This window comes from Streptomyces sp. NPDC096048, assembly GCF_044763415.1.
Classification (GTDB): domain Bacteria; phylum Actinomycetota; class Actinomycetes; order Streptomycetales; family Streptomycetaceae; genus Streptomyces.
Genome location: NZ_JBIWGG010000019.1, coordinates 1 through 56,013 on the forward strand (window position 1 = coordinate 1; position 56,013 = coordinate 56,013).

Sequence of the window (56,013 nt, forward strand, 5' to 3'; positions counted from 1 at the left end):
CCCCCGGAGACACCCCCGGCCGAAGACCGAGCAAGGGCCCGTACTCACCTCACAACCCTGGTGAGCACGGGCCCGTTCGCCATCCCCCGACCTGTCCGTGGGTCGGGAGCCGCGCCGGGCTCAGCCCCAGGTACGGCCGGCCGGTTCCTTGACGGTGCGGTTGAGCCGGTTGAAGAAGTTGGTCAGCGCGATCTCCAGGTTGATCGCGCCGATCTCCGCCTCGGTGAAATGGGCGTTGACCTCTTCCCAGATCGCGTCGGTGACGCCCTCCGCACCGTCCTGCAGCCGGGTGGCGCCCTCGGCCAGCGCCAGCGCCGCGCGCTCCGCGTCCGTGCAGAACGGCGCCTCCCGCCACGCAGCTCCTTGACCGGGGTCACGTTCCGGGGCTGTTGCCGGGCCCGGTGCACGGCGACCGCCGTGGCGAGGCCCCGGCCGACCCGGGACCCACCTCATAGCGGAAGCCGATCGGAAGCGCATCGGAAGCCGAGAAATCTGGTTCCGGAAGCGCTGCCCCTGGTCGGATCGGGCGATGCACAAGGCACATCGGCCCACTCGGGGCGCGTGCCGTATCCGCTCAGCCGGATACCGGCGGCAATGAGGTGACAGATGAGTAGTACACGAGTACCGCACGGCGCCCGGGGTTCCTACCCCGCACCGGGGCTAGCACTCGCCCCCGGCCACGTACGCAACCAGGCCCTGACCGTCATCGCGATCCCGTTCGTCCTCATAGTCGTGCTGGCCGTCGTGCTCGCCACGACCGGCCGCGACGACGGGGTGCCCGCCACCGACGGGCTCTACGGCAGCGGGGCCCTGCCGGACTGGGTGGACGGAACGGATGACGACGGGACCGACCCGGAGGGCCTGGGCGGCCTGGGCGGCCCGACCGGCGAGGACACGTCGCCCTGGGGCGACGGGACGACCGATGAACCGACCGACGAACCGACCGACGAACCGACCGACGGGACCTACGACGGAACGACGGACGAGCCCCTCGACGACACCACCGACGACACGGCCACCGGCGGCGCGACCGACGATCCCGCCGACTCCCCGTTCCCGGACGGGGACGGGAGCGGGCCGGAGGCGACGGTGACGGCGTACTTCGAGGCCATCAACGACCGCGACTTCCGGACCGCCTGGGAGCTGGGCGGCAAGAACCTCGACCCGGACTACGACCACTTCGTCGCCGGCTTCGAGACGACCGAACGGGACGAGGTCACCGTGACCGGAACGACGGGCGACGAGGTGTCGCTCACGGTCGTGGCCTGGGAGACCGACGGCACCCGGACGACGTACGAGGGCACCTACACGGTGACCGACGGCGTCATCACCTCGGCGGACATGCGGGAAGGGAACTGAGCAGCCATGACCACCCACGCCGCCCCGCCGCCCCCGGACGCGACGAGCAACGCCACGCGCCTGCTGTGCGCGGGCACCTACCTCGACCCCGTCTACCGCAAGGCCGTGATCCGGGAGCTGCTGACCCACCGGTACCGGGTGGTGGCCCCCTCCTACGGCTACGACGCCGCCCCCGTGCTGGCGCACGCCCTCGCCGCCCACAACCTGCGCCGCAACCAGCTGATCGCCCTCTGGACGGGCACCGCCGTCATCACTCTGCTGCTCGCGGCGGGCCTGCTCACCGGCGTCTCGGCGGCCCTGCTCGTCTTCTGGCTCGCCTGGGCCACGATGTTCCTCCGCCGGCTCGCCGTCCTCCAGACCCTCGCCGAGCACCTCGCGCCGCCGGCGGACGACCGTACGGGATTCGACGGCGGCTACCCGATGACCTCGCACCTGACGCCGGAACTGGTCGGCAAGATCGACCGGGAGCAGGCCTCCGGCACGGTGTACTACGGCGGCTACAAGCCGTTCGTCGGCGCCGGCCACTCGATCCGCCGGTGGGCCAACGCGGAGCTGCTCCTCGGCGCCCCGGTGTCGCGCGACGGCGTGCTCGGCCAGGGCCTGCTCAACGGGCACGTCCCCGCCCAGCACGGACCCGCGGACGGCGCGGGCGACGACCACGGACCGGCGGAGCGCAAACCGATCATCCCCTTCACCGTCGGGGACATCACCGGCCGCGTCTGCGAGCAGATGCTCGCGGAACTGCGGGACAGACCCGCCCCCAGTGACCGGATCCAGCTGCTCTCCGTCGACCGGCGCCGGTTCGCCAAGGCCGTCCGGACGACCGAGGGCGACGACTCCGTCGACGCGCTCCCCGACACGCCCGGCCCCGGCCACACCGGCGAACACTGGCGGGAGGACTACGACGCCGGCCGCGAGTACCTGTGCGTCCGGATCGGAGCGTGGCAACAGGAGCTGGTGACCTCGGTGTTCATCGGCTTCGACATCAAGGGCAGCACCCTGCACACCGAGTTCTACACCTACGTGCTCGGTCCCGTGCCGGAGAGCTTCCACCTCGCCGACCGGCTGCCCGCCACGATCGACGGCAGGCTCATGTGGCGCATCGCCTGGGACGTGACCCGCAGCGCGCCCGGCGAACTCCTGCGGCTGATCACCAACCCGTTGCGCGAGCGGCTGCCCAGCCGCTCCGGCTCCGACACCGTCCGCACGCTGGTGCGCCAGCCGGCGGACACCAGCGAGTTCCGGCTCGGCCGCTACGCGCTGACCGTCGTGGACTGCGGCGCGCTCACCAGCGTCCGCGAACTGGCGCCCAACAGCGACTTCCACCACTTCTTCCAGGAAACGGACTCGATCAAGTACATCCAGATCATCGAGCGTCATCTGCTGCAGATCGTCGGCGACTTCCTGCGCGACCACGACGTCGACACCCGTGAGCACGAGGCCAACCAGACCAACATCCTCCAGCAGAACTTCGGCGCCCACAGCACCAACAACTTCGGCGGCAACCAGAGCGTCGGCAACACCGGCACCACCCAGACCTTCGGCAACAACTCCGGCATCACCAGGGAGGCACGACCGGCATGAGCGGCCAGCGGTTCCACGGCAACAGCTTCGGCCAGGGCGGCAACAACAACTTCGGGGGCAACCAGAGCGTCGGCAACAGCGGCACGACCCAGACCTTCGGCGACAACTCCCCGGTGCACTCCGGGCCGTCCGGCCCGACGGGACCATCCGGAGCATCCGGACCGGCTGGGCTGCCGCACGCCGGCGGGTGGCGGGCCGACCCGGCCGCGCTGCCGAGCGACGCGGACCGGGCCCGGAGCGTCTTCGTCGTCCACGGCCGCGACGACCAGGTACGGCGCGAGATGTACGAGCTGCTGCGCCGGCTCGATCTGCGCCCCAAGGAGTGGGAGGACCTGGTCAGAGCGACCGGCCACGCCTCGCCCTTCCTCGGTGACGTGGTCGCCGGCGCTCCGGCGCAGGCCCAGGCGGCGCTCGTCCTGCTCACGCCGGACGACGTCGTCACCCTCCACCCGGAGCTGCGGGGGCACAACGAGCCCGACCACGAGACCCGGCCCGTGTGCCAGCCGCGCCCCAACGTCCTGATCGAGCTGGGCATGGTGCTGATGGCGTACCCCGAGCGCACGCTGATCGTCGAGGTCGGCGGCCTGCGGCCGATCGCCGACATCGCCGGACGCAACGTCATCCGCTTCGACGGCTCCGAAACGGCGCTCGGCAAGGTCGTGGAGCGGCTGAAGCTGGCGGGCTGCACGGTCAACGACACCGGGTCCGACTGGCGCCACACCTACCCGTTCCAGCACCTGTCCGCCTACCACCGCCGGCCGTAGCCCGGCGGATCCGGCGCCGATCGGGGGACCGGCGCAACCGGCCTCCCGGAGCGCGTCCCGCCACCGCGGCACGCGTCTCCGGGGGGCCGGCGCCCCGCCGAGGGGCGCGCTGCCCCGCCCGAGGACCCGCTGCCCCGCCCAGGGGCCCGCTGCCCCACCCAGAGGTCCGCTGTCCCACTCAGAGCCCCCGCTGCCCCACCCAAGGGCTCGCTGCCCCACTCAGAGCCCCCGCTGCCCCACCCAAGGGCTCGCTGCCCCACTCAGAGTCCCCGCTGCCCCGCCCAAGGGCTCGCTGCCCCACTCAGAGTCCCCGCTGCCCCGCCCAAGGGCTCGCTGTCCCACTCAGGCCCCCGTTGCCCCACCAGCGACCCGACGCCGCGGACAGGCCCCGCTCCTACGCCGCACCGCCGGAATCCGCCGCCGCCAGCACCCCCAGGAACGCCGCGACCTCCGCCAGATCGACCCGTTCCAGCTCGGCGGGCCGGAGCACGACCCGCAGCTCGCGGCAGATCACCCGTTCCCGGGAGTGGGTGATGAAGGAGAGCAGGATCAGGCGCAGCAGGCTCTCCTCGTCGAGCCCGTGCAGCCGGGACAGCCCCGAGCCGATCAGCGGCACGGCCACGCGGTCCAGCTGCCCGTGCCGGTAGACGGCGTCCCACACGCGGCTGAGGCTGAGCCACAGTTCCTCCGTGCTGGACCGCGCCACGCAGTCGTTGCCGAGCCGGCTGTAGGCGACCCCGAAGACCAGCCGCGGCCGGCTGCCGAGCACCGCCACCGTGCCGACCGGGTAACGGCCGAGCTTGCCGTAGGGCTTGTCCTCCCGGGACTCCCGGGCGACCGGCACGGCCGCGCGCAGGGCCGCGTCCAGCTCGTCGTCCAGCCGCCGCGCGTCACCGTCGTACCGGCGCTCCAGCAGCTGCCCCTGCACGCTGGCGCCGCTGATGACGACGCCGTCGCGGACGTCGGTGTCGAACGTGTCGCAGAAGCCGACGACAAGGTGGGCGGACTCGTCGAAGAGGTCGCCGGGTCCGACCGTCACCGCCATCCGCGGCCGCCGGAACTCCTGGCGCACGGCCACCGTCGGCCGGCTGCGCAGCACCCCCCAGGCCAGGCACAGCAGCGCCGACGCCGCCGTCACCGGAGCCGGGGCGGGGATGGCCGCGGGCCACACCTGCCCGACGAACTGGACGACCGCCGACACCCCGCCGAAGGCCGCCATCACACTGCCGGCGAACACCCGCCGGGTCCGCGCCCCGCCGAACAGCCCGCGCCGGCCGCCCCGGCCCCGCCGCCCCCCGGGGCTCAGCCGGCCGCTCCGCCGCGACGGACGTACGACCGGACCGGCCCCACGCGAACCGACCGAATCCACAACTCCCCCAAACGGACGATTGATACGCTGCCGAAACCTCCCCCGCCACCGCTCGGCGGGAGAGAGTGAAGCGAGTGGAGACCACTTGTATGGCGCGCATCCGTGTGAGCGTCCTGGGACCGGCAGGACTCGAAGTCGACGGCGTGCCCGTCCGGTTGACCCCGCTGACCACACGGCTGCTGGTCCGCCTGGTGGCGGCGGAGGGCGAGCCCGTACCGGTACGGCGGCTGCACCGGGACGTGTGGGCGGTCGCCGGTGAACGTCCGCACCGGACCGGGCGTCACCGCAACGACGTGCAGAAGCGCGTCCTCGAACTGCGCCGCGCCCTCGATCCCGCCCAGAACGGTGACGGCGCCCGGGTGCTGCGCACCGAGCAGTTGCTGGCCACCCCGGCGCCCGAGACCGCGTACCGGCTGGTGCTCGCGCCCGACGAGCTGGACTGCTCGGAGTTCACCGACCTGGTCCACTCCGGGCTGCTCGCGCCCCCCGCGGCGGCCGCCGACCGGCTCGCGGCGGCACTCGACCTCGTCCGCGGCCGCCCGCTGGCCGAAGCGGGCGACGAGGAGTTCGCGCTGCCGTTGATCCGCCGGCTCACCGCGCTGCGCGAGACGGCCCGCCGCCAGCTGATCCGCAGCCGCATGGACCTGGGCCGGCACGACCTCGCCCTGCCGGTCGCCGAACGGATGGCCATGGAGCGGCCGGACGACCGCGACGTCGCCGAGCTGCTCGGTTCCCTGCGGGCCCGGCTGCGGGAGCGGCACGGGCAGGAACTGCTGCGGCAGCCGTTCCCCGGCGCCGGGGACCTCGTGGTGGTGCGCGGCGACCTGTTCGACCAGGAGGACGCCAATCTGGTCGTCGGGTTCACCGACACCTTCGACACCGCCACCGAACGGGACCTGGTGATCAGCCGGGAGAGCGTGCAGGGGCAGCTGGTGGAGCGGCTGTTCGGCGGCGAGCGCAAACTGCTGGACGACCGGCTCCAGGCCGGGCTGAAGGCGTTCACCCCGCTGCGCACGGAACGGCCCCAGGACAAGCCCCGCGGCCGGCGCGTCCGTTACCCGCTCGGCACCACCGTCTCCCTGCCGGTGGACGGCCGCCGGGTCTTCGCCGTGGCCTACTCCCGGCTCGGCAACGACCTCGTCGCCCGCTCCGCGCCGGCCGAACTCCGGGCGGGCCTGGACGCCCTCTGGCCGGCCGTCGCCCGGTACGGCATGTACAAGCCGGTCGCGATCCCGCTGATCGGCTCCGGACTGGCCCGGGTCGTGGAACTCGACCGCACCCAGCTGCTGCTCATGATCGTGGAGAGCTTCACCGCCCACTGCCGCCGGGAGCCGGCGACCGCGCCGGAGCTGCGCATCGTGATCCGGCCGGCGGACCTGGAACGGACCGACCTGTCCGCACTCGGCACGTTCCTGCGCACCTCGCGGCACGACGACCCCGGCGTAGGCACCGCGAGCGGCACCGGCGGTGGCGCCGGTGCCGCTGCCGTCGGCACCGGCGGCGCTGGCCGCGGCGACGGAGGCGCGCAGGGCCGCTGGTGACGTCGTCATGCCCCCAGGGCATCAGCGGCCTCGCTTCCGGTGCCAGCGGCACTCCGCTGCCGAACCGCTTCCGGACCGCTTCCGGTTCCCGGTCACGGACCCGGTGGGACGCCACCGGAACCCGTCTCACGTACGCCCGTCACCCTCACGCACGCCCGTCACCGTCCCGTACGCCCGTACCCTCACGCCCGCCCGCCCGTCACCGCCCCCTACGCCCGTCACCCCCACGCACGCCCGCCCGTCACGCACGCCCGTCGTCCCCGACCTCCGCGCCCCCTCCGCCCACCGTGAACCCGACCACCGACCCGCCCCCGTCCCGCCGGAACGCGAACGTCGCTCCCCCGTGCGCGAGCGCCACCTCCCGCACGATGGACAGGCCGAGGCCGGAACCCGGCCGTGAACGGGCGCCGGCGGTGCGGAAGAAGCGGTCGAAGATGCGGGTCAGGTCGTCCGCGGCGATGCCCGGACCGCGGTCGCGGACCTCGACGCGGATCGGGCCCTCCAGGGCGGGTCCGGCGACGGCGACCTCGATGGGTCCGGTGCCGCCCGGGTCGAACTTCGCGGCGTTCTCGACCAGGTTGGACAGCGCACGGGTCAGCATGGCGGGCCGGCCCTCCGTCACCGTCTCACCGCGTACGCTCACGCCGATCTCCCGCCCGGTGCGGCGCCGGGCCAGGCTCGCCACGTCGCGCGCGACCCGCGCCAGGTCGACCCGCTGCGGGGGCTCCCCGGCGGACTGCCCGGCCGCCAGCTCGACCAGTTCGTTGACCAGGTCGGTCAGCTCGCGGGCCTCCTGGCCCAGGTCCGCGACCAGTTCCTCGCGGGCGCCGGACGGCAGCTCGTCGATCCGCCGCAGCAGCGAGATGTTGGTCCGCAGCGAGGTGAGCGGCGTCCGCAGCTCGTGCCCCGCGTCCTGGACCAGGCGCCGCTGGTCCTCCTCCGACTGGGCGAGGCGGACCAGCATCAGGTCGATGGCGCGGCCGAGGCGGCCCACCTCGTCGGGCCCGGTGACCGGCACCTGGACGCCCAGCCGACGGGTGCGGGCCACGTCCTCGGCGGCGGAGGTCAGGAGCACCAGCCGCCGGGTCATGCGCCGCGCCAGCCACCAGCCGAACAGCCCGGCGGCCGTCACCACCGCGGCCATCAGCAGCAGCGTCCGCCGCTGCAGCGCCCGCAGCAGGTCCTCGGTGTCGCTGAACTCCTGCGCCACCTGCACCGCGCCCCGGCCACCGCCCAGCGACACGGTCGCGACCCGGAAGACGTCGCGCCCGACCCCGACGTCCTCGTGCTGGACCGTCCGCCCGGCCACGGCGGCGTGCGCGGTCCGCCGGTCGGCGTCGGTGACCGGCAGCGGCGGACCGGCCGGGTCGGACACCTTGCCGTCCGGCCCGAGCACCTGCACGTCCGTACGGGCCGGGCGCACGATGTCGTGGCCGGGCGCGGAGGAGGTGAAGTCGTCGGGCGACAGCCGCTGCCGGCGCACCTCGGCCCGCAGGTCCTGCACGACCTGTGCGAAGACCGATTCCTGGTCCACCCGCACCAGCCGGGCCGCGCCGCTGTACGACAGCACGCCGACGAGGACCGTGACCACGGCGGTGACCGTGGCGAACGACACCGCGAACGTCGTCCGCAGCGACAGCAGCCGGGGCCGGCGCCCGAGCGGGGAGGGGCCCACTCAGTCCTCCCGCAGCACGTAACCCACGCCGCGCACGGTCTGGATCAGCTGCGGCGCGCCCGGCTGGTCGAGCTTGCGGCGCAGGTAGCCGACGTAGACGGCGAGGTTCTTGGAGCCGGGGCCGAAGTCGTAGCCCCAGATACGGTCGTAGATGGTGGAGTGGTCGAGCACGATGCCGACGTTGCGGACCAGCAGCTCCAGCAGCTCGAACTCGGTGCGGGTCAGCTCCAGCTCGCGCCCGCCCCGCCAGGCACGGCGGGCCCGCGGGTCCATGCGCAGTCCGGCCGCCTCCAGGCAGCGGGCGGCGTCCGGCTCCTCCGGCACGTCGGCGGGGGTGGAGGCGGAGGCGTCATCCGGGGGGCCCGCCTCCTCACGGCCGGTGCGGCGCAGCAGGGCGCGCAGGCGGGCGAAGACCTCCTCGACGTCGAAGGGCTTCACGACATAGTCGTCGGCGCCCGCGTCCAGGCCCGCGATGCGGTCGGCGGTCTCCACCAGCGCCGTCAGCATCAGGATCGGCGTGGGGTCGCCCTCGGCGCGCAGGGTCCGGCAGACCTGGAGGCCGTCGATGCCCGGCATCATCACGTCCAGCACGAGCACGTCCGGCCGGCCGCTGTGGGCCCGCGCCAGCGCCTCGGTGCCGTCGGCGACCGCGGTGACCCGGTAGCCCTCCAGGGTGAGGGCGCGCTCCAGGGCGTGCCGGATCGCGCGGTCGTCTTCGGCGAGCAGAACAGTCCGGGGCACGCGTCCAGTCTGCCAAGGCCAGGGGCCCGGCGACCGGGCGGCCGGGCTTCTTACCGAGATCTCACCCTGTGGGCCGCAGCGCGGCGAGCCGCTCTTCGAAGGGCACGACCTCGAAGGCGTCGTCCGCCGGCTTCCCGGCCGGTTCCGGGGCCGCCGACAGCCCGGACAGTCCGCCCGACAACCCGGCCATCAGCCCCGCCAGCTCCCCCGCCGCCCGTTCGATCCGCCCGTCCAGCCCCTCGGCGCCCCAGTCCTCCGAGGCGGCGTAGACGCCGGTCGGGACGACGACGGCCTTGAGGTAGGCGAAGAGCGGACGCAGGGCGTGGTCCAGGACCAGCGAGTGCCGGGCCGTACCGCCGGTCGCGGCGATCAGCACGGGCTTCCCGGCGAGGGCGTCCTCGTCGGTGACGCTCAGCGCGTCGAAGAACGACTTGAACAGCCCGCTGTACGAGGCCGAGAAGACCGGCGTGACGACGATCAGGCCGTCGGCCGCCGCCACCGCGTCGAAGGCGGCGGACAGGTTCCGCCCCGGGAACCCGTTGGTGAAGGTGTGCGCGATCTCCACGGCGAGGTCGCGCAGCTCGACCACCTGGACGTCGGTGCCGGCCCGGCCGGCCGTGGCGGCGGCCAGCCGGTCGGCGAGCAGCCGGGTGGAGGACGGGACGCTCAGTCCCGCGGAGACGACGACGAGCTTCATGCCCGTACTCCTTCCTCGGCCGTGTCCCTGCGGGTGGCCAGCAGGGACGCGTGGGTCGGCGCGTCCGGCACGTTCGCCGGGCGGTCCTTGGCGAACTCCTCGCGCAGCACCGGCACGACCTCCTCGCCGAGCAGGTCGAGCTGCTCGAGGACGGTCTTCAGGGGCAGCCCGGCGTGGTCCATCAGGAACAGCTGGCGCTGGTAGTCACCGGCGTAGTCGCGGAAGGCGAGCGTCTTCTCGATCACCTGCTGCGGCGAGCCGACGGTGAGCGGGGTCTGCTCGGTGAAGTCCTCCAGCGACGGCCCGTGCCCGTAGACGGGGGCGACATCGAAGTACGGGCGGAACTCGCGCACCGCGTCCTGGCTGTTCCTCCGCATGAACACCTGCCCGCCGAGGCCGACGATCGCCTGCTCGGGGGTGCCGTGCCCGTAGTGGGCGTAGCGGGCCCGGTACAGCTCGACCATGCGCTTGGTGTGGTCGGCGGGCCAGAAGATGTTGTTGTGGAAGAAGCCGTCGCCGTAGTACGCGGCCTGCTCGGCGATCTCCGGCGACCGGATGGAGCCGTGCCAGACGAACGGCGCGACGCCGTCCAGCGGCCGGGGCGTGGACGTGAAGCCCTGGAGCGGCGTACGGAACTTGCCCTCCCAGTTCACGACGTCCTCGCGCCACAGGCGGTGCAGCAGGGCGTAGTTCTCGACGGCGAGGTTGATGCCCTCGCGGATGTCCTTGCCGAACCACGGATAGACCGGCCCGGTGTTGCCGCGCCCCATCATCAGGTCCACCCGGCCGTCGGCCAGGTGCTGGAGCATCGCGAAGTCCTCGGCGATCTTCACCGGGTCGTTGGTGGTGATGAGGGTGGTGGAGGTGGAGAGGACCAGCCGCTCGGTGCGGGCCGCGATGTAGCCGAGCATCGTGGTCGGCGACGAGGGCACGAACGGCGGGTTGTGGTGCTCGCCGGTCGCGAAGACGTCGAGCCCGACCTCCTCGGCCTTCAGCGCGATGGCGACCATGGCCTTGATGCGCTCACGCTCGGTCGGCGTACGGCCCGTGATGGGGTCCGGCGTGACGTCGCCGACGGTGAAGATGCCGAACTGCATGGTCGCTCAACCTCCGAGTTGTTGACGGTTCAACTATACCGTCGAACGAACGGCCCGCAGTCGTTATTCCGCTCACCCGACCCCGCCACCCGCCCCGGCGCTGCGGGCCCCCTCGCCCGGCCCCGAGGCCGCCCAGCACCCCCACCCGCCCCCACCACCCGCCCGCCCCCTCAGGGCACCAGCACCAGCCGCCCCCGCAGCCCGCCCTCCGCGAGCCGGGTGTGCGCCTTGACCGCCTCGTCCAGGGCATACGTGCCGGCCACCCGCAGCGTCAGCGCGCCCTCGTCCACGAGGCCGGCCAGCTCCGCCAGACGGGCACCGTCGGCCCGCACCTCGACGCTCCCGACCCGCACCCCGCGCACCGCGGCCGGCGCCGCCCCCGGGATCACCCCGACGTAGGCCCCGCCGTCCCGCGCCCACTCCAGCGCGGAGTCACCGAGCACGGCGGCGTCCAGCACCGCGTCCACGCGTCCGGCCGCGCCCGCCCCGTCCGTACCGGTCACCAGGTGTTCGGCGCCCAGGGACCGCGCGAGTTCCCCGTCCTCCTCCCGGGCCAGCGCCGTCACCTCGACGCCCCGCCGCGCGGCGAGCTGCACGGCGTACCCGCCGACCGCCCCGGCGGCCCCCGTCACCAGCAGCGTCCGGCCCGGCGTGAGATCCAGCAGATCCAGAGCCTGCGCCGCGGTCGTCGCGTTCAGCGGCAGGGTCGCGGCGAGCACCGCGTCGGCCGTCGTCGGAGCCGTGGCCACGGCGTCCGCGTCCACCACGACGTACTCGGCATGCGTGCCCAGCGGCTTCACCATTCCGTGGTGCAGGGCCACGACCTCGTCCCCGACGCGCCGCCCGCCCCCCTCGCCCACCGCGTCCACGGTCCCGGCGACGTCCCAGCCCAGCCCGAGCCGCTCCCCCGCACCGCCGAAGAACCCCTGGCGCACACCCGCGTCCACCGGGTTCAGGGTCGCCGCCGCCACCTTGATCCGCACCTGCCGGGGCCCCGGCACCGGCACCTCCGTCTCCGCGACCCGCACGACCTCGGGCCCACCGAACCCCGTCACCACCACAGCACGCATGACCGACATGACCACTCCCTCGACATCTCCGGGGCCCGGTGCCTCCGGGCCTCGATGTGGACAACCCTAGGAAGAGTTACTATCCATCAGGAAGTAGTTACCTGAGAGTGCGTACGACACCGGGGAGTGAGCCATGGCGACCAAGACGGCGGCCCAGCGCCGCGAGCAGGCCCGTTCCGAGTACGACGCGTTCATCAGGCACTGCCCGACCAACCAGCTCCTGGACCGCATCAGCGACAAGTGGGTCAGTCTCGTCGTCGCCGCGCTCGCCGCAGGCCCCATGCGCTACAGCGACCTCGGGCGCAGGATCGCCGGCGTCAGCCCCAAGATGCTCACGCAGACCCTGCGCTCACTGGAACGCGACGGCCTCCTCACCCGCACCGTCACCCCGTCCGTACCGGTCCGCGTCGACTACGAACTCACCCCGCTGGGCCACAGTTTGAGCCTGCTGCTGGTCGCCGTGAAGGACTGGGCGGAGTCCCACTTCGACGAGGTCCACCAAGCCCGGGAGCGCTACGACGCCGACAGCTGAGGCCCCGGGCGGTCCGGCCCGGCCCTGTACGGGGCCGGGCGGTCCGCCGTGCGAAGCTGCCCGCATGCTCGTGCTCCGCTCCGCCGCCCTCTTCGTCGTCGCCGCCCTCTTCGAGATCGGCGGCGCCTGGCTGGTCTGGCAGGGCGTACGCGAACAGCGCGGCTGGCTGTGGGCCACCGGCGGCGTCCTCGCCCTCGGCGCGTACGGCTTCGTCGCCACCTTCCAGCCCGACGCCCACTTCGGCCGCATCCTCGCCGCGTACGGCGGGATCTTCGTGGCCGGCTCGATCCTGTGGGGCATGGTCGCCGACGGCTACCGCCCCGACCGCTGGGACGTGACCGGCGCGCTGATCTGCCTGGCCGGGATGGCCGTGATCATGTGGGCACCGCGCGACGGCGGCTGACTACGCTGGGCGGCGACCGGTAACACCGACCAAGGAGCAGCCCATGGCCCCCGCAGCCGCCCCGTCCGCCGCCTCCCGCATCGCCGTCGTCACCGGTGCGAGCAGCGGCATCGGCGCCGCCACGGCCCGGCAGCTCGCCGCGGCCGGCTACCGCGTCGTCCTCACCGCCCGCCGCAAGGACCGTGTCGAGGCGCTGGCGGAGGAGATCCAGGCGGCCGGCCACAAGGCGACGGCGTACCCCCTGGACGTCACCGACCGCGCGGCCGTCGACGAGTTCGCCTCGGCCTTCAAGACCGTCGGCGTCCTCGTCAACAACGCGGGCGGCGCGCTCGGCGCCGACCCGGTGGCCACCGGCGACCCGGACGACTGGCGCCGCATGTACGAGACGAACGTCATCGGCACCCTCAACCTCACCCAGGCCCTGCTCCCCAAGCTGGAGGCGAGCGGCGACGGCACGGTCGTCGTCGTCTCCTCGACCGCGGGCTTCGCCACCTACGAGGGCGGCGCGGGCTACGTCGCCGCCAAGCACGGCGAGCACGTCCTCGCCGAGACCCTCCGGCTGGAGATCGTCGGCCGCCCGGTCCGCGTCATCGAGATCGCGCCCGGCATGGTGAAGACCGACGAGTTCGCCCTGACCCGCTTCGGCGGCGACCAGGACAGGGCCGCCAAGGTCTACCAGGGCGTGGCCGACCCCCTGTCCGCCGACGACGTCGCCGACACCATCACGTGGGCGGTCACCCGCCCCGCCCACGTCAACATCGACCTCCTGGTCGTCCGCCCCCGCGCCCAGGCGTCGAACACGAAGGTGCACCGGGAAGGCTGACGCCGGACGGCGTCCCGGGCGTCAGCCCTTCACGCAGACGACCTGCTTGAGCTTCGCCACCACCTCCACGAGGTCGCGCTGCTGGTCGATGACCTGGTCGATCGACTTGTAGGCGGCCGGGATCTCGTCCACGACGCCCGAGTCCTTGCGGCACTCCACGCCCCGCGTCTGCTCCTCCAGGTCCTTCGTGGAGAAGCGGCGCTTGGCGGCGTTCCGGCTCATCCGCCGGCCGGCGCCGTGGGAGGCGGAGTTGAAGGACTTGGCGTTCCCGAGGCCCTTGACGATGTACGAACCCGTGCCCATGGAACCGGGGATGATCCCGTAGTCACCGGAACCCGCGCGGATCGCGCCCTTGCGGGTCACCAGCAGGTTTATACCGTCGTACCGCTCCTCGGCGACGTAGTTGTGGTGGGCGCTGATCTCCGGCTCGAAGACCGGCCTGGCCTTCTTGAACTCCTTGCGGACCACGTCCTTCAGGAGCGCCATCATGATCGTGCGGTTGTACTTCGCGTACTCCTGCGCCCAGAACAGGTCGTTGCGGTACGCGGCCATCTGCGGGGTGTCCGCGACGAACACCGCGAGGTCGCGGTCGATCAGGCCCTGGTTGTGCGGGAGCTTCTGAGCCACGCCGATATGGTGCTCGGCCAGTTCCTTGCCGATGTTGCGGGAACCGGAGTGCAGCATCAGCCAGACGGAACCGGTCGTATCCGTGCAGACTTCCACAAAGTGGTTGCCGGATCCGAGCGTCCCCATCTGCTTCCCAGCCCGCTCCCGCCGGAACCGAACCGCCTCCGCCACCCCGTCGAACCGCCCCCAGAAGTCGTCCCACCCGGCCGTCGCCAGCCCGTGGAAGCGCCCCGGCTCGACGGGGCTGTCGTGCATCCCCCGCCCCACCGGAATCGCCTGCTCGATCCTCGAGCGCAGCCGCGACAGGTCGCCCGGCAGGTCGTTCGCCGTCAGGGACGTTCTCACCGCCGACATCCCGCAGCCGATGTCGACGCCCACCGCCGCCGGGCACACGGCACCCCGCATCGCGATCACGGATCCGACCGTCGCGCCCTTGCCGTAGTGCACGTCCGGCATGACGGCCAGGCCCTTGATCCACGGCAGGGTCGCCACGTTGCGCAGCTGCTGGAGCGCGCCCTCCTCCACCGTCGCGGGGTCCGCCCACATCCGGATCGGCACCTTCGCGCCCGGCATCTCCACGTACGACATATCGTCCTCATTCCCCCGGAAACAAACAGAAGTCTCAAAGCGCAAAACCGGCGCCAAGGGCAGTCAAAGGGACAACCGACCGGCGGTCACGGCAGCGCGTGCGATACACATTGTCTGCAGGCGGCGCCCCCGTGCGGCAAGCGAATAACCAGCGGGGACACTGGAGTACCGACCACAGCCACACCGGCGAGAGGAGCCGCACCGTGCAGCGGAAGGCCTACGTACCCGGCGTCGCCGCCGTCCTGGCGGCGTTGCTGGCCGGCTGCACCGGCTCGGGCGACGGCGCCACGCCGGACGACTCCAACCCGGGCCGGCCCGGCGTCGCGACCGAGGCCGCCGAGCCCGGCAAGTACCGCACCCTCCCGGAGCCGTGCGGCGCGGTCGGCGACAAGGCGCTCGGCTCGCTGCTGCCCGGCCTCGAGGAGATCACGGACGAGGAGCAGCGGGAGAAGGCGTACGCGGGCGAGGCGACGCTCGCGTACGACACCGACCGCAAGGTCGGCTGCCGTTGGAAGGTGGATTCCGCGGACGCCACCAACCATCTCTTCGTCGACTTCGAGCGGGTGGTGTCGTACGACAGCTCCGAGGGCGACGACGCCGAGGCCGAGCGTCTGTTCGGGGAGCAGGTGGAGGCGGCCGACCTGCCCGAACCGGTGGCCTCGGAGTCGGGTTCGCCGTCCGCGCCCGGTTCCACGCCGGGATCCGGATCGCCGTCCGGCACCGCGTCGCCCGGCACGCCCTCCGCCCCGGCGTCCGGCTCCGCCTCGTCCACCGCCCCCTCGTCGAGCGCGTCCGCCGGTGCCACGCCCATCGACCTCCAGCCCCGGCTCCTCGACGATCTGGGGGACGAGGCGTTCGTGGACGACGAGCTGAGCAGCTCCGGTTCGACGGCGAAGCGGCGCACGGTGACTGTGGCGTTCCGCACGTCGAACGTCTTGGTGACCATCGAGTACGCGGAGCAGTCGGCGATGCTCGGAGTCGTGCCGGACAGCGAGGAAATGCAGGACATGGCACGGAAACTCGCTTCCCAGCTGGCGGATTCGCTGAGCGGTTGAGCCCGGCCCGGGCTCCCTCGCGTCCGCGCGCGATGCACCTGAAGCAGGGTCGGGTGGTTTTCCCACCGCGTACGGTGGCCCCTCGGACCCGTTCCGACCGCAGGAATCACGAGTGCCATGAGTGAAGGAACCATGCAGCGACGAGCCCAGCGTGACCAGCGAAACCTGGGGGTACCTCCCACGCCGTCCAGGCAGTGGGGGAGAGCGAAGCGACTCCGCCGTGCCTTTGTCGGCGCGGCCGCCGTCCCCGTGATGCTGGTGGCGGCCGGCTGCTCCTCGGACTCCGGCTCCGGGGACGGCAAGGACAAGGCCGCGGACAAGACGACGGCGTCCAAGTCGGCGAAGCCCTCCCCGACGGTCCAGGCCGCGGCGTACGGGAAGCTTCCGGAGCCGTGTTCGGTGCTGTCGAAGAAGACGCTGGAAGACTTGGCGCCGAAGGCCGGTTCCGGCAAGGAGGGCGCGTCCAACGACACGGCGACGCGAGCCAGTTGCTCCTGGGACAGCCTGGACGACAACGGTGTGAAGGGCTCCCAGTTCCGCTGGCTGAGCGTGTCGATGCTGCGCTTCGAGTCGGACGCGTCGCGCGGCGAGGGCGACAAGCTGGCACGCGACTACTACACGAAGCAGCTGCGGGACGCCCAGTCCGCGCAGGGCGCGAAGAGCGTGAAGACCGCGCCGGTGAGCGGCACGGGCGACGAGGCGTCGGCCGTGCGCTACGACCTGAAGAAGAAGGAAGGCACCTTCAAGCAGCAGACGGTCGTGGCGCGCGTCGAGAACGTCGTCGTCACCGTCGACTACAACGGCGCGGGCCTGGCCGGCGACAAGACACCGGACGCCGACGACATGGCCAAGGACGCCCAGAAGGCGGCCAAGGAGGCGGTGGCCGCGGTGACGAAGGCCAACACCGCCGACACCGACGGCGGCAGGTCGAGCACCTCGCCGTCGGCGTCCAACTCGTCGTCGAAGTCGCCCTCCGAGCCGAAGCCGTCGTCGAAGCCGAAGTCGTCGTCGAAGCCGAGCTGACAGGTCGTATCGGCCCACCGGTCACCCGTCCCCCGCACACATGTGCCACTCTGTTGCGCGCAACAACAGGCACTGGGAGGGGAGTACGGGTGGCCGCGCCACTACAGCTGACCCGGACGCATCGCGTTCTCATCGGCATGGTCGTCTTCGGTGCCGTCATCATCGCCGGGATCGGCTTCGCGGGTTCCTACGCGGCGGTGCGGGAACTGGCCCTGCAGAAGGGCTTCGGGAACTTCAGCTACGTCTTCCCGATCGGCATCGACGCGGGCATCTGCGTGCTGCTGGCCCTGGACCTGCTGCTGACCTGGATCCGCATCCCGTTCCCGCTGCTGCGGCAGACGGCCTGGCTGCTGACGGCGGCGACGATCGCGTTCAACGGCGCGGCGGCGTGGCCGGACCCGCTGGGTGTGGGCATGCACGGGGTGATCCCCATCCTGTTCGTGGTGTCCGTCGAGGCCGCCCGGCACGCGATCGGGCGGATCGCCGACATCACCGCCGACAAGCACATGGAGGGCGTCCGCCTCACCCGCTGGCTGCTCTCGCCGGGGCCGACCTTCCTGCTGTGGCGCCGCATGAAGCTGTGGGAGCTGCGCTCCTACGAGCAGGTGATCAAGCTGGAGCAGGAGCGTCTGGTCTACCAGGCCCGGCTGCGCTCGCGGTTCGGGCGCGGCTGGCGCCGAAAGGCCCCCGTCGAGTCCCTGATGCCGCTGCGCCTGGCCCGCTACGGCGTGCCCCTTTCGCAGACCGCCCCGGCGGGCCTCGCGGCGGCGGGCATCGAGCCGGCGCTGCTGCCGCCGGCGCCGCAGGCCGACGCGCTCCCGGACGGACGGGCGGCCCACGGGACGGCGCCCTCCCTGCGCAAGGCGGAGCCCGCCGATGAGCAGCGCCCCGAGCTGGCCGGCGGCCAGCAGACGGCGCCCGAGCCCGCGCGGGAGGATCCCGCGGTGGACCGGCACCCCGCGGCGGACCAGAACCCCACGGCGGACCAGAACCCGTGGCTGCACGCCCGGGACCCGCAGTCCGTCGAGTACCACGGCGACTACGACCCCGCGTACGACCCGGACCAGTACGCCCAGTGGGAGGCGGAGCAGCGGCATGCCGAGCAGTACCGGCAGCAGTTCGAGGAAGAGCCCCCCGTGCGGGAGCCCTCCCCGGAGGACACCGGCGGCTTCCCCATACCGGTCGGCCCCCACCGCACCCGCGAGCTGGGGGAAGGCGGTGGCACGCCTGAGCCCCAGGGCCCGGACGAGGACGCCTACTACCAGGTGTTCAAGCAGTCCATCAACGGCAGCTACCCGACGCCCCGCGAGTTCGGCGACAACGTGGAGGCGACGTTCGGCACGCCGCTCGCCGATCCGGAGGCCAAGCGGCTGGTGAGCCGCTTCACCAACCGCCACAGCGCGGAGCTGGAGGACGAGCACATCGCCTGACCGGCGGTGCGGACGACGGCAAGGGGCGCCCGGCGGGTTCACCGGGCGCCCCTTCACGGTGCCGTGGTACTAGCGCGCCGCGTAGCCGAAGGCGGTGCCGGTCGGCGGGAGTCCGCCCTGTCCCGGCTGGTACACGGTGACCGGCGCGGTGGGCTCACCGAGGGTCACGTTGGACATCGGCAGAGCGTGGAGGGCGCCGGTGCCGCTCGGGCCGTACGGCATGCCGACGTACAGCCGGGTGCCGGTGAAGTGGATGCTGGAACCGAGCCGCTGGTCGGCTCCGGGGGCCCCGGGGATGCCGTCGCCGTCGCCCGACTCCACCCACTTGTCGTTGGCGCCGGGCGAGCCCAGCAGCGAGAACACGTGCACGGCGCCGGCCTTCGGCACCGATCCGAGTGCCTCGTCGGGGATACCGACGGCCAGCTTCATGGTCGCCTCGGTGCTGACCGCCCGCGGTGCGGTGTTCACGGCCGTCAGGGTGGAGCCGAAGTGGTCGCCGGCCTCGGAGGTGCCGGACACGTCGTCGTCGCCGGTGCCCGAGGAGAGGCCGTTGAGCTGGGTGTAGGTGCCGGAGGCGGTGACGCGGAAGGTGAGGACGGCGCCCGTCTCGGCCTTGCTGACGCCATCCACGTTCAGGGCCTCACCCGGTGTGCCGACCGCGAGGATCGACTCGTCGGCCCTCGCCGAACCCGAGGGCCGGTAGGGGGCCAGGGCCAGGGCCGCGCCGAAGCGGTCTCCGGCCTCGGCGCCGCCGGAGACCGTGTCCAGGTCCTGGTCGAGGCCGAAGAGCGGGGTGGGCCGCTTCTCGGAGTTCAGCTCGTGGGAGAAGACCACGAGGTTGCCGGCCGTGTTGTCCCCGTTGATGCTCTCGTCGGGGGCGCCGATCGCGATGTGGTTGGCGTCGGCCGCGACGGAGGCGCCGAAGCCGTCGTTCGCCTGAACGGCACCCGGCACGTTCAGCTTGTCCTGGTGGACGGAGACGTTGGTGCCGCGGCTCACGTAGAACGCCTCGCCCGCCTTGGCGGCGCCACTGAGGCCCTCACCGGGTGTGCCGATCACCAGGAAGGGATCACCGGCGGCGGAGGTGCCGGCGGCGAGGGCCGCGCCCATCAGGTCACCGGTCTCGGGGGTCGAGGCGGAGAGGGAACCGTTGCCGGTGGCCTGCTGGAAGTTGGTGTCCTTGGTCGCTCCCGTGCCCAGGCCGCCGGGGGCGCCGTGCAGGAGGTCCACCATTCCGGCGTCGACGGCGCTGCCGAGGTTCTCGCGGGGGGTGCCGACCAGCAGGTCGGTGCAGCCGTCCTGGTCGTAGTCGACGGTGGCGATGGCCTCACCGAACTGGTCGTTGGCCTCCGAGCCGCCGCCCACCCAGCCGAGGTCCTGGGAGATCCCGGCGGTGCCCTTGCCCCCGCCGTACACGATCCGGACCAGGCCCGCCTTGGCGTCACCGCCGACGGTGGCCTGCGGGTCGGCGACGGCGATGTCCTCGGCGCCGTCGCAGTTGAAGTCGGTGATGCGGTTGGCACCGGTCTTGGAGCGCACCCAGGAGGCCAGGTCGTCGACGCGGGCGACGACTCCGCCGGTGCGGGTCTCGGTCTCGTCGATGCCGAAGCAGCCGCCCTGGTACGAGCGGCTGGCCAGGGCGACCAGCTGGTGTGTACCGCCGGTGCGGACCAACGGGCCGCCGGTGTCCCCCATGCACGCGGCGGCGCCGTCCTTGCCGGTGACCACCGCGGTGGTGGCGGTGTCGGCGGTGTCCACGGAGAAGGCACCGGTGTGCAGGTCGAGCGGTGCCCAGTCGGTCCCGGTGCGGCCGTACCCGGCGAGTTTCAGTTCCTCGCCCGCCACGGGCGCGGTCGTCGCCAGGGAGACCGGGGCCACGTTGGTGACGGGTCGGTTCAGCCGGGCCAGGACCACGTCACGGTCGGTGCGCGGCACGAGTTCGACGACTTCGCGGACCGCGCCCGTGGTGCTCGTCAGCTCCGCGCGGCCGATGGTCGCCGTGGTCTTCAGGGCGGGCTTGCCCGCGGGCACCGCGAGACTCTCCGCGGGGTTCTCGGCGAAGCAACTGGCCGCGGTGAGCAGCCACTCGGCATCGACCAGAACGCCGGAGCAGCCACGGTCGTGGCCGCCCACGATCAGTTGTGCGGCGTACGCGTGAGTGGTGTCGCCCGCCGGGGTGGCGGGGCCGGTCACCGCGGCCGCGGGCGTCACCGACAGCGCGAGTGACCCGGCCGCCAGGGACGCGCCGAGCGCGACGAGGTGAGAGCGTCTGATGGAGTGCATCAAGGTCGTGTCCTCTGTTCCTGATACGTGTCGGCTACTTGACGGCGCGGATCTCGACGAGCAGGTACTCGCGGCCCTGCTCGTCCACGCTCTCGCCGACGCCGGTCCAGGTGTTCTTCTCCAGGTCGAAGGACTTCTCCTCGTCACCCACGGTCATGTCGACCTGGGTGTCGTAGTCGTTGCCCTTCATGGAATGGACCGCAGGCATCTCCAGGGTCAGCCGGCCGGAGTCCCCCACGACCTTGAAGCACACCACCTTGCCGGAGTTCCGCCGTGCCAGCACCTCGATGAAGCCCGTGCCGCTGGCGCAGTCCACCAGCGTGATGTGCCCGTCACCTCGCTTGAGCAGGATGCCCTGCTCGGCCAGGATCCGGTCCGCGTCGGGGTAGTTGAAGTCCTCGACCGCGTAGCCGGGTGTCTCGTCGGCGACCGGTGAGGCGGCACCGGTCCGGGAGGGAGCGGCGTCGGTGAGCGCGCCCGACAGGGCCGCCCACGCCAAGGCGCCGGCGGCCGTCGCGGCGGCCAGGGTGCGCACGAGGAATCTCTTCCCCTGCTTTTTCTTCGTGAATTCCGAAGATTCGGTACGGGCCTTCATCGCGCTCCTAGAGTCGTCCGTCCCGTCCCCCCGCCGAAACATTGCATAAGAGCGGGGACGGCAATCCGATGACACGTCAGGCCGGATAGCGCCCTCGACGACGAAACCGCCGGACGAGGGTTTCCACTTCGCCGTAACGCGCAAAGGAGAGACGGCTCGCACATATCTCTGTGAAAGCCGCTCGTGCCCCATGCAATCCCGGCTCTTCACCGCCTGTCCACATCGCCAACCATCCGAAAGTGGACGTAACTTCGGCACACTGTTGTGACTCCCGTCACCTCACCGGAAGGTTGTGATGGTAATTATGGGGAGTCTGTGAAGATCCACAGCCCGAGTTTCACATGGTTCGAATACATCCGCCCGAGGGGGCCGCACGGCGTTTACGGAGAAGTCGGATATCGCCTCGACTGGAGGCTTAAAAGTGGCACCAAGAGCGTCCTGCAACCCTCATCTCCGTTCCGGTAATTGACGACCACTAAGAAATATGAATGGCTAGGAGATCGCGTCACGACTGATTTCGTCGAGTGCCGCACGGCACTTACCTGGAGGACGACATTCCTATGGATACAGTGTTCTGGAGCCGGCGACGGCTGCTCGGCACCCTCGGCGCCGTCACGGCCGTCGCCGCCACCCCCGGAGTGCTGCTGGCCCCGCCGGCCCGCGCGGCGACGGCCACGGCCACGGCGACCGACGAACCGCCCAGGCCGTTCGAACTGCCGGACACCGAGCGGGCGGAGGTGGTCAGGGCATGGCTCACCGGCGGCAAGGCGACCAAGGCCGCCGCCGCGGAGGCGCTGTACGGCACGGACACCGATATCCGAACGTTCGTCACCACGACCCTTCCGAAGGTCGTGGCGGAGGACAACCGCGTCGCGGTCTCCTCCTACCTCGTCAGATCCGGGGTGGGGTTGCGCCGCGAGGCGTCCGCGGCCCTGGACGGTGGGGACAGCGCGGTGTCCGCCTTCCTCGGCGGCGGCTTCAAGCCCGCACTGCTGGAAGACCTCCAGGTGGCCACGTCGACGGTCTCGGCCACCGGGGGCAAGGGGGTCAGGCGCGAGGCGTCCGCGGCCCTGGACGCCGGCACTGAGCAGGCCCTCACGGACTTCCTGACCACCGGCCGGTACGTCGCCCGCGAGGAGGACCAGCGGGTTCAGATCTCCACCATGATGATGGCCGGTGGCCCGGAGGTGCGGAAGTACGCGAACCGGGCGCTCAGCGGCAGCCGTCAGGAGGTCGAGTGGTTCCTGGACACCGGGCAGCACATCGCGCGCGCTCGCGACCAGGAGGCCTCGACGATCGAGGAACTGGTCGCCGTCGTGGAGCGCGAGGGCAAGCACGCCCAGGTGGAGACCGACCTCGCCGTCGAGGCTTCGGAGCGTGCCAAGGCCGCCGCGGAGAAGGCGAAGGACGCGGCCGAGAAGGCCGCGGCGGAGGCCGACGCGGCCAAGGACGACGTGGCGAAGGCCGGTTCGGCGGCCCGCAAGGCGGCGAGCGCCGCCAAGGGTGCCGCGAAGGCCGCCCGTAACGCCATCGGCGCCTCGCAGGCCGCGGTCGCGGCCTCGCGCCGCGCCTCGTTCGCCGCGACCGCCGCGGCTCAGGCCGCCGCCAACGCGGGCAGTGCCGCGGCGCACGCGTACAACGCGGCCATCGCCGCCTCCAAGGACGAGAACAAGGCCGAGGTGGCGAAGAACGCGGCCATCGCGGCACGCAACGGTGCCGCGCGTGCCCGTACGGCGGCCAAGGCCGCCGACTACGCGGCCACAGCGGCCTCGCAGGCGGCCGGAGCCGGTTCCGCCGCCGCGTCCGCCGCCCGCAACGCGGCCGCCGCCGCCAGCGCCTCGGCACGCGCGGCCTCTTCCGCCGGTGTCGCCCAGTCCGAGGCCGCCGAGGCCAAGCGCCAGGCCGCGATCGCGAACAGCGCCGCGAACCGCGCCACCAACGCCGCCTCCACCGCACAGGCCCTGGCCAACAAGGCGGCCTCCGCCGCCCGCGCGGCACGCGATGCCGCCAACTCGGCGGCGGCGCACGCCGACAAGGCCGCCGACGCCGCCGAGGAAGCGGTCAAGTACGCGGGACAGGCCCTCGACTACGCCAACAAGTCCACCGCGCACGCGGGCGAGGCGATCAAGGCCGCCGAGACCGCGACCCAGGCCGTCCTGGACGCCGAGGCCGTGCACCAGGCGGCCCAGGAGGCGGAGTTGGCGCGGCTGGAGGAGGACAGACAGGACGGCCTGGCGGAGGCCGCACTGCTCGCCCGGCTGGAGGCGGAGGAACGGGCGGCGCTGGCCAACCGGCGCACCCAGGACCAGCAGACCGCGCAGGCCCTCAAGGACCGGATCGCGAGCGCCGAGAAGGCGCTGGCGGACGGAGACCTGGGGCTGGCCGCCACGCTGGGCCGCAAGGCGGCCATGGGCGTGGCGGCCTCGACGGGCTCCTGGTCGCGGGAGGCCGCCCAGTTCGCACTGGCCGGCACGGACGCCGACATCCATGCCTGGATCGACACCGACCGGTCCCTCGCCAAGGAGCAGGACGACCGTGAGACGGCCCTGCACATGGCGGAGGTGGGCTCTCCCGACGTCGGAAACGCCGCCCACACGGCGCTGACGAGCCAGACCGACGGCGCCGTGCGGGCCTTCCTGACCGACGGGTTGCTCCAGGCCGTGGCCGACGACCGCCGCGTCACCATCGCCGGCATCCTCGCCGCGGAGCCCGGGTCGGCCGTCAAGGCCGCGGCCAACGCCGCGCTCGACACGAACACGCCACAGGCACTGCAGGACTTCTTCGACCGCACCTACCCCGAGGCGCTGCTGGACGACGACGGGGTCGCCACCTCGTCCCTGCTCAGTTCCGGGGGCATCTACACCAAGGCGTACGCGCAGGTCGCCCTGGAGGGCCCGACGTGGATGCGGCGGAACTTCGTCACCCTCGTGAAGCACAAGTCGGCTCAGCTCGACTACGACTCCGCCACGCACATCGCCGCGATCAGTGGTGCGATAGCGGCGGCCGCGAAGATCGCCTACAGGGCACAGGAGAACGCGGAACGCGCCTCGGAGGCGGCGGCGGAGGCACGCGACGCGGCCGACCAGGCCAGGGACTGGGCGGACAAGGCGATCGCCTCGGCGAAGCGGGCCGACACGTACGCCGCGAAGGCCGACGCGTACGCCGACGACGCGGACCAGTCGGCCCAGGCCGCCCAGGCGTCCGCGAACCGGGCGAAGACCGCGGCGGAGACGGCCCGCAAGGCGGGCCGCTCGGCCAACTACTCGGCGAACCGTGCCATCGACTCGGCGCGCAGCGCCGTGCGCTCCGCCTACAGCGCCCAGGCCTCGGCCAACAGCGCGCGCCAGTCCGCGATCGCCGCGGGCCAGGACGCGAGGACGGCGGCGGCCGCGGCCACCGACGCCCGCCGTATCGTCACGCAGAAGCGCAGGGCGGAGGCAGCGGAGGCAGCCCGCCAGGCCGCCGAGGCGGCCCGGCGGGCCAAGGAGGAGGGGAGGAACCCGGCCGACAGCCCGACGCACGACAAGACCAACTCGGGCGGCAGCGCGGGCGACAAGGACGAGTGGTGGAACGACGCCAAGTTCTACGCCGACGCGTTCAACTGGATCAGCATCGGCTCCGGCTTCCTCGCCGCGGGAGCCGCCTTCATCGCGCCGTGGACCGGTCCGGCCGCACCGTTCGTCGCCGGCGCGGCGGCGGTCCTCGGGTGGGTCTCTGTGGGGTCGGCCGCGCTGAGCACGCTGTTCACCGGCATCGAGTACGGCTTCGACAGCTCCGAGTTCGCGGGCTCCCTGGTCGGAACCGGCCTGGGGCTGCTCACGTTCGGCCAGTCGAAGTGGATCGGGGCCACGCTGGACGGCGTGGTGTCGCCCGTCGCCAAGCGGGCCACGCAGCTCGGCAGCGACATCATCTCGCCCATCACCGGTACGCTGGGTTCCCTTTTCGGGTGATCACGGGATGAGCGCCGATCGCTGATCGCGGCCGGGGTGGGGGCCGTCCTCGTCGGCCGGTCCCACACCCCATACAGAAGGGCACCATGCTGACGTCCGTACCCATCGCATGGCTGTGGCTGCTGGCCGCGGCGTCCACCGCCCTGTCCAGCTGCCTCCTGGGCAGTTGGATACCCCTCCGGAAATTCCGTATCGCCTATCCGGTGACCATGGTCACCGGCGGAGCGGTCCTGGTCGTGGTCTGCCGGCTCCAGGGCTTCGGCCTGGCCGAGGCGCTCGTCATGTACTCGAGCGCCCACATCGGCCTGACGCTCGGCCTGCTTCCGCAGAGAGCGCTGTTCCGGGAGGTGTTCGAGCGATGGCGCAAGGGCGAGCCCACGGATCACATCAAGATCCCGGGCAGTCACCATGCCTTCCTCGCCTTCTGCGTGGTCGGCGCCCTGTTCGCCGGCTTCGCGCTGACCCGCTGACCTCGTAGGGGCGGGCGGGGTGAGGGAACGCGTCGCGCCCCGCGCGGCAGGGGCGCCCGGCGTTCGCCGGGCGCCCCTGCCGCGCGACGCGGTCTACTCGCCGAGCAGACGCCGCACCCGCTCCTGCCCCACCGCCAGCAGCAGCGTGGGCAGGCGCGGGCCGGTGTCGCGGCCGACGAGCAGGTGGTACAGCAGCGCGAAGAAGGACCGCTGAGCGGTCTTGATCTCCGGCGGCAGTTCCTTCGGCGTGGCGTCGGCGGAGAAGCCCGCCTGGACCTTGGGCACGCCGTAGACGAGGTGGGTGAGCCCGTCCAGCGACCAGTGCTCGGCGAGCCCGTCGAGCAGCAGCCGCAGCGAGGCCCGGCCCTGATCGTCGAGGGACTTCAGCAGATCGGCGTCCGGCTCCTCGCGCACGAGGGTGCGCTGGTCGGCGGGGACGTGGGTGTTGATCCACGCCTCGGCCTTGTCGTAGCGCGGGCGGGCCTCCTCCAGCGCGCGCAGCGGATTCGCCGGGTCCAGTTCGCTGAGGATGCGCAGCGCCTGGTCCTCGTGTCCGGCGGTGATGTCGGCGACGGAGGCGAGCGTGCGGTACGGCAGCGGCCTGGGTGTCCTCGGCAGCTCACCGGCGGCGGTGCGGACGGCGCGCGAGTGGGCGGCGACGTCGGCGGGCAGGGCGCCGCCGTCGGCGACCTTGGCGTCGAGGCGGTCCCACTCGTCGTAGAGCCGCTGGATCTCCTGGTCGAAGGCGATCTTGAAGGACTGGTTGGGCCGGCGGCGGGCGTACAGCCAGCGCAGGAGCTGCGGCTCCATGATCCGCAGCGCGTCGGCCGGGGTGGGCACCCCGCCCTTGGACGAGGACATCTTGGCCATGCCGCTGATGCCGACGAAGGCGTACATCGGCCCGATCGGCTGCTCGCCGCCGAAGATGCCGACGATCTGCCCGCCGACCTGGAACGACGATCCGGGAGACGAGTGGTCGACACCGCTCGGCTCGAAGATCACGCCCTCGTACGCCCAGCGCATCGGCCAGTCGACCTTCCAGACCAGCTTGCCGCGGTTGAACTCGCCGAGCCGGACGGTCTCGGAGAAGCCGCAGTCGGTGCAGGCGTAGGTCAGCTCGGTCGAGTCGTCGTCGTAGGAGGTGACCGTGGTCAGGTCCTTCTCGCAGTTGCCGCAGTACGGCTTGTACGGGAAGTATCCGGCGGCCGAGCCCGAGCCGTCGTCCTCGGCGGCGGCGCCGGAGCCCTCGGCGGCCTCCAGCTCGGCCTCGTCGACGGGCTTCTGCGACTTCTTCCCGGGAGCCTTCTTGGTCCGGTACTGGGCGAGGATCGCGTCGATGTCCCGCCGGTGCTTCATGGCGTGCAGGATCTGCTCGCGGTAGACACCGGAGGTGTACTGCGCGGTCTGACTGATCCCGTCGAACTCCACGCCCATCTCGGCGAGCGAGGCGACCATCGCGGCCTTGAAGTGCTCGGCCCAGTTCGGGTGCGCGGAGCCCTTGGGGGCCGGGACGGAGGTGAGGGGCTTGCCGATGTGCTCGGCCCACGAGTCGTCGACGCCCGCGATACCGGCCGGCACCTTGCGGTAGCGGTCGTAGTCGTCCCAGGAGATGAGGTGCCGCACCTGGTGGCCCCGGCGGCGGACCTCGTCGGCGACCAGGTGCGGGGTCATGACCTCGCGCAGGTTGCCCAGGTGGATGGGACCGGACGGGGAGAGTCCGGACGCGACGACGACGGGTTTGCCCGGGGCACGACGCTCCGACTCGGCGATGACCTCGTCCGCGAAACGGGAGACCCAGTCGGTGGTCTCTGTGCTCTGAGCCACGATCGGCACGTCCTCTTCCCTGAAAGTTCTGCTGAGCAGCCGGACGGTCGCACGGCTGACCGCTCCATTCTCCCAGCCCGGCCCGCATCCGCGAAAACCGCTTTTCACCGCGTGGGATACTCGGCTTCCGTAGTACTCCAGGAACCCGAGCAGAACGGCAGCCACTCCATGGCCTCGGTCACGTCCCTCAGCGACTCCGTCCAGCAGCACCTCGCGTCCGCGCTCACGGCCACCCGGCCGGAGGCCGCCGGCACGGACCCGCTGCTGCGACGCAGCGACCGGGCGGACTACCAGGCCAACGGCATCCTCGCCCTGGCCAAGAAGGCGAAGGCGAACCCGCGGGAGCTGGCCACCGAGGTCGTCTCGCACCTCGTCACCGGCGATCTGATCAAGAACGTCGAGGTCTCCGGGCCCGGCTTCCTGAACATCACGATCGGCGACCGGGCGATCACCGGGAACCTCGCCGCGCGGTACGCGGACGACACCGGCCGCCTCGGCGTCCCGCACGCCGAGCACCCCGGCACGACGGTGATCGACTACGCCCAGCCGAACGTGGCGAAGGAGATGCACGTCGGCCACCTGCGTTCCGCGGTGATCGGCGACTCCGTCGTCCAGCTGCTGGAGTTCACCGGCGAGCACGTCGTGCGGCGGCACCACATCGGCGACTGGGGCACCCAGTTCGGCATGCTCATCCAGTACCTGGACGAGCACCCGCACGAGCTGGACCACGAGGCCGGCGAGGTGAGCGGCGAGGAGGCGATGTCCAACCTCGACCGCCTCTACAAGGCCGCGCGCAGGCACTTCGACTCCGACGAGGAGTTCAAGACGCGGGCGCGGCGCCGGGTGGTCGACCTCCAGGCCGGGGATCCGAAGACACTCGCCGCGTGGCAGAAGTTCGTGGACGAGTCGAAGATCTACTTCTTCTCCGTCTTCGAGAAGCTGGACATGGAGATCCGCGACCCCGACATCGTCGGCGAGTCCGGCTACAACGACATGCTGGCCGAGACCTGCCGCCTGCTGGAGGAGTCGGGCGTCGCCGTCCGTTCCGAGGGCGCGCTGTGCGTCTTCTTCGAGGACGTCAAGGGCCCGGACGGCAAGCAGGTCCCGCTGATCGTGCAGAAGTCGGACGGCGGCTACGGCTACGCGGCCACCGACCTCTCCGCGATCCGCGACCGCGTCTTCCACCTGAAGGCGGACACGCTGCTGTACGTGGTCGACGCCCGCCAGTCGCTGCACTTCAAGATGGTCTTCGAGACCGCCCGCCGGGCCGGCTGGCTGAACGACGACGTGACGGCGCAGCAGTTGGCCTTCGGCACGGTCCTCGGCAAGGACGGCAAGCCGTTCAAGACCCGTGAGGGCGAGACGGTCCGCCTGGTCGACCTCCTGGACGAGGCGATCGACCGCGCGTCCGCCGTCGTCCGGGAGAAGGCGCAGGACCTCTCCGAGCAGGAGATCGCCGAGCGGGGCACCCAGGTGGGCATCGGCGCGGTGAAGTACGCGGACCTGTCGACGTCGGCCAACCGCGACTACAAGTTCGACCTGGACCAGATGGTCTCGCTGAACGGCGACACGTCCGTCTACCTCCAGTACGCCTACGCCCGGATCCAGTCGATCCTGCGCAAGGCCGGCGACGTACGCCCCGGGGCCCACCCGGAGCTGGAGCTGCACGAGGCGGAGCGCGCCCTCGGTCTGCACCTCGACGCCTTCGCGGAGACGGTGGCGGAGGCGGCCCGCGAGTACGCCCCGCACAAGCTGACGGCGTACCTCTACCAGCTGGCGTCCCTGTTCACGTCGTTCTACGACAAGTGCCCGGTGATCAAGCCGGCACCGCCGCGGGACGTGGCGGAGAACCGCCTGTTCCTGTCCGACGTCACGGCCCGCACGCTGCACCAGGGCATGGCTCTGCTGGGTATCCGGACGCCCGAGCGGCTCTGACACCTGCACCGGCACACGGCACGCGGCCCGTCCTCTCCCCCGTAGGGAGGACGGGCCGCGGCGGTCTCGGCGGTCGGTCGGGGCCGCGGGTCAGCGGCAGTTCACCCAGGTGTTGGACTTGATGTAGTGGTACGAGCTGTCGCTCTTCTTGTATCCCTTCGGGATGATGCCGCTGGACCCGCCGTAGTTCTTCGCCGAGTACCACTTGAAGTCGCAGGACGCGCCGTGGTTGTACCACGACTTGAAGCCCTGGAAGACCGAGTACTTGGTCAGGTCCGCGTTCTTGCCGGCGACCTTCTGCATCCGGCCGGTGTAGTTCTGCCCGGCCCAGACACAGAACCAGCCCGACGGGCAGTCCTTCGCCGCCGTCGGTGCCGCCGGCGCGGTCGGTGCCGCTCCGGCGCTTCCCGCGCCGCCGGCCAGCAGACCACCGGTCATGGCGACGCCACTGGCGACGACAGCGAGCTTCCTGGTGATGTGCATGCTGTTCCCCCTTCGAGGTCCGGGTGGGCCGACCCGTACGGACCGGCCCGACAACGAGACTGCGGGACACCGGGCCGGGGCTTCCACAGTTGCCGCGGAACTGACGCCGGGACGGGACGTCCCACCCGCTGACCTGCGGGGACGCCGACCGCCGAGTCGGTGCGGCGGGACGGGCCGAGGCGGGCTGTGGCCGATTCCGTACGGGCGCGGGAACCGCGGCCGGGTGTGGGTCGTGGTCGCTGATGCAGAATGGGCCCGGGGAAACGGGGACCAGACCGGCGAACCCGAACGCGAGTGGGGGAACATGTCGCGTTGGAAAGAGCTGCCCACCGAACTGCACCCGCACGTACGCCAGTTGGTGGTGCGCTTACGCAGACTGAAGGACCACGGCGGCCTGAGCATGCGGCAACTGGCCGCGAAGACCGGCTACAGCGCGAAGTCGTGGGAGCGGTATCTGAACGGCAGATCGCTGCCGCCACGGGAGGCCGTCGAGGCGATGGCCCGGGTCGCCGGCGACGAGCCGACCCGGCTGCTGGCGCTGCACGAGATCGCCGCGGACCGGTGGGGACAGCCGCGCGCTGCCCCGCCCGCCGAGTCCGGGAGCACGCCGGCCGAGTCCGGGAGCACGCCGGCCGGGCCGGGGCCCGAGCCCGACGAGGAGCGGCCGCACGGGCGGTCGCACCGCGTCGCGGTCGTGGCGGGGACGGTGACCCTGGTGCTGGCCGTGTCGGCGGCGCTCGTGCTGGCCGTGCGGTTCACCGGCACCTCCGGTTCCGGCGACGGCGAGGGTGACCGCGGCGGCCGGGCGGCGGCCCCGACCACCGCCGGGGCTTCCCGGTCCCCGGTCACGTACTCCTGCCGGATGGAGCGTGCCGCCGGCCGCTGGTACGCGGGCAACAGCCGTACCCAGGACGCCATCCTGGCGTACGGCCACGCCGGGCCGGAGGTGGCCGAGGCGCAGTGTCTGCTGCGCCGGGCGGGCCTCTCTCCGGGGGAGGTCGACGGGATCTACGGCCCGCTGACGCAGCGCGCGGTCAAGCGCGTCCAGAAACGGGACGGGCTGGTCGTGGACGGCATCGTCGGCCCGCACACCTGGAAGGCGCTGCGGGAGATGGCCCCGACGTGACGCCGGCGCGCACCCGGCTGACCACGGCACTGCGGGAGCTGCGGGCGCGTACGGGGCTGAGCCTGGCGGGGCTGGCAGAGCGCACGGCGTACAGCAAGTCGTCGTGGGAGCGCTATCTCAACGGCAGGACCATGCCACCGCGCCAGGCCGTGCAGGACCTGTGCCGGCTCGCCCGGGAACCGGACGGGCGGCTGCTGGCGCTGTGGGAGATCGCGGAGTCGGAGTGGAGCGGACGCGCCGGGGAAGCCGCCACACCCGCTCCCGCCCCTCCCGGACCGCGACCGCGGCCGCGGCCGCGGGAGGCGACGCGGCCGACCGGGGCCGGGCGATCGACCGGGAGCCGGCGACCGACCCGGCGGCCGACCCGCGGCAGGGGCCGGCTCGTGGCGGTGCTGGTGTCGGTGTGCGCCGTGACCGTCGGCGGCCTCACGTCGGCGCTCCTCCTGCTCCCGCACCGGGAGGGCGAGCCCCGTTCGTCCTCCTCCCCGCCCGTCGCCGGCCCCCGGTGCCGAGGCACCGGCTGCGAGGGCCAGGACCCGATGCACATGGTCTGCGGGGCCGGCCCCGAGACCCTCACCACGCACCGCACCACCAGCGGTGCCCGGCTGGAGGTGCGCTACAGCGAGAGGTGCGGGGCCAGTTGGGCCCGTATGTGGGGCACGCGCGTCGGCGACCGGCTGGAGATGACGGCGGGCGGCCCGACCCGCCGCGCGGAGATCCAGGACGACGTCGACGCGGAGTCCTACGTCTACACCGTCATGACGGCGACCCGCCCGGGAGACGTCGTCCGGGCGTGCTTCCGGCCGGCGGCGTCCGACGGCGGCGAACGGGAGTGCGTCGACGCGCGCGTGCGGCCGTCCGGCACCTCCCGGCCGCCCTCATCCCAGTAGCGTCAGGCCCTCGGGCGCGTCGATGCCGAAGTCCTCCACCAGCACCCGGCGGGCCTCGGCCTCGTCCGTCAGCTTCCGCTCGGTGACCGTGCCGTCGTCGCGGGTCTCGGTGACGCGGTCGCCGTCGAGCAGCACGTGCCGGTCCGGCATGAGGCGCTGTACGTAGGGGCGCCGGGAGAAGGGGGAGCGCGGGTTCGTGGCGACGTGCCAGTTGATCATCTCGTAGTCGGACCGCTCGAACGGCTCCAGGGTGAAGGCGTACTGAGCCTCCCAACCGCCCGTGGACGCCTGCCGGTACGCCTCCAGCACCCACATCTCCAGCGGCCCCCGGTGCGGTACGTGCACCAGCCGGTGCCGGCGGCCGGCGTCGTGGAACTCGGTGTCCGCCGTCAGCGGCGCCGGCTCCAGGAGGGAACCGATGGCTCCGAAACCGACGTCGGCCAGGTACGGCCGCGGGTCGCCGGGGATCTCCACCAGGAGGGCCATGTGGGTGCGCGGGCGGTCCTCGAAGCGGTCCGCACCGACGACGACCCGGGCGGTCAGCCGGGTCACCCGGAATCCCAGCGTCTCCAGGGCCGCCGCGAACAGCGTGTTGTGCTCGTAGCAGTAGCCGCCGCGCCGACGGCCGTGGACCAGCTTGGCCGTCAGGTCGGCGAGTTCGAGGGAGGGCGCCGTACCGGCGAGGGCGTCGAGGTTCTCGAACGGGACGGCCCTCATGTGCGCGAGCTGCAGGCCGCGCAACGTGTCCGCGTCGGCGGCGGGCCGCTCCCCCTCCCACCCGATCCGGTCGAGGTATGCGTCGAGGTCGAAGTCCGTCGTCGTCCGTGCGCTGTCAGGCATGGCCTCACCGTAAGCGCGTGCGCGGCGCCCACGCCTCGGCTCTTGGACCTAGGCCAGGGGCCTACGCCCCCCGCGACGCCTTCTCCCTGTGCCTCTCTCCCTTCGCCTCCCGCAGCCCCTCCCGCAGCCCCTCCCCCAGCCGCCGCAGCCCCTCCGCGATCTCGTCCGGCGTCTGCGTGACGAAGCACAGCCGCAGCGTGGCGCGGTCGGGCTCACCGGCGTGGAAGGGCGCGCCGGGGACGTACGCCACGTCGTGCCGGACCACCCCGGGGAGCAGCGCCGTGGTGTCGTACCGCTCCGGCAGCCGCGCCCACAGGAACATGCCGCCCTCGGGACGGGTCCACGCCGACCCCGCCGGGAGCGCGTCCGCCAGCCCCGCGAGCATGGCGTCCCGGCGTGCGCCGTAGGCGGCGGCGACGCGCGCGACGTGGGCGTCCAGGTCCCGGTCGGCCAGGTACCGGGCGGCGGCGAGCTGGTTGACGGTCGGGGTGTGCAGGTCGGCGGCCTGCTTGGCCACCGCACAGGCGCGGCGCGGTCCGTCGGGTGCCCGCAGCCAGCCGAGGCGCAGGCCGGGCGCCATGACCTTGGAGAAGGACCCCAGCAGCACGGTCCGGTCCCGGGCGCCGTCGTACGAAGCGATCCACGGCACCCGCTCGCCCTCGAAGCGCAGCTCGCCGTACGGGTCGTCCTCGACGATCCACAGCCCGCACCGGCCGGCGACCTCGGCGACGGCGGCACGGCGGGCGGCGGGCATGGTGCGGCCGGTGGGGTTCTGGAAGGTGGGGACGGTGTAGAGCAGCTTGGGACGCTCGCGCAGCACCAGCTCCTCCAGTGCCGCGGGGTCGAGCCCGTCCTCGTCCCCGGGCACGGCGACGACCCGGGCGCCCGCGAAGCCGAAGGCCTGGAGCGCGGCCAGGTAGCAGGGGCTCTCGACGAGGACGGTGTCGCCGGGTTCGATGAGGGCGGTGGCGAGGAGCGACAGCGCCTGCTGCGAGCCGGTGGTGACGAGGATGTCGTCGGCGTCGGTGTCCAGTCCTCGCGCCGAGGTGCGGGCGGCGAGCGCGGCCCGCAGAACGGGCTCGCCCTCGGTGGTGGAGTACTGCAGGGCCCGCGCGGGCACCTCGGCGAGGACGTCCCGGTACGCGGCGGCGATGCCCTCCGCGTCGAACAGCTCCGGGGCCGGCAGCCCGCCCGCGAAGTTGATCACCTCGGGGCGGGCGGTGACGGCGAGGATGTCCCGCACGGGCGAACCGCCGATCGACCGGGTCCGCGCGGCGAGCGGCGGCGGGGAGACGGACGGGGCGGGCCTGGCGGGCCGGGCGGACACCTTCTCAGTCACGGTCATGCCCGCACCCTAAGGAAGTACGTGCCGTCTACAGGCGACTTTCCGCGATCCGGACACCCGTGCGACCGCGGGCGCTCAGCCCTTGCGGACCAGCCCCCGTACTCGGGGCCACCGGTGAGCAGGGCGCGGGCGTGGGTGAGGACGACCGGGTCGTTGTCGGCGTAGACCACACGTGACCCGGGGGCGGTGCGCTGGGCGATCCGGCGCACGTTCTCCGCGGTCGGCAGGCCGGTGCAGCCGTCGCGCCGACTCGGCGGCGACCCGCCCTGCGCACCCACCCCGCCCCCGCCCCGCCTCAGTCGTCCTCGACCAGCTCCCAGCCGTCGCCGCCGAGGGGGTAGGCGTAGTAGGAGTCGTCCCGGGAGGCGCTGGTGCGGAACGGCTTTCCGTGGTCGTCGACGCGCATGACGCCGTGCCGGTGGCCGCTGGACCACTCCAGCTCCAGGTACCAGCTGACGTCGTGGCCACTGGTGTGCGCGTTGACGTTGAAGACCTCGATGTCGGACTCGGTGACGGTGTACGGGAAGTCCTGTTGCCCCGAGACGGGCATCGCCAGGGGGTTGCCCAGGTCGAGGGCGACGTCGAAGGACTTGGGGGTCACCCCGCCGCCGCAGCCGTTGCCCATCACGTACTGCTTCCAGTCCAGCGCCGGCTTGCTGCTCACCACCCGGACGTGCAGGTCGTGCAGGACCACCGTCTCCTCACCGGTGCCCTGCACGGTGAGGACGGCCATCTGCCGGTTCGCGGAGACCGCACCGTAGGTGGTGGCCCAGCCGACGGCGTCCCGCTGGGCGGGCGGCGGCAGCACGTTCTGCGGGCTGCGGTCCACCAGGAAGGCGTGTTCGCAGGGGACGTCCCAGTGGTACGGGTTGGTCGACACGGCCAGCGCGGGGCCGTCGGCGAGTGCCTCGCGGCTGGGCGAGGCGGTGCCCGGACGCGACGGGGACGCGGACGGGGACGGGGAGCGGGACCCGGACCGGGACGAGGAGACGGACGGGGACGAGGAGGCGCTCGCGCTCGGGGACGCCGGCCCGGTGGCCGTCCCGGACACCGTCGCTGAGGTCTGTGCGAGGGCCCCGGCAGGACCGCGCCGGCCGTCGTCGCCCGTGCCCGACACGAGGTTCGCCACGAGCGCCACGGCGGCGCTGACGGCGACGACGCCGGTCGCGGCGTAGAGCGCGGCGCGCGGGACCCGGCGACGGGGCGGGTCGGGTTCGCGGGGCGTGGGCGGGGCGGTCGGGGCGCCGGAAGCGGTCAGGGGGTGCGGTGTGAGCGGTGCCAGCGTCTGCTCCTGCTCCTCCTCGGTCTCCTTCTCCTCGGTCTCCTCCTTCTTCACGCCGCGCAGCGCGTCCGCGCGGATCCAGCGGCGGTGGAGTTCGAGCAGTTCCTCGGGGGTCGCCCGGCACACGCGCGCGAGGCGTTCGACGGGGGCGAACTCGGTGGGCACGACCTCCCCGCTGACGTATCGGTGGAGGGTCGACGCACTCATGTGCAGCCGCTTGCCCAGGGCCCCGTAACTGAGCCCGGACCGCTCCTTCAGTTCCCGCAGCAGTACTGCGAAGTCGTCCCCCGCCACCCGTCTCTCCCTCTTCCCGTGTCCCCGTGCGGCATCCCAGAGGGACACCGTTCCCGCAGGTCAGAGCCGTTCCCGGCGTCCCAGTATCCCGTATCTCCCGGCGCTGCTGGCGACTGGGACGGCCCCGGGCCCAGGCTGTGGTCATCCAAGCAGCCGCTCCCGGCCAACGGTCGAGCGACTCACCTCAATGCCACTCCCTAGGAGAACTTCCATGTCCGCACGCACCACCCGTACCCGCCTGTTCGCCGCCACCACGGTCGCGCTGGCCGCGCTCTCCCTCACGGCCTGCGAGAGCGACGGATCGGACACGGGAGCCCCGGCGGCCTCCACCTCCACCCCGGCGGCCGAGAACAGCCGGCCGGCGCCCGACCAGGCCGGCGCGAAGAACGACACCGGCAAGGAGGGCTCCACGGGCTCGAACGGCTCCTCCGGATCCAGCGGCAACGGCAACACGTCCAACTCCGGCAGCGGCAGCTCCGGTTCCGGTTCCGGTTCCGGCGCGGGCGCCGACAAGGGATCCGACACGGACGTAGTCGGGAAGTGCTCCGCGTCCCACGTGCGGATCACCGCGGCGAACGCGCCCCGCCCGATCAACCACCTGCTGCTGACCGCCACCAACACCGGCTCGAAGACCTGCGCGCTGCCGACGTACCCGGCGGCGCGGTTCGGCGAGGCCCAGTCGGTGCCGCCCGTCGCCGAGTCCAGCAAGCCGCAGGCGCTGACGACGCTGGCGCCCGGCGAGTCCGGTTACGCCGGTGTGCGGCTGTCGTCCGGCGACGGCAGCGGCGAGGGCGGGTACGACACGAGCACCCTCACCATCCCGTTCGAGGACGGCTCCATCGCGACGGTCAAGCTGCCCTCCGGCGGCGTGTACGTCGACAGCACTCTGACGGTCACCTACTGGCAGACCAGCGTTTCGAACGCGCTCGAGTACTGAAGGGATCCAGGGACGCGCGCCCGCTGTGTGCCTGACCGGCACAGGTCGCTCAGCGCAGGGTGCGAGCGACCTCGGTGGCCCAGTAGGTCAGGATGTTGCGCGCACCGGCCCGCTTGATGCCGGTGAGCGACTCCAGGATGGCCCGGTCGCGGTCGATCCAGCCCTTCTCGGCGGCGGCCTCGATCATCGAGTACTCGCCGGAGATCTGGTAGGCGGCGACGGGCACGTCCACGGCCTCGGCGACCTTGGCCACGATGTCGAGGTAGGGACCGGCCGGCTTGACCATCACCATGTCGGCGCCCTCCTCCAGGTCGAGGGCCAGCTCCCGCATCGCGTCGCGCGCGTTGGCGGAGTCCTGCTGGTAGGTCTTCCGGTCCCCCTTCAGCGAGGACCCGACGGCCTCCCGGAAGGGCCCGTAGAAGGCGGACGCGTACTTCACGGTGTAGGCGAGGATGGCGACGTCCTCCCGCCCGATCTGGTCGAGCGCGTCGCGGATGACACCGATCTGCCCGTCCATCATCCCGCTCGGCCCGACCACATGGGCACCCGCGTCGGCCTGAACCTGCGCCATCTCGGCGTACCGCTCGAGAGTGGCGTCGTTGTCGACCCGCCCCTGGGCGTCCAGCACCCCGCAGTGCCCGTGGTCCGTGAACTCGTCGAGGCACAGGTCGGACATGACGAGCAGCTCGTCCCCGACCTCGGCCCGCACGTCACGCAGGGCGACCTGCAGAATCCCGTCGGGGTCGGTCCCCGCGGTCCCGGCGGCGTCCTTCTTCTCGTCCTCGGGCACCCCGAAGAGCATGATCCCGGAGACCCCCGCCTCGACCGCCTCCGCGGCGGCCTTCTTCAGCGTGTCCCGGGTGTGCTGCACGACCCCGGGCATCGCCGCGATCGGCACCGGCTCGATCACGCCCTCGCGCACGAAGGCCGGGAGGATGAGGTCGGCGGGGTGCAACCGGGTCTCGGCGACCATCCGACGCATGACAGGGGTGCTCCGCAGCCGCCGGGGCCGGGTGCCGGGAAAGGAACCGTACGTCGACATACCTCCTACGCTACGCCCGCCCCACCCGTGCCTTTGCCGACGAGGAGTCGGCCCGCTCGACGCTTGACCTCACCTTTGGTCGAGGTTCTACGGTCGTTCTCGAAGACACCGGACGAGGGAGTGGCCATGCGGTACACGCACACCGACGCCGAACTGATCCGGCAGCCCATCGGCTACTGGAGCTGGGCCGCCTACAACGCCGTCATCACCCGGACCCGCACGGCCCTCGCCGGGATCGGCACGAACCAGCCCCAGTGGTGGGTCCTCAGCCAGGTCGCCCGCGCCGACCCCCCGAAGACCCGCGACGAGGTGTCCCGCCTCCTGCGGAACTACCTCGCCACGGGCCAGGAGACGATGGAGTCGGACATCGACGCGACCATCGCACAGGGCTGGACCACCCAGACCCCCGACGGCCACCTGACCCTCACCCCCGCGGGCAGCGCCTTCTACGAGAAGGCGGCGGCCCTCCAGACCGACCTGTGGACGGAACGGCACGCCGGCATCTCCGACGAGGAGTACCTGACCACCATGAAGGTGCTCCAGCGCTTCATCCACAACACGGGCGGGAAGGCCTGGCACCACTAAGGCCCGGCCGGGGGCCCGGCCGGCGGCCACGGCACGTCGGCCAGCAGCGGAAGCAGCGTCTCCTCCTCGTGGTCGAGGTGGGCGTTCAGCTCCGCCGACATCGCCGCCAGTTCGGCACGGAAACGCCGCGGGTCGGCGATCCGGATGCCTGCCAGCAGCGCCGCCAGCTCACCCTGGAGGCGGGCGATCGTGCGGTGTTCCTCGCCGAGCCGGTCGAAGACGTCGGCCAGGTGGGGATGGTGGCGGGCGACCCCGGGGAACAGGTGCCCGTCCTCACTCACGTGGTGGAACTCCAGCGCCTGACAGAACGCCAGGCACCGCTGCCGGATCTGCAACCCGAGCCCCGGCGCCGGCGGCGCACCGGCCCCCTGGTGCGAGGCACGCGCGGCGAAGTGCGCGTCGACCTCCGCCCGAACCTGGGCCAGTTGCCCCCGCAGCCAGGTGTGGACCTCCAGGAGCTTGTCGGCGAGGGGCCGGCGACCTTACCGGCGTTGGCGCGGAACTCCTCGATGACGGACTGGTTGAAAGACGTGGGCATACGTTTTCCGTGTCTCCATGACGGCAGCCCGCGACGCGCGTGCGGCACGGTGCCGGAAGGGTGGTAGAGAAGAAGAGGACGACGACGTGCGAACGCGCTACGTCGTGTCAGGGCGCGGAGCAGGAACTCAACACGTACCCCTTGGGTGAGGGCGCTCGCCCGATCGCCGGCCGGCCCACTGCTCTTTGACCGGCGCCACGCGGCACCGCCCTCATTACACGCACCCTCCCGGCGTCTGTCAACGCACCGCGTCCGCGACTGGGATGACGTGCCTGCCGCGGACCCCGCCCGCCTCCAGCGCCCGGTGCGCTGTACGCGCTCCTGGAGAGCGTGACCCTGGCTCGGGCGCACGGCGCGGTCTCCCCAGGTACGTCCGCTCCCGGACACGGTGGTCGGCAGCCGGAGGTCCGTGGGAGCACGAACCCCACTGCCTGGGCCCCCACTGCCTGGGCGCGCTTCCTGCCGTACGTCTCCGCGCGCTGAAAGGCGGGGCGCCCCGTGAAGAGCGCCCCGCCTCACCTCACCTCGCGTCACCTCAGGTCGAAGACCGCCGCCTCCGCGCCCCCGGTCGCCGCTCGCTCGGCCGCGTCACCGGGTCCCCGGCCTCCAAGGCCGACGCGCGGCGCTGCAGGCCGAAGTCGGCCAGCGCCTCCGCCAGCTTGTGCACGGACGGCTCGGGGGCCATGACGTCCACCCGCAGGCCGTGCTCCTCGGCCGTCTTGGCGGTCGCCGGGCCGATGCACGCGATCACCGTCACGTTGTGCGGCTTGCCGGCGATGCCGACCAGGTTCCGCACCGTGGACGACGAGGTGAAGAGGACCGCGTCGAAGCCGCCGCCCTTGATGGCCTCGCGGGTCGTGGCCGGCGGCGGCGAGGCGCGCACCGTCCGGTAGGCGGTGACGTCGTCGACCTCCCAGCCCAGCTCGATCAGCCCGGCGACCAGCGTCTCGGTCGCGATGTCGGCACGGGGGAGGAAGACGCGGTCGATCGGGTCGAAGACCGGGTCGTACGGCGGCCAGTCCTCCAGCAGACCGGCGGCCGACTGCTCGCCGCTCGGCACCAGGTCCGGCTTCACGCCGAAGGCGATGAGCGCCTTCGCCGTCTGCTCGCCGACCGCGGCGACCTTGATGCCCGCGAAGGCACGGGCGTCGAGACCGTACTCCTCGAACTTCTCCCGGACCGCCTTCACCGCGTTGACCGACGTGAACGCGATCCACTCGTACCGGCCCGTCACCAGGCCCTTGACCGCCCGCTCCATCTGCTGGGGCGTGCGCGGCGGCTCGACGGCGATGGTCGGCACCTCGTGCGGCACGGCGCCGTACGAGCGCAGCTGGTCGGAGAGCGACGCCGCCTGCTCCTTCGTGCGGGGCACGAGGACCTTCCAGCCGAACAGCGGCTTGGACTCGAACCACGACAGCTGGTCGCGCCGGGCGGAGACGGAACGCTCGCCGACCACGGCTATCACCGGCCGGCCGCCGTCCGGGGACGGCAGCACCTTCGCCTGCTTCAGCGTCTGCGCGACCGTGCCGAGGGTGGCGGACCAGGTGCGCTGCCGGGTCGTCGTACCGGCGATCGTCACCGTCATCGGGGTGTCCGGCTTGCGGCCGGCCGACACCAGCTCACCGGCGGCCGCGGCCACCGAGTCGAGCGTCGTCGACACGACGACCGTCCCGTCGGAGGCGCCCACCTCGGTCCAGCAGCGGTCCGACGCCGTACGGGCGTCCACGAACCGCACGTCGGCACCCTCGGCGTCCCGCAGCGGCACACCGGCGTACGCGGGCACGCCGACGGCGTTCGCGATACCGGGGACGACCTCGAAGGGCACCCCGGCCGCGGCGCACGCCAGCATCTCCTCGGCGGCGTACGTGTCGAGCCCGGGGTCCCCGGTCACCGCACGCACGACCCGCCTGCCGCCCTGCGCGGCCTCCATGACAAGATGTGCGGCATCCCGCACGGCGGGGACGCCCGAGGTCGTTGACGCGCTGTCAACTACCTTCAGCTGGGGCGCGTTTGTGCCCGGATCCGACGGATCGGTGTCCGTGTGCACTTCCGACACGCCCTGCCTCGCGTGCGTGCGTACGACGTCGAGCACCTCGTGCTCGGCGACGAGGACGTCCGCGTGTGACAGCGCCTCCACGGCGCGCAGAGTCAGCAGTCCCGGATCTCCGGGTCCGGCACCCAGGAAGGTGACGTGCCCTTGTTCCGGACCGGCGGGAAAGGTGGTGGGGCTCACTGTGCTCGCTCCCCCATCAGACCGGCCGCGCCCTGGGCGAGCATCTCGGTGGCGAGTTCGCGACCGAGTGCGAGTGCCGCCTCGTGCGTTTCAGGCACGGGACCGGTGGTGGACAGCTGCACCAGCGTCGAGCCGTCGGTCGTGCCGACGACGCCGCGCAGGCGCATTTCCTTGACAATCTGCCCGTCGGCCAGAAGGTCGGCCAGTGCGCCCACCGGGGCGCTGCAGCCGGCCTCCAGGGCGGCGAGCAGTGACCGCTCGGCCGTCACGGCGACCCGCGTGAACGGGTCGTCGAGTTCGGCGAGCGCGGCGATGAGTTCAGCGTCTCGGGCGGTGCTCCCCGCCCTGCACTCGATCGCCAGTGCCCCCTGGCCGGGGGCGGGCAGAACCGTGTCGACCGACAGGAAGTCGGTCACCTCGTCGATGCGGCCCACCCGGTTCAGCCCGGCGGCGGCCAGCACGACCGCGTCGAGCTCGCCGCTGCGGACGTACCCGATGCGGGTGTCGACGTTGCCCCGGATCGGGACCGTCTCGATCTCCAGCCCGTGGGTGCGGGCGTACGCGTTCAGCTGCGCCATGCGACGCGGCGCGCCCGTACCTATCCGCGCCCCGCGGGGCAGGTCGGTGAGCTTGCGCGCGTCCCGGGCGACGACCACGTCCCGCGGGTCCTCGCGCTCCGGAACGGCGGCCACCACCAGGCCCTCGTGCTGCGCGGTGGGGAGGTCCTTGAGCGAGTGAACCGCGAAGTCCACCTCGCCCCGCAGCAGCGCGTCGCGCAGCGCGGCCACGAACACGCCCGTGCCGCCGATCTGCGCGAGCGCCTCGCGGGAGACATCCCCGTACGTGGTGATCTCGACCAGCTCAACGGGCCGACCGGTCACCTGGCTCACGGCGTCCGCCACCTGCCCGGACTGGGCCATGGCGAGCTTGCTCCGCCTGGTCCCCAGCCTCAGTGCCTTCTCAGTCATGCCGGCCCTCGGTTCTTCTCAGTGGTGCTGTCTTCGGCGCGGGAGACGGAGGCCACCGTCTCCTGGTCGAGGTCGAACAGGGTGCGCAGCGCGTCCGCGTACCCGGCACCGCCGGGCTCGGCGGCGAGCTGCTTGACCCGTACCGTCGGCGCGTGCAGCAGCTTGTCGACCACACGCTTGACGGTCTGGGTGATCTCGGCGCGGTGTTTGTCGTCGAGCCCCGGCAGCCGCCCCTCCAGGCGGGCGATCTCACCGGCCACGACGTCCGCGGCCATGCTGCGCAGCGCGACGACGGTGGGCGTGATGTGCGCGGCCCGCTGGGCGGCACCGAAGGCGGCGACCTCGTCGGCGACGATCCGGCGGACCATGTCGACGTCGGCGGCCATCGGTGCGTCGGCCGACGCGTCGGCGAGCGACTCGATGTCCACCAGGCGTACCCCGGCCAGCCGGTGCACGGCGGCGTCGATGTCGCGCGGCATGGCGAGGTCGAGCAGGAAGAGCACGGGCTGCGGCCGCGGCACCTCGGCGACCGGCTCGGGCCGCCGCCGCTCGGGGATGCGCCCGACGCGCGCGGCCGTCGCGGCGAGCGCGGTGATCAGCTCGGCGTCCGCCTCGGCGCCCGGCCGCCCGGTCTCCCGCGGCCGGTCCGCGACCGCGCCGCCCGCGGCCCAGGCCCCGTGCTGCTCCAGCGTCGCCGCGTCCATGCCGGCCACGGCGGCCTCACCCATGACGGAGAAGCCGGTCGGTACGGAGGACAGGTCGAGCGGACAGTTCTCGTCCGCACCGGCGCCCGGCAGCGGCGTCTCGGCCGCCTCCCGTACGGCGCCGACACCGGCGTCGGCCTCGGAGTGCGCCTCGCCGAGCCCGGCGGCGGGGGCTCCGGTACGGCCCTCCACCGTGGCCGCCACGGCGTCGGCCGTGAGGACGATCCCGGTCGCACCGGTGCAGGAGACGGCCACGTCGGCACGTGTCAGCTCGACCGGCACCGAGTCCATCGGTACCGCGCGGGCCAGCACGTCCGTGTCGTCGCCCTCGGTCAGACGTTGTCCATATTGGTCTTCGAGCAGGAGCGCGAGCCGCTCGGCGCGCTCGAAGGTGCGGTTGGCCACGACGATCTCGGCGACCCCGGCCCGCGCCAGCGTGGCCGCGGCCAGCGAGGACATCGAGCCGGCGCCGATGACCAGGGCCTTCTTGCCCCGCGCCCACCGCTGGACGTCGGCTCCCGCGGACAGCTGCTCCAGGCCGAAGGTGACCAGGGACTGCCCGGCGCGGTCGATGCCGGTCTCGGAGTGGGCCCGCTTGCCGACCCGCAGCGCCTGCTGGAACAGGTCGTTGAGGAGCCGGCCGGCGGTGTGCAGGTCCTGCGCCCGGGCCAGGGAGTCCTTTATCTGGCCGAGGATCTGGCCCTCGCCCACGACCATCGAGTCGAGCCCGCAGGCCACCGAGAACAGGTGGTGGACGGCCCGGTCCTCGTAGTGCACATAAAGATAAGGAGTGAGCTCCTCCAGGCCGACCCCGCTGTGCTGGGCGAGCAGCGTGGACAGCTCGGCGACACCGGCGTGGAACTTGTCCACGTCGGCGTACAGCTCGATGCGGTTGCAGGTGGCCAGGACCGCGGCCTCGGTGGCCGGTTCGGCGGCGACGGTGTCCTGCAACAGCTTGAGCTGCGCGTCCGCGCTCAGGGACGCCCGCTCCAGGACGCTGACCGGCGCGCTGCGGTGGCTCAGTCCGACGACGAGGAGGCTCATGCCGGCATCACGGCGGGCACGTCCCCGTCGGGTCCCTGGTCGGTGGAGGGGCGCTGCTTGCGGGCGACGGCGGGCGGCACGACACCGGCGTCGGCCGCGGCCTCCTCCCCGGCCTTGCGCTGCTCGTGGAAGGCGAGGATCTGCAGCTCGATGGAGAGGTCGACCTTGCGCACGTCGACGCCCTCGGGGACGTTCAGCACGGTCGGCGCGAAGTTGAGGATGGAGGTGACACCGGCGGCCACAAGCCGGTCGCAGACCTGCTGGGCGGCACCGGCGGGGGTCGCGATCACGCCGATCGAGACACCGTCGTCCTGGATGATCTTCTCCAGCTCGTCGGTGTGCTGCACCGGGATGCCGGCGACGGGCTTTCCGGCCATTGACGGATCGGCGTCGATCAGCGCGGCGACGCGGAAACCGCGGGAGGCGAAGCCGCCGTAGTTGGCGAGCGCGGCGCCGAGGTTACCGATACCGACGATCACTACCGGCCAGTCCTGGGTGAGCCCCAGTTCGCGGGAGATCTGGTAGACGAGATACTCGACGTCGTAGCCGACGCCCCGGGTCCCGTAGGAGCCGAGGTAGGAGAAGTCCTTGCGCAGCTTCGCGGAGTTGACTCCGGCCGCGGCCGCCAGCTCCTCGGAGGAGACCGTGGGCACCGAGCGCTCGGAGAGCGCGGTGAGGGCGCGGAGGTACAGCGGAAGCCTGGCGACGGTGGCCTCGGGAATCCCTCGGCTGCGGGTCGCCGGTCGGTGTGTTCGGCCAGTTGCCACGGTGCTCCTGCGGGTAGAGCGGGGCTGTAGGCGGTCATACGTCCCTACATGACCGCCCCGTCGAATGCAGGCTATGTCTTTGTGAACGCGTGCACAAAGATGGTGTCCGATTTGCCCGGCCAACGTGACCGGGCTCACGCACGCCCGGCGCACGAACCGGGAACCGGCGCATACGCGCACGCGTTCCTCTCCCATCGGGGGCAAAGCCGCACACGCTCCTCACGATCAACGCCCCCGAGACCAAGTCACCATCGATCCTAAGCGACCATCCGGACTACTTGGACTCGTCGGTCAGTGCCTTGCGCAGCCGTTCCTCGTTCACACGCCAGAAGGTGTGCTGCCTGCCGTCGACGAGGACGACCGGGATCTGTTCCCAGTACTCGTCGTGCAGTTGGCGGTCCTGGGTGATGTCCTTCCCCTCCCAGGGGACACCCAGCTCGGCACAGACCTTCTCGACGACGAGCTGTGCGTCATCACACAGATGACAGCCGGGTTTGCGGATGAGGGTGACGAGATGGTTCTCGGAGTGCTCATGAGACTGCGCGGGCTGCGGGGCCCCCGGGGTCTGCGAGGGCTTTCGGCGAAAGAGGGGGCTCATGCCGGCCATTCTCGCGCGCACGGCGGCGTACGCCGAGTCCTCGGCGGCGACCGGACCGCCTGCCGGGCCGGAGTGACGGCGCGCCCGCACGGGCACCTCTTTAACGACACGGTCGCCCAGAGTTCACAGCCTGCGAACCTCTCGACTCCGAACCCTCCGAACAAACTGGCTATGCTCACGGGCATGGCCGCTCTTCGATGGCTCACCCCCCGTAGGCGCTCCGCCACGGCGCGGAGCGTGTTGGCAGGCGAGGCCTCGGCGGAGGCAGCCCGTAAATCCGCACAGTCCGCTCAGGACACCTCCGCCCCCGACACGGGCGTGGAAGCGGAGTTCCCGGTCCACGGCGACGACAGGGCAGCCGCCTTCTTCGACCTCGACAACACCGTGATGCAGGGCGCCGCGATCTTCCACTTCGGCCGAGGCCTGTACAAGCGGAAGTTCTTCGAGACCCGCGACCTCGCCCGGTTCGCCTGGCAGCAGGCGTACTTCCGGCTGGCCGGGCTCGAGGACCCGGAGCACATGCAGGACGCCCGCGACTCCGCCCTGTCGATCGTCAAGGGCCACCGCGTCTCCGAGCTGAAGTCGATCGGCGAGGAGATCTACGACGAGTACATGGCCGAGCGGATCTGGCCCGGCACCCGCGCCCTCGCCCAGGCCCACCTGGACGCGGGGCAGAAGGTCTGGCTGGTCACGGCCGCCCCGGTGGAGATCGCCCAGGTGATCGCCCGCCGCCTGGGCCTGACCGGCGCGCTGGGCACCGTGGCCGAGTCGATCGGCGGCGTCTACACGGGCAAGCTGGTCGGCGAACCGCTGCACGGCCCCGCGAAGGCGGAGGCGGTGCGCGCGCTGGCGACGGCGGAGTGCCTGGACCTGACCCGCTGCGCCGCCTACAGCGACTCCCACAACGACATCCCGATGCTGTCGCTGGTCGGCCACCCCTACGCGATCAACCCGGACTCCAAGCTGCGCAAGCACGCCCGCGAGCTGGAGTGGCGCCTGCGCGACTACCGCACCGGCCGCAAGGCGGCCAAGGTCGGCATCCCCGCGGCCGCGGGCGTCGGCGCGGTGGCCGGCGGGACCGCGGCGGCCATCGCGCTGCACCGCCGCCGCCGTTGACCCAATCGACGTCACGTACCCGCGGGACACCCTCTCCAGTCCACTTTCCTCACATCGACCACAACACGCTCTGTAGTAACCAAGAACCCGAACCGTTCCGGTCATTAACTGATCACTCTGCAGCTACTGATCGAGCGTCAATCGGGCACAGAAGCGACGTAATCGATGATTTGAGCAACTGGGCGTAGCAGTGCCTGCACGAAGCGTTATTCTCCTCAGACGCATTCCGGTGCCCCACCTTCGCTACGACGGGTGAATGGTTCCGTACTGCACGTGATGGAAGCTCTGCCTCTGGGAGTCCCGTGTACCCACACGTCGGGGTTGACGCCTCGGGCCTGGCTACGCTGCGCGCAACGGTCAAATCAGCCCAAGACCTGTTGCGCGCCTTCGTCCCCACCGCGTATGCCGTCCCCGCCCTCGCCGCGGCCGCCGTGCCCGCCGGTCCGTGCTACGCACTGGCCGAAGGAAGCGCCGCCGTCGGCAGACGGTCCCGGTCGTCCTCGTCCGGGACCGCGGCCACCACCCACCGCCGCCCCGCGGCGGACAGCGACAGCGCCCGCATGATGGACCTGGTCGAGCGGGCCCAGGCCGGCGAGGCCGACGCCTTCGGACGGCTCTACGACCAGTACAGCGACACCGTGTACCGCTACATCTACTACCGCGTGGGCGGCAAGGCGACCGCCGAGGACCTCACCAGCGAGACCTTTCTGCGGGCGCTCAGGCGCATCGGCACGTTCACCTGGCAGGGCCGCGACTTCGGCGCCTGGCTGGTGACCATCGCCCGCAACCTCGTCGCCGACCACTTCAAGTCCAGCCGCTTCCGGCTGGAGGTCACCACCGGCGAGATGCTCGACGCCAACGAGGTCGAGCGGTCACCCGAGGACTCCGTCCTCGAATCCCTCTCCAACGCCGCCCTGCTGGACGCCGTGCGACGACTCAACCCGCAGCAGCAGGAGTGCGTGACCCTGCGCTTCCTCCAGGGCCTCTCGGTCGCCGAGACCGCGCGCGTCATGGGCAAGAACGAGGGCGCCATCAAGACGCTCCAGTACCGGGCCGTGCGCACCCTCGCCCGGCTGCTGCCGGACGACGCGCGCTGAGCCCCGGGCACCCCGAGGCGCCGCGCCCCACCACCCCCACTCCCACCCCCACCCGCCGCCGCGACCCTCCGCGTTTCTCAAATCACCATCGGTGAAAGCCGGTTGAGTTCGCGGTCCGATCATCCACCGTCCGTAACCCAAGTGCCGCGCCGCTCGTTGTGCGGGATGCAGGCTCCCTGTGGTCGCTCCCCGACCGACTCCGATCACACGATCGAGTGGTTCCGATCAGGGGGCGCAACCCTCAGGACCCCCTGGGGAGTCGACCGTCATGACGAGAGGAGGTGCCGCCAGTGATCGCGAACGTATCGGCACACCGGCGGGCGAACGCCTTCGCCCAGGCTCTGGAGGAGCAGTCCGATCCCGGGGCGGCGACCGAGCAGTCCGGAGGACCGGCAGCTGCCGGGGCCACCGCGGATCCGACCGAGCAGGGTCGTCTGTTGACCCTCGCCACCGGTCTGGAGACGCTGCCCCGGCCCCAGCTGGATCCCGAGGTCAAGGTCGTCCAGCGGGCCCAGCTGGTGGCCGCGTTCGAGGCCATGCTGCAAGAGGGCACCGCGGGCGGCGGGGCGGCGGACACTTCGGTCCCGGAGCAACGCCGGGCGCGCGGCACCCACCGGGCGGCCCCGCTGAAGAGGTTCCGGCCGCGCTCGCGGCTGGCCAAGGGCCTCACGGCGGGCGGACTGAGCGTGAGCGTGGCCGCGGGAGCCTTCGGCGGAGTCGCCGCCGCCAGTTCGGACGCCCTGCCCGGCGACTCGCTCTACGGCCTCAAGCGCGGCATAGAGGACTTCCGCCTCGGCCTCGCCGACGGGGACGACGAGCGCGGCCGGGCCTACCTGGACCTGGCCTCCACCCGGCTGAACGAAGCACGTCGGCTGATGGAGCGCGACCGCAGCGGGCCCCTCGACCACGAGTCCCTCGGCGAGGTCCGTCGCGCCCTGTCCGGCATGCGGCACGACGCGTCCGAGGGCCATCGCCTGCTCAGCGCGGCCTACGCCCGCGACCCCGACTCACTGGCCCCCATGCAGGCACTCTCCGCCTTCTCCCAGTCCCACCGGGAGACCTGGGGAGCACTGCGCGAGCGCCTGCCCATGCAGCTCGGGGACGTCAGCGAGCAGGTGTCGTCGGTCTTCGACGCCATAGAGGACGACGTGGCGCCGTTGCAGTCCATGCTGCCGCGGCCGCCCGCCCAGGACGACGGCACCGGAGACGGCGGCCGCCAGGGCGGCTCCGAGTCGGCGACCACCGACACCCCCGGCTCCAGCCACTCGTCGTCGGCCCCCGGCAACGGCGACGACGGTACGTCCGAGCGCGGACGCACGGGCAGCGGCAGCCCCAGCCAGTCGGCCGACTCCGGCCAGAAGGACGACGGCCTGCTCGGCGGTGGCACGGGCGGCCTGCTCGACCCGCCGAAGGACACCGGCACCGCCTCCCCGCCGACGGGCGACGACACCCTGCCCGCCGAGCCGGACGTCACCCTCCCGCCCCTCCTCCCGGGCCTCCTGCCCGGCCTGGGCATCGAGGGCGAGGACGCCGACTGAGCCGGTGGGGGTGCCCTCCCCGCATTGCACAGGGAGGGCACCCCCACCGACGTACCGGCGCACGTCAGAAGAACACCGACCTCCGCTGCACCAGCAGCTTGTAGAGCGTGTGCTGAATCTGCTCCCTGACCTGGTCGGTCAAGTTGAACATCAGCATCGGGTCCTCGGCCGCCTCCGGCGGATAGCCGTCCGTCGGGATCGGCTCACCGAACTGGATCGTCCACTTCGTCGGCAACGGCACCGCACCCAGCGGCCCCAGCCACGGAAAGGTCGGCGTCAGCGGGAAGTACGGAAAGCCCAGCAGCCGCGCCACCGTCTTGGCGTTGCCGATCATCGGATAGATCTCCTCCGCCCCGACGATCGAGCACGGAATGATCGGCGCACCCTGCCGCAACGCCGTGGACACGAAGCCGCCGCGCCCGAACCGCTGGAGCTTGTACCGCTCGCTGAACGGCTTGCCGACGCCCTTGAAGCCCTCCGGCATCACCCCGACCAGCTCGCCCTGACCGAGCAGCCGTTCGGCGTCCTCCGCACAGGCCAGCGTGTGCCCGAGCTTGCGCGCCAGCTCGTTGACCACCGGCAGCACGAACACCAGGTCCGCCGCCAGCAGGCGCAGATGCCGGTCGGCCGGATGATGGTCGTGCACGGCGACCTGCATCATCAGCCCGTCCAGCGGCAGCGTCCCGGAGTGGTTGGCGACGATCAGCGCACCGCCCTCGGACGGGATGTTCTCCACGCCCTTCACCTCGACCCGGAAGTACTTCTCGTACACCGGCCGCAGCAGGGACATCAGCACCTGGTCGGTGAGCTCGGCGTCGTAGCCGAAGTCGTCGACCTCGTAGTCGCCGGTGAGCCGACGGCGCAGGAAGGCCAGACCGCCCGCGATACGCCGCTCCAGACCACCGTCCGCGTCCTCCGCCCGCGACTCGGGCACCCCGGACGACTCGGGCGACTCATGTGCCACCGACTCATCGTCCTGCGCGGCCCCCCGCACCGGCAGGGGCTGGACCTCACGGACCGGCACCGACTCCGCCGCCCCCTTGCGCCGGCTCCCCGCGCCGCGGCGCCGCGCCGGGCGCTGGGCCGCGTTCTGGCCGCTCCCCCGCGACCGGTCGTCGTCGAACGGAATGACCTTGGCGTCCGCCATCGTTGATGCGCTCCTCAGTTGGCGCTCTGCGTCGGGAGGTGGCCACTGCCCCGCAGGGACAGCTCCGCGATCCGGTCGACGGCCCCCGCGAGGGCCTCGGGCGGCAGCAGCCCGGCACCGCGACCGCGCGCGAAGTCCGCGAACGCCCCGGCCGTCGTGTACTTCGGCCGGAAACCCAGGGTTTCGCGCATCTGCGTGGTGTCCACCGCCCGCCCGTGGGTGAGCAGCCGGATCTGCTCGGGGGAGAAGTCCGTCATCCCCAGCGTACGCACGAGCGAGCCCGCCCAGGTGACCGCGGGCAGCAGCAGCGGCACCGTGGGACGGCCCAGTCGGCGCGAGCACTGGGAGAGCAGCAGGACACCGTCGCCGGCGATGTTGAAGGTGCCGCTGTTCAGCGTGCCCCGCCGCGGCTCGTGCGAGGAGATCCGCAGCACCTCGATCACGTCGTCCTCGTGCACGAACTGCAACCGCGGGTCGTAGCCGAACACCGTCGGCAGCACCGGCAGCCCGAAGTACGAGGCGAGCGGCGTGTCCGCGCTCGGGCCGAGGATGTTGGCGAACCGCAGCACGGTCACCGCCACGTCCGGCCGACGCCGCGCGAAACCCCGCACGTACCCCTCGACCTCGACCGCGTCCTTGGCGAAGCCGCCGCTCGGCAGCGACTTGGGCGCGGTGGTCTCGGTGCAGACGGCCGGGTCGCGCGGCGCGGACCCGTAGACGTTCGTACTGGACTTCACCACCAGGCGCTGCACGGTCGGCGACTTCTGGCAGGCACCGAGCAGCTGCATCGTGCCGATGACGTTGGTCTCCTTGACCGACGTACGGCTGCCGCTGCCCAGCGGCGTGCCCGTGACGTCCAGGTGGACGACCGTGTCGGCCCCCGTCTCGGCGAGGATGCGCCCGATGGCCGACTGCCGGATGTCCGCCTGGACGAATTCCGCGCCGCCCAGATGATGCTCCGGCGCGACGGCGTCCACGCCGACGACCCGGTCCACGTCGGGATCACGCTGGATGCGCCGCACGAACCGGCCCCCCAGCTGACGGGCCACTCCGGTCACGAGCACGACCTTGCCCAAGATCAGCGCCTTCCTTCCGCCCTACTCCGTAGCCTGCCGGGTTCCCCGCCCGCGGGCCAACTTAGCCGGTCGGTGTTGCACTGTGATGACCGCCGGATGCAGCAAGTGACGAGAATTCGCGGTCGTGGTCCTGGTCGTACGCGTCTTCAGGTACCGGATACGACTGTGGCCCCCCACCGGATGCGGTGGGGGGCCACAGGACACGCTGACGGCGCAGCGTCGCTTACTTCTTGTTGCGACGCTGAACGCGCGTGCGCTTCAGCAGCTTGCGGTGCTTCTTCTTGGCCATCCGCTTGCGCCGCTTCTTGATAACAGAGCCCACGACTACCCTCGCTCACTTCTCATCACTCGGTTGTTGGGCGCCATGGGCCCACACGACCTACGAGGGGCTAGCCTACCCGCCCGAGCGCTGAGGTCGTAATCGAGGTCGTCAGGCCGTTTCCACCCCCACGTAGCTCTCGCGGAGGTACTCGTGAACCGCTTGCTCCGGGACGCGGAACGACCGTCCCACCCGGATCGCGGGCAGATGACCGCTGTGCACCAACCGGTACACGGTCATCTTGGACACGCGCATCACCGAGGCGACCTCCGCCACGGTAAGGAACTGAACCTCGTTCAGAGGCCTTTCGCCAGCTGCAGCCATGACACACCTGAACCTTCCGCACTCGACGGCCACCGGCTTCCCCTTCCGGTGACTCTTCGTCGCTGCGTGCTCACTCCCCAATGTAGGGGCGGGTGATGCGAATGGGGAAGAGGTGCACCCATCGCTTCCCTACCGTGACAGACACGCCCGATTGAGTACGTAGCGGGTGAGCGGCCGGTAGTACTCGGACCGCACAGCGTCATCAAGTGGAACGGCGACGGACACGGCCCCCTCCGCCTCACCGACGAAGAGCGCGGGATCGTTCGTATCGGCCGGCCCGATGGCCTCGAACCCCAGCTGACCTGCTCCGCAGACCCAACCGTGGTCCCCGATCACCAGCTCGGGAAGCGGGCCGCCGGCGTCGGCCGCGGCGGCCAGCACGGTACGAACCGGGAGCGGTGAATGCGTGTGTGCGCCGGGCTCACCACCGGCGCGCCCGGCGCCGGGTTCCCGCACCAACGCGACTCCCCGGACGTAGTCGAGGTTGTACGTGCGTAGACCGAACCGGGTCAATATGTCGACACAGCGACCCTGCGCCGGGGTGAGGACAGCACATCCCGCCGCCGACAGCGCCTCGGCCAAGGCGGCGTAGAAGCCGAGCAGCCGGTGGGGGTGCCCGGTGCCGAGGAGGACCGGTCCGCGACGCTGAGCGACCGCGGCGAGCCGGCCGGCGAAGGCGTCCAACGCGGCCAGCGTCCGGTCGGGATCAATCATGTCCTGGCCCGAAGTATCGTGCGGATCGGCCGAAACCCCGCACCGCTCCGCCATCAGCCCGAGCAGCTCCCGCTGCCCCCACTCCCCCGCCGGATCGATCCCGATCAGCACCCGTGGATCCCGCGCGGCGAACAACCGGTAACTCCGCAGACTCACCTCCCGGGAAGTCGCCACGACCCCGGCAAGACGCACGGCCAGAAGATGAGCCCGAAGAGCTCCACGGGTCAGCACAAAAACGATGCTGCCGCTTCCCCCCACCTCCCCGACGGGGAACGCGAAAACATACCCACGACCGGCGTAACCCTCCCGCCCCGCCGCCGCGGCGAGCGGTCGTCGCCACCCCAGCCGCGGGCAGTCGTCGCCGCCCCTCCAGTCACCGCCTCGTCAAGCCAAAAGCCCCCGCAGCGGAAACACCGCCCGCCGAGCCGCCACCACCGCCTGGTCCAGCCGATCCGCGGGGTCGTACCCCGCCTCCCACGACGCCCACTCCACCGGCCACCGCCCATCAGTCATCCGCATCGGCCCGAGCTGCCGCGTCCGTGCGAACACCTCCTGCCGCCACCCCTCCGGAATGACCGTCTCCGGCTCCACCGGCCGCCCGGCCGCGATCCCCACCAGATGCGTCCACGACCGCGGCACCACATCCACCACCGCGTATCCCCCGCCCCCCAGCGCCACCCACCGCCCCCCGGCGTACTCGTGCGCCAGCTCATGACACGCCACCTGCACCGCCCGCTGGGCGTCCAACGACACGGCCAGATGCGCGAGCGGATCCTCGAAGTGCGTGTCCGCACCGTGCTGTGTCACCAGCACCTGCGGCCGGAAGTCCGCGATCACCTCCGGCACCACCGCGTGGAACGCCCGCAGCCACCCCGCGTCCCCGGTCCCCGCGGGCAACGCGACATTCACCGCCGACCCCTCCGCGCAGTCCGCCCCGGTCTCCTCCGGCCACCCGGTCTGCGGGAACAGCGTCCGCGGATGCTCGTGCAGCGAGACCGTCAGGACCCGCGGATCCTCCCAGAACGCCGCCTGCACCCCGTCCCCGTGGTGCACGTCCACATCCACGTACGCGACCCGCTCGGCCCCCAGCTCCAGCAGCCGCGCGATCGCCAGCGCCGCGTCGTTGTACACGCAGAAGCCCGAGGCCGCACCCGGCATCGCATGGTGCAGCCCGCCCGCGAAGTTCACCGCGTGCAGCGCGTCACCGCGCCACACCGCCTCCGCCGCCCCCACCGACTGCCCGGCGATCAGCGAGGACACCTGGTGCATCCCCGCGAAGGCCGGATCGTCGATCGTCCCGAGCCCGTACGAACCGTCCGCCGCGCCCGGATCCACGGAGGCCGCCTTGACCGCCTCGATGTAGTCCTGCCGATGGACGAGCCGCAGCGTCGACTCCCCGGCCGACCGCGCCGCGACGACCTCCACCTCACGGTCGAGCCCCAGGGCACCGACCAGTCCTCGGGTCAGGGCGAGCCGGACCGGATCCATCGGGTGATCCGGGCCGAAGTCATAGCCCGTTACTGCCTCGTCCCACATCAGCTGTGCGCGGCCGCTCATGCCCGCCACCGTATCGGTCCGGTCGAGCCTCGAACGACCGGGCGTACACGACCGTCACCAGCACCAACACCATCGGTACGAGCATGGCCCCGCGATAGCTCCAGGCATCGCCCAGCGCCCCCACCAACGGCGAACCGACCAGAAAACCGACGTAGTTGAAGACATTGAGCCGCGCCACCGCGGCATCCGACGCCCCAGGCCGGCCGTCCCTCTCTGCGGCGAGCCGCCCCGCCGCCGCGAACGTCTGCGGCACCAGCACGCACAACCCCAGCCCCAGCAGCATGAACCCGAGCATCCCCACCCAGGCCCCCGGCGCCCCCGCCACCACGGCGAACCCACCCGCCGCGACGACCGCCCCGCCCCGCACCACCGCCACGGCCCCGAACCGCCGCACCCCGAAGTCCCCGACGGCACGCCCCACCAGCGTGGTCACCATGTACACGTTGTACGGCACTGTGGCCAGCTGCTCCGAACTCCCCAGCACGTCCTGGAGGTACTTCGCGCTCCAGTTGGAGACGGTCGAGTCCCCGATGTACGCGAACGTCATCACCAGACACAGCGGCAACAGGACCTTGAACCCGACGCCCGCGCCCTCCCCCTTCCGCGCCCCCTCCGCACCGCGGCCCTCCCCGTCGACGTACCACCGGCTGCCCGCCAACGCGGCCGGCACCAGCACCGCCACGACCGGCAGGTACGACACCCACAACGCGAGATCCCAGTGCGCCCCCGCCCAGGCCAGCGAGGCCCCCAGAATCCCGCCCAGGCTGTACGCCGCGTGGAACCCCAGCATGATGCTGCGCCGGTACGACCGCTGCAGGCTCACCCCCAGCATGTTCATCGACGCGTCCAGCGCACCCACGGCAAGCCCGAAGACGGCCAGCGCGACGGCCAGCACCGCCACCCGGTCCCCCGCCCCGACACCGAGCAGCGCCAGCAGCACCACGGGCTGGGACCAGCGCAGCAACCGACTCGGCCGCACCCGCCGCACCAGGCGCCCGGTCACCACACTCCCCACACCGGCCAGAATCGGCACGGCGGCCAGGAAGACGGGCAGCAGCGCGTCGGAGACGCCGTACCTGTCCTGGACGGCCGGGATGCGCGTGACGAGCAGGGCGAATGCGACACCCTGGGCGAAGAAACCGAACGCCAACGAGACCCTGCCGCGCCTCAGCACATCAGTCATGGCGGCGAGCGTAGGGCTCCGGCTTACCCGTGGGTAGATCCAGCCAAAGGTGAATTCCCCTCAGCTAGCGCACCAGCAAGTCGGCCAACTCCCCCATGTCCCCGAAGAGACGAGTGGCCCCGTCCAGCTCGGCGGCGGACGTCATCGCGGTGAACCCGTACACATCCATCCCGGCCGCGGCCGCCGCCCGCACACCGAGCGGGCTGTCCTCGATCACCACACACCGCTCCGGAGCGACCCCCATCCGCTCGGCGGCGTGCAGGAACAGGTCCGGCGCCGGCTTCCCCCGCCCCACGTCCTGGGAACTGAAGATCCGCTCGTCGTCGAACCACCGGTCCAGGCCGGTCTTCCGATGCCCGACCCGAATCCGCTCGTGGCTCCCGGAAGAGGCCACGCAGTAGGCCACCCCGTCCGCCGCGAGCTTCTCGAGCACGCCGACGACCCCGGGCACGGGCTCCAGGTCCCGCTCGAAGGCGGCGAACACCCGCCCGTGGAAGACGTCGTCGAAGTCCTCGGGCAGCCGCCGGCCCGTCCGCTCCAGGATCAGGTCATGAACCCGGTGCATCGCGGCACCCATGTAGTCCCGAAGGGAGTCCTCGTACGACGTCGGGTGTCCCAGCTCGGTCAGATAGCCGGACAGCAGCCGATTGGAGATCGGCTCACTGTCGACGAGGACGCCGTCGTTGTCGAAGATAACCAGGTCGTAGCGCATAGGAAGACAGTAAACGCGACCGTGAACGCAGAAAACCCCGCACCGTTCCCGGTGCGGGGTTTCCCTTTGAATAATTGTTCGGCGGCGTCCTACTCTCCCACAGGGTCCCCCCTGCAGTA

General features: G+C 72.0%; 48 protein-coding genes and 3 pseudogenes. 20 read left to right on the forward strand and 31 right to left on the reverse strand.

All coding sequences use genetic code 11. The features are described 5' to 3' along the window. Positions 1-120: 120 nt before the first annotated feature. Positions 121-357, reverse strand: a pseudogene (locus ACIQ6R_RS36115) (carboxymuconolactone decarboxylase family protein); the annotation flags it as partial. Positions 358-606: 249 nt separating this feature from the next. Here ACIQ6R_RS36115 and ACIQ6R_RS36120 point away from each other — a divergent pair. Genes ACIQ6R_RS36120 through ACIQ6R_RS36130 form a run of 3 tightly spaced genes read left to right on the forward strand, consistent with a single transcriptional unit; the run spans position 607 to position 3,707 of the window. Then, on the forward strand, positions 607-1,359 hold the full coding sequence (locus ACIQ6R_RS36120; RefSeq protein ID WP_404226183.1) for a hypothetical protein: 753 nt from the start codon (positions 607-609) through the stop codon (positions 1,357-1,359). A 6-nt stretch (positions 1,360-1,365) separates the two neighbouring features. Continuing rightward, the gene (locus ACIQ6R_RS36125; RefSeq protein ID WP_404226186.1) at positions 1,366-2,943 is read left to right on the forward strand and encodes a hypothetical protein; all 1,578 of its coding nucleotides are present in this window, start codon (positions 1,366-1,368) and stop codon (positions 2,941-2,943) included. Continuing rightward, entirely contained in the window at positions 2,940-3,707 is a 768-nt protein-coding gene (locus ACIQ6R_RS36130; RefSeq protein WP_404226189.1) for a TIR domain-containing protein, read from the forward strand. Before ACIQ6R_RS36125 ends, ACIQ6R_RS36130 begins: the two co-directional genes overlap by 4 nt. Before the next feature lie 394 nt (positions 3,708-4,101). Here the strand turns inward: ACIQ6R_RS36130 and ACIQ6R_RS36135 are convergent, their stop codons facing one another. Then, positions 4,102-4,944 (reverse strand): macro domain-containing protein, encoded by an 843-nt coding sequence (locus ACIQ6R_RS36135; protein ID WP_404226191.1) that lies wholly within the window; start codon positions 4,942-4,944, stop codon positions 4,102-4,104. Between the two features lie 221 nt (positions 4,945-5,165). On the opposite strand from ACIQ6R_RS36135, the gene ACIQ6R_RS36140 reads away from it, so the two are divergent. Beyond that, a complete protein-coding gene (locus tag ACIQ6R_RS36140) occupies positions 5,166-6,617 on the forward strand; it encodes a macro domain-containing protein (protein ID WP_404226193.1) in 1,452 nt (483 codons plus the stop codon). 241 nt (positions 6,618-6,858) lie between these two features. Here the strand turns inward: ACIQ6R_RS36140 and ACIQ6R_RS36145 are convergent, their stop codons facing one another. The 5 genes from ACIQ6R_RS36145 to ACIQ6R_RS36165 all read right to left on the reverse strand — a co-directional run bounded on the left by ACIQ6R_RS36145 (position 6,859) and on the right by ACIQ6R_RS36165 (position 11,897). Continuing rightward, on the reverse strand, positions 6,859-8,292 hold the full coding sequence (locus ACIQ6R_RS36145) for an ATP-binding protein (RefSeq protein ID WP_404226195.1): 1,434 nt from the start codon (positions 8,290-8,292) through the stop codon (positions 6,859-6,861). Continuing rightward, positions 8,293-9,033 (reverse strand): response regulator transcription factor, encoded by a 741-nt coding sequence (locus ACIQ6R_RS36150; protein WP_404226197.1) that lies wholly within the window; start codon positions 9,031-9,033, stop codon positions 8,293-8,295. It lies immediately after the preceding gene. 61 nt (positions 9,034-9,094) lie between these two features. Beyond that, on the reverse strand, positions 9,095-9,730 hold the full coding sequence (locus tag ACIQ6R_RS36155) for a CE1759 family FMN reductase (RefSeq protein ID WP_404186741.1): 636 nt from the start codon (positions 9,728-9,730) through the stop codon (positions 9,095-9,097). Then, complete coding sequence (locus ACIQ6R_RS36160; protein WP_404226199.1) at positions 9,727-10,827, reverse strand: LLM class flavin-dependent oxidoreductase; 1,101 nt, start codon at positions 10,825-10,827, stop codon at positions 9,727-9,729. The genes ACIQ6R_RS36155 and ACIQ6R_RS36160 overlap by 4 nt, the downstream gene beginning before the upstream one ends. 170 nt (positions 10,828-10,997) lie before the next feature. Further along, entirely contained in the window at positions 10,998-11,897 is a 900-nt protein-coding gene (locus tag ACIQ6R_RS36165; protein WP_404226259.1) for an NADP-dependent oxidoreductase, read from the reverse strand. Between the two features lie 133 nt (positions 11,898-12,030). Between ACIQ6R_RS36165 and ACIQ6R_RS36170 the strand changes: the two genes are divergently transcribed. From ACIQ6R_RS36170 to ACIQ6R_RS36180, 3 genes are all read left to right on the forward strand, one after another. Next, positions 12,031-12,429: a winged helix-turn-helix transcriptional regulator gene (locus ACIQ6R_RS36170; RefSeq protein WP_404226202.1), complete on the forward strand. Its 399-nt coding sequence runs from the start codon at positions 12,031-12,033 to the stop codon at positions 12,427-12,429. A 64-nt stretch (positions 12,430-12,493) separates the two neighbouring features. Next, positions 12,494-12,832: a YnfA family protein gene (locus tag ACIQ6R_RS36175; RefSeq protein ID WP_404226205.1), complete on the forward strand. Its 339-nt coding sequence runs from the start codon at positions 12,494-12,496 to the stop codon at positions 12,830-12,832. Between the two features lie 43 nt (positions 12,833-12,875). Beyond that, positions 12,876-13,655 (forward strand): SDR family NAD(P)-dependent oxidoreductase, encoded by a 780-nt coding sequence (locus ACIQ6R_RS36180; RefSeq protein WP_404186738.1) that lies wholly within the window; start codon positions 12,876-12,878, stop codon positions 13,653-13,655. A gap of 21 nt (positions 13,656-13,676) precedes the next feature. Here ACIQ6R_RS36180 and ACIQ6R_RS36185 read toward each other — a convergent pair whose 3' ends face one another. Next, the gene (locus ACIQ6R_RS36185) at positions 13,677-14,870 is read right to left on the reverse strand and encodes an RtcB family protein (protein ID WP_404226208.1); all 1,194 of its coding nucleotides are present in this window, start codon (positions 14,868-14,870) and stop codon (positions 13,677-13,679) included. Positions 14,871-15,073: 203 nt separating this feature from the next. On the opposite strand from ACIQ6R_RS36185, the gene ACIQ6R_RS36190 reads away from it, so the two are divergent. The 3 genes from ACIQ6R_RS36190 (at position 15,074) to ACIQ6R_RS36200 (ending at position 18,378) form a co-directional block, all read left to right on the forward strand. Then, positions 15,074-15,925, forward strand: a complete 852-nt coding sequence (locus tag ACIQ6R_RS36190) for a DUF3558 domain-containing protein (RefSeq protein ID WP_404186736.1) — start codon at positions 15,074-15,076, stop codon at positions 15,923-15,925. Positions 15,926-16,042: 117 nt separating this feature from the next. Then, on the forward strand, positions 16,043-16,948 hold the full coding sequence (locus ACIQ6R_RS36195) for a DUF3558 family protein (protein WP_404226210.1): 906 nt from the start codon (positions 16,043-16,045) through the stop codon (positions 16,946-16,948). A gap of 89 nt (positions 16,949-17,037) precedes the next feature. Next, positions 17,038-18,378, forward strand: a complete 1,341-nt coding sequence (locus ACIQ6R_RS36200) for a DUF2637 domain-containing protein (protein ID WP_404226213.1) — start codon at positions 17,038-17,040, stop codon at positions 18,376-18,378. Between the two features lie 69 nt (positions 18,379-18,447). Here the strand turns inward: ACIQ6R_RS36200 and ACIQ6R_RS36205 are convergent, their stop codons facing one another. Together ACIQ6R_RS36205 and ACIQ6R_RS36210 are read right to left on the reverse strand one after the other, a co-directional pair. Next, positions 18,448-20,661, reverse strand: a complete 2,214-nt coding sequence (locus ACIQ6R_RS36205; protein WP_404226214.1) for a trypsin-like serine protease — start codon at positions 20,659-20,661, stop codon at positions 18,448-18,450. 34 nt (positions 20,662-20,695) lie between these two features. After that, the gene (locus tag ACIQ6R_RS36210) at positions 20,696-21,196 is read right to left on the reverse strand and encodes a hypothetical protein (protein WP_404226217.1); all 501 of its coding nucleotides are present in this window, start codon (positions 21,194-21,196) and stop codon (positions 20,696-20,698) included. 620 nt (positions 21,197-21,816) lie between these two features. Here ACIQ6R_RS36210 and ACIQ6R_RS36215 point away from each other — a divergent pair. Both ACIQ6R_RS36215 and ACIQ6R_RS36220 read left to right on the forward strand, forming a co-directional pair. Continuing rightward, complete coding sequence (locus ACIQ6R_RS36215) at positions 21,817-25,206, forward strand: ALF repeat-containing protein (RefSeq protein ID WP_404226218.1); 3,390 nt, start codon at positions 21,817-21,819, stop codon at positions 25,204-25,206. A gap of 86 nt (positions 25,207-25,292) precedes the next feature. After that, positions 25,293-25,676: a hypothetical protein gene (locus ACIQ6R_RS36220; RefSeq protein WP_404226220.1), complete on the forward strand. Its 384-nt coding sequence runs from the start codon at positions 25,293-25,295 to the stop codon at positions 25,674-25,676. Positions 25,677-25,769: 93 nt separating this feature from the next. Here ACIQ6R_RS36220 and lysS read toward each other — a convergent pair whose 3' ends face one another. Next, positions 25,770-27,509 (reverse strand): lysine--tRNA ligase, encoded by a 1,740-nt coding sequence (gene lysS / locus ACIQ6R_RS36225; RefSeq protein ID WP_404226223.1) that lies wholly within the window; start codon positions 27,507-27,509, stop codon positions 25,770-25,772. 159 nt (positions 27,510-27,668) lie between these two features. Between lysS and argS the strand changes: the two genes are divergently transcribed. Next, positions 27,669-29,435: an arginine--tRNA ligase gene (gene argS, locus ACIQ6R_RS36230; RefSeq protein ID WP_404186752.1), complete on the forward strand. Its 1,767-nt coding sequence runs from the start codon at positions 27,669-27,671 to the stop codon at positions 29,433-29,435. Positions 29,436-29,525: 90 nt separating this feature from the next. Here the strand turns inward: argS and ACIQ6R_RS36235 are convergent, their stop codons facing one another. Beyond that, positions 29,526-29,918 (reverse strand): peptidase inhibitor family I36 protein, encoded by a 393-nt coding sequence (locus ACIQ6R_RS36235; protein ID WP_404186728.1) that lies wholly within the window; start codon positions 29,916-29,918, stop codon positions 29,526-29,528. Positions 29,919-30,222: 304 nt separating this feature from the next. On the opposite strand from ACIQ6R_RS36235, the gene ACIQ6R_RS36240 reads away from it, so the two are divergent. Then, positions 30,223-31,044 carry a peptidoglycan-binding protein gene (locus ACIQ6R_RS36240; protein WP_404226226.1) on the forward strand — a complete coding sequence of 274 codons (822 nt, stop codon included), beginning with the start codon at positions 30,223-30,225 and terminating at the stop codon, positions 31,042-31,044. Next, positions 31,041-31,934: a helix-turn-helix domain-containing protein gene (locus tag ACIQ6R_RS36245; RefSeq protein WP_404226229.1), complete on the forward strand. Its 894-nt coding sequence runs from the start codon at positions 31,041-31,043 to the stop codon at positions 31,932-31,934. Before ACIQ6R_RS36240 ends, ACIQ6R_RS36245 begins: the two co-directional genes overlap by 4 nt. On the opposite strand, the gene ACIQ6R_RS36250 is transcribed toward ACIQ6R_RS36245, so the two are convergent. From ACIQ6R_RS36250 to ACIQ6R_RS36265, 4 genes and pseudogenes are all read right to left on the reverse strand, one after another. After that, on the reverse strand, positions 31,923-32,774 hold the full coding sequence (locus tag ACIQ6R_RS36250) for an arylamine N-acetyltransferase (RefSeq protein ID WP_404226232.1): 852 nt from the start codon (positions 32,772-32,774) through the stop codon (positions 31,923-31,925). The two genes, ACIQ6R_RS36245 and ACIQ6R_RS36250, sit on opposite strands and share 12 nt — an antisense overlap. Before the next feature lie 61 nt (positions 32,775-32,835). Next, a complete protein-coding gene (locus tag ACIQ6R_RS36255; protein ID WP_404226234.1) occupies positions 32,836-34,119 on the reverse strand; it encodes a PLP-dependent aminotransferase family protein in 1,284 nt (427 codons plus the stop codon). Between the two features lie 101 nt (positions 34,120-34,220). Continuing rightward, positions 34,221-34,352 (reverse strand): annotated as a pseudogene (locus ACIQ6R_RS36260) (SAM-dependent methyltransferase); the annotation flags it as partial. A gap of 62 nt (positions 34,353-34,414) precedes the next feature. Then, positions 34,415-35,695: a helix-turn-helix domain-containing protein gene (locus ACIQ6R_RS36265; RefSeq protein WP_404226237.1), complete on the reverse strand. Its 1,281-nt coding sequence runs from the start codon at positions 35,693-35,695 to the stop codon at positions 34,415-34,417. A gap of 211 nt (positions 35,696-35,906) precedes the next feature. On the opposite strand from ACIQ6R_RS36265, the gene ACIQ6R_RS36270 reads away from it, so the two are divergent. Beyond that, positions 35,907-36,632 carry a DUF4232 domain-containing protein gene (locus ACIQ6R_RS36270; RefSeq protein WP_404186722.1) on the forward strand — a complete coding sequence of 242 codons (726 nt, stop codon included), beginning with the start codon at positions 35,907-35,909 and terminating at the stop codon, positions 36,630-36,632. A 49-nt stretch (positions 36,633-36,681) separates the two neighbouring features. Here ACIQ6R_RS36270 and hemB read toward each other — a convergent pair whose 3' ends face one another. Beyond that, entirely contained in the window at positions 36,682-37,674 is a 993-nt protein-coding gene (gene hemB, locus ACIQ6R_RS36275; RefSeq protein WP_404226240.1) for a porphobilinogen synthase, read from the reverse strand. Positions 37,675-37,800: 126 nt separating this feature from the next. On the opposite strand from hemB, the gene ACIQ6R_RS36280 reads away from it, so the two are divergent. Then, a complete protein-coding gene (locus tag ACIQ6R_RS36280) occupies positions 37,801-38,259 on the forward strand; it encodes a MarR family winged helix-turn-helix transcriptional regulator (RefSeq protein WP_404226241.1) in 459 nt (152 codons plus the stop codon). Here the strand turns inward: ACIQ6R_RS36280 and ACIQ6R_RS36285 are convergent. The 6 genes and pseudogenes from ACIQ6R_RS36285 to ACIQ6R_RS36310 all read right to left on the reverse strand — a co-directional run. Next, positions 38,256-38,735 (reverse strand): annotated as a pseudogene (locus ACIQ6R_RS36285) (hemerythrin domain-containing protein); the annotation flags it as partial. The gene ACIQ6R_RS36280 and the pseudogene ACIQ6R_RS36285 overlap by 4 nt on opposite strands. A 597-nt stretch (positions 38,736-39,332) precedes the next feature. Beyond that, positions 39,333-41,030, reverse strand: coding sequence for a uroporphyrinogen-III synthase (locus ACIQ6R_RS36290; RefSeq protein ID WP_404226242.1), 1,698 nt, complete (start codon positions 41,028-41,030; stop codon positions 39,333-39,335). Beyond that, positions 41,027-41,998 carry a hydroxymethylbilane synthase gene (hemC, locus tag ACIQ6R_RS36295; RefSeq protein WP_404226245.1) on the reverse strand — a complete coding sequence of 324 codons (972 nt, stop codon included), beginning with the start codon at positions 41,996-41,998 and terminating at the stop codon, positions 41,027-41,029. The genes ACIQ6R_RS36290 and hemC overlap by 4 nt, the downstream gene beginning before the upstream one ends. Continuing rightward, positions 41,995-43,746 (reverse strand): glutamyl-tRNA reductase, encoded by a 1,752-nt coding sequence (locus ACIQ6R_RS36300; protein WP_404226248.1) that lies wholly within the window; start codon positions 43,744-43,746, stop codon positions 41,995-41,997. Before ACIQ6R_RS36300 ends, hemC begins: the two co-directional genes overlap by 4 nt. Then, positions 43,743-44,513, reverse strand: coding sequence for a redox-sensing transcriptional repressor Rex (locus tag ACIQ6R_RS36305; RefSeq protein WP_404186715.1), 771 nt, complete (start codon positions 44,511-44,513; stop codon positions 43,743-43,745). Before ACIQ6R_RS36305 ends, ACIQ6R_RS36300 begins: the two co-directional genes overlap by 4 nt. 274 nt (positions 44,514-44,787) lie before the next feature. Beyond that, entirely contained in the window at positions 44,788-45,120 is a 333-nt protein-coding gene (locus tag ACIQ6R_RS36310) for a glutaredoxin family protein (RefSeq protein WP_404186751.1), read from the reverse strand. Positions 45,121-45,294: 174 nt separating this feature from the next. On the opposite strand from ACIQ6R_RS36310, the gene ACIQ6R_RS36315 reads away from it, so the two are divergent. The 3 genes from ACIQ6R_RS36315 (at position 45,295) to ACIQ6R_RS36325 (ending at position 48,862) form a co-directional block, all read left to right on the forward strand. Continuing rightward, on the forward strand, positions 45,295-46,227 hold the full coding sequence (locus tag ACIQ6R_RS36315) for an HAD family hydrolase (RefSeq protein WP_404186714.1): 933 nt from the start codon (positions 45,295-45,297) through the stop codon (positions 46,225-46,227). Between the two features lie 302 nt (positions 46,228-46,529). Continuing rightward, a complete protein-coding gene (locus ACIQ6R_RS36320) occupies positions 46,530-47,324 on the forward strand; it encodes an ECF subfamily RNA polymerase sigma factor, BldN family (protein ID WP_404186713.1) in 795 nt (264 codons plus the stop codon). A 290-nt stretch (positions 47,325-47,614) separates the two neighbouring features. Next, positions 47,615-48,862 (forward strand): DUF5667 domain-containing protein, encoded by a 1,248-nt coding sequence (locus tag ACIQ6R_RS36325; protein ID WP_404226251.1) that lies wholly within the window; start codon positions 47,615-47,617, stop codon positions 48,860-48,862. A gap of 64 nt (positions 48,863-48,926) precedes the next feature. Here the strand turns inward: ACIQ6R_RS36325 and ACIQ6R_RS36330 are convergent, their stop codons facing one another. The 8 genes from ACIQ6R_RS36330 to ACIQ6R_RS36365 all read right to left on the reverse strand — a co-directional run bounded on the left by ACIQ6R_RS36330 (position 48,927) and on the right by ACIQ6R_RS36365 (position 55,894). Then, positions 48,927-50,009: a lysophospholipid acyltransferase family protein gene (locus tag ACIQ6R_RS36330; protein WP_404226253.1), complete on the reverse strand. Its 1,083-nt coding sequence runs from the start codon at positions 50,007-50,009 to the stop codon at positions 48,927-48,929. Between the two features lie 14 nt (positions 50,010-50,023). Next, a complete protein-coding gene (locus ACIQ6R_RS36335) occupies positions 50,024-51,085 on the reverse strand; it encodes an NAD-dependent epimerase/dehydratase family protein (protein ID WP_404186710.1) in 1,062 nt (353 codons plus the stop codon). Positions 51,086-51,308: 223 nt separating this feature from the next. Then, the gene (locus ACIQ6R_RS36340; protein WP_003948845.1) at positions 51,309-51,407 is read right to left on the reverse strand and encodes a 30S ribosomal protein bS22; all 99 of its coding nucleotides are present in this window, start codon (positions 51,405-51,407) and stop codon (positions 51,309-51,311) included. Positions 51,408-51,515: 108 nt separating this feature from the next. Continuing rightward, a complete protein-coding gene (locus tag ACIQ6R_RS36345; protein WP_004984898.1) occupies positions 51,516-51,728 on the reverse strand; it encodes a helix-turn-helix domain-containing protein in 213 nt (70 codons plus the stop codon). A gap of 129 nt (positions 51,729-51,857) precedes the next feature. After that, on the reverse strand, positions 51,858-52,673 hold the full coding sequence (locus ACIQ6R_RS36350) for a phosphatase (protein ID WP_404226261.1): 816 nt from the start codon (positions 52,671-52,673) through the stop codon (positions 51,858-51,860). 153 nt (positions 52,674-52,826) lie between these two features. Continuing rightward, on the reverse strand, positions 52,827-53,999 hold the full coding sequence (locus tag ACIQ6R_RS36355; protein ID WP_404226254.1) for an acetoin utilization protein AcuC: 1,173 nt from the start codon (positions 53,997-53,999) through the stop codon (positions 52,827-52,829). Continuing rightward, positions 53,950-55,182, reverse strand: a complete 1,233-nt coding sequence (locus ACIQ6R_RS36360) for an MFS transporter (protein ID WP_404226256.1) — start codon at positions 55,180-55,182, stop codon at positions 53,950-53,952. Before ACIQ6R_RS36360 ends, ACIQ6R_RS36355 begins: the two co-directional genes overlap by 50 nt. Positions 55,183-55,246: 64 nt before the next feature. Beyond that, positions 55,247-55,894 carry an HAD family hydrolase gene (locus ACIQ6R_RS36365; protein WP_404226257.1) on the reverse strand — a complete coding sequence of 216 codons (648 nt, stop codon included), beginning with the start codon at positions 55,892-55,894 and terminating at the stop codon, positions 55,247-55,249. Between the last annotated feature and the right edge of the window lie 119 nt (positions 55,895-56,013).

What these genes read in the sequence shown, in the direction of transcription:
- ACIQ6R_RS36120 (WP_404226183.1), top strand. Translation starts at nt 607, where the DNA reads ATGAGTAGTACACGAGTACCGCACGGCGCCCGGGGTTCCTACCCCGCA.
- ACIQ6R_RS36125 (WP_404226186.1), top strand. Translation starts at nt 1,366, where the DNA reads ATGACCACCCACGCCGCCCCGCCGCCCCCGGACGCGACGAGCAACGCC.
- ACIQ6R_RS36130 (WP_404226189.1), top strand. Translation starts at nt 2,940, where the DNA reads ATGAGCGGCCAGCGGTTCCACGGCAACAGCTTCGGCCAGGGCGGCAAC.
- ACIQ6R_RS36140 (WP_404226193.1), top strand. Translation starts at nt 5,166, where the DNA reads ATGGCGCGCATCCGTGTGAGCGTCCTGGGACCGGCAGGACTCGAAGTC.
- ACIQ6R_RS36155 (WP_404186741.1), bottom strand. Translation starts at nt 9,730, where the DNA reads ATGAAGCTCGTCGTCGTCTCCGCGGGACTGAGCGTCCCGTCCTCCACC.
- ACIQ6R_RS36160 (WP_404226199.1), bottom strand. Translation starts at nt 10,827, where the DNA reads ATGCAGTTCGGCATCTTCACCGTCGGCGACGTCACGCCGGACCCCATC.
- ACIQ6R_RS36165 (WP_404226259.1), bottom strand. Translation starts at nt 11,897, where the DNA reads ATGCGTGCTGTGGTGGTGACGGGGTTCGGTGGGCCCGAGGTCGTGCGG.
- ACIQ6R_RS36170 (WP_404226202.1), top strand. Translation starts at nt 12,031, where the DNA reads ATGGCGACCAAGACGGCGGCCCAGCGCCGCGAGCAGGCCCGTTCCGAG.
- ACIQ6R_RS36175 (WP_404226205.1), top strand. Translation starts at nt 12,494, where the DNA reads ATGCTCGTGCTCCGCTCCGCCGCCCTCTTCGTCGTCGCCGCCCTCTTC.
- ACIQ6R_RS36180 (WP_404186738.1), top strand. Translation starts at nt 12,876, where the DNA reads ATGGCCCCCGCAGCCGCCCCGTCCGCCGCCTCCCGCATCGCCGTCGTC.
- ACIQ6R_RS36185 (WP_404226208.1), bottom strand. Translation starts at nt 14,870, where the DNA reads ATGTCGTACGTGGAGATGCCGGGCGCGAAGGTGCCGATCCGGATGTGG.
- ACIQ6R_RS36195 (WP_404226210.1), top strand. Translation starts at nt 16,043, where the DNA reads ATGAGTGAAGGAACCATGCAGCGACGAGCCCAGCGTGACCAGCGAAAC.
- ACIQ6R_RS36205 (WP_404226214.1), bottom strand. Translation starts at nt 20,661, where the DNA reads ATGCACTCCATCAGACGCTCTCACCTCGTCGCGCTCGGCGCGTCCCTG.
- ACIQ6R_RS36215 (WP_404226218.1), top strand. Translation starts at nt 21,817, where the DNA reads ATGGATACAGTGTTCTGGAGCCGGCGACGGCTGCTCGGCACCCTCGGC.
- ACIQ6R_RS36220 (WP_404226220.1), top strand. Translation starts at nt 25,293, where the DNA reads ATGCTGACGTCCGTACCCATCGCATGGCTGTGGCTGCTGGCCGCGGCG.
- argS (WP_404186752.1), top strand. Translation starts at nt 27,669, where the DNA reads ATGGCCTCGGTCACGTCCCTCAGCGACTCCGTCCAGCAGCACCTCGCG.
- ACIQ6R_RS36235 (WP_404186728.1), bottom strand. Translation starts at nt 29,918, where the DNA reads ATGCACATCACCAGGAAGCTCGCTGTCGTCGCCAGTGGCGTCGCCATG.
- ACIQ6R_RS36240 (WP_404226226.1), top strand. Translation starts at nt 30,223, where the DNA reads ATGTCGCGTTGGAAAGAGCTGCCCACCGAACTGCACCCGCACGTACGC.
- ACIQ6R_RS36250 (WP_404226232.1), bottom strand. Translation starts at nt 32,774, where the DNA reads ATGCCTGACAGCGCACGGACGACGACGGACTTCGACCTCGACGCATAC.
- ACIQ6R_RS36255 (WP_404226234.1), bottom strand. Translation starts at nt 34,119, where the DNA reads ATGACCGTGACTGAGAAGGTGTCCGCCCGGCCCGCCAGGCCCGCCCCG.
- ACIQ6R_RS36270 (WP_404186722.1), top strand. Translation starts at nt 35,907, where the DNA reads ATGTCCGCACGCACCACCCGTACCCGCCTGTTCGCCGCCACCACGGTC.
- hemB (WP_404226240.1), bottom strand. Translation starts at nt 37,674, where the DNA reads ATGTCGACGTACGGTTCCTTTCCCGGCACCCGGCCCCGGCGGCTGCGG.
- ACIQ6R_RS36280 (WP_404226241.1), top strand. Translation starts at nt 37,801, where the DNA reads ATGCGGTACACGCACACCGACGCCGAACTGATCCGGCAGCCCATCGGC.
- hemC (WP_404226245.1), bottom strand. Translation starts at nt 41,998, where the DNA reads ATGACTGAGAAGGCACTGAGGCTGGGGACCAGGCGGAGCAAGCTCGCC.
- ACIQ6R_RS36300 (WP_404226248.1), bottom strand. Translation starts at nt 43,746, where the DNA reads ATGAGCCTCCTCGTCGTCGGACTGAGCCACCGCAGCGCGCCGGTCAGC.
- ACIQ6R_RS36310 (WP_404186751.1), bottom strand. Translation starts at nt 45,120, where the DNA reads ATGGCCGGCATGAGCCCCCTCTTTCGCCGAAAGCCCTCGCAGACCCCG.
- ACIQ6R_RS36315 (WP_404186714.1), top strand. Translation starts at nt 45,295, where the DNA reads ATGGCCGCTCTTCGATGGCTCACCCCCCGTAGGCGCTCCGCCACGGCG.
- ACIQ6R_RS36330 (WP_404226253.1), bottom strand. Translation starts at nt 50,009, where the DNA reads ATGGCGGACGCCAAGGTCATTCCGTTCGACGACGACCGGTCGCGGGGG.
- ACIQ6R_RS36345 (WP_004984898.1), bottom strand. Translation starts at nt 51,728, where the DNA reads ATGGCTGCAGCTGGCGAAAGGCCTCTGAACGAGGTTCAGTTCCTTACC.
- ACIQ6R_RS36355 (WP_404226254.1), bottom strand. Translation starts at nt 53,999, where the DNA reads ATGAGCGGCCGCGCACAGCTGATGTGGGACGAGGCAGTAACGGGCTAT.
- ACIQ6R_RS36360 (WP_404226256.1), bottom strand. Translation starts at nt 55,182, where the DNA reads ATGACTGATGTGCTGAGGCGCGGCAGGGTCTCGTTGGCGTTCGGTTTC.
- ACIQ6R_RS36365 (WP_404226257.1), bottom strand. Translation starts at nt 55,894, where the DNA reads ATGCGCTACGACCTGGTTATCTTCGACAACGACGGCGTCCTCGTCGAC.